General features: G+C 68.3%; 42 protein-coding genes, 2 pseudogenes and 1 riboswitch (2 of these 45 cut by a window edge). Of the genes and pseudogenes, 21 read left to right on the top strand and 23 right to left on the bottom strand.

Going from position 1 to position 57,671, the window contains the following annotated elements; genetic code table 11:
• Positions 1 to 528: the 3' portion of a DUF1028 domain-containing protein gene (locus VFV19_16295; GenBank protein ID HEX4825863.1), read on the top strand. 420 nt of this gene lie to the left of the window's left edge; only the last 528 of its 948 coding nucleotides appear in the window; its start codon lies beyond the left edge, outside the window; its stop codon occupies positions 526 to 528.
• Positions 525 to 1,637, top strand: coding sequence for an ankyrin repeat domain-containing protein (locus VFV19_16300; GenBank protein HEX4825864.1), 1,113 nt, complete (start codon positions 525 to 527; stop codon positions 1,635 to 1,637). Before VFV19_16295 ends, VFV19_16300 begins: the two co-directional genes overlap by 4 nt.
• 763 nt (positions 1,638 to 2,400) lie before the next feature.
• Here the strand turns inward: VFV19_16300 and VFV19_16305 are convergent.
• Positions 2,401 to 4,053: a tetratricopeptide repeat protein gene (locus tag VFV19_16305; protein ID HEX4825865.1), complete on the bottom strand. Its 1,653-nt coding sequence runs from the start codon at positions 4,051 to 4,053 to the stop codon at positions 2,401 to 2,403.
• Positions 4,041 to 5,207, bottom strand: a complete 1,167-nt coding sequence (locus VFV19_16310; protein HEX4825866.1) for a M28 family peptidase — start codon at positions 5,205 to 5,207, stop codon at positions 4,041 to 4,043. Before VFV19_16310 ends, VFV19_16305 begins: the two co-directional genes overlap by 13 nt.
• A gap of 36 nt (positions 5,208 to 5,243) precedes the next feature.
• Between VFV19_16310 and VFV19_16315 the strand changes: the two genes are divergently transcribed.
• Positions 5,244 to 5,741 carry a GNAT family N-acetyltransferase gene (locus VFV19_16315; GenBank protein ID HEX4825867.1) on the top strand — a complete coding sequence of 166 codons (498 nt, stop codon included), beginning with the start codon at positions 5,244 to 5,246 and terminating at the stop codon, positions 5,739 to 5,741.
• Here the strand turns inward: VFV19_16315 and VFV19_16320 are convergent.
• The 4 genes from VFV19_16320 to VFV19_16335 form a co-directional block, all read right to left on the bottom strand.
• The gene (locus VFV19_16320) at positions 5,725 to 6,321 is read right to left on the bottom strand and encodes a glutathione S-transferase family protein (GenBank protein ID HEX4825868.1); all 597 of its coding nucleotides are present in this window, start codon (positions 6,319 to 6,321) and stop codon (positions 5,725 to 5,727) included. The genes VFV19_16315 and VFV19_16320 overlap by 17 nt on opposite strands.
• A gap of 15 nt (positions 6,322 to 6,336) precedes the next feature.
• Positions 6,337 to 7,551 carry an RNA polymerase sigma factor gene (locus tag VFV19_16325; protein ID HEX4825869.1) on the bottom strand — a complete coding sequence of 405 codons (1,215 nt, stop codon included), beginning with the start codon at positions 7,549 to 7,551 and terminating at the stop codon, positions 6,337 to 6,339.
• Between the two features lie 80 nt (positions 7,552 to 7,631).
• Positions 7,632 to 8,003: a YciI family protein gene (locus VFV19_16330; GenBank protein HEX4825870.1), complete on the bottom strand. Its 372-nt coding sequence runs from the start codon at positions 8,001 to 8,003 to the stop codon at positions 7,632 to 7,634.
• Between the two features lie 14 nt (positions 8,004 to 8,017).
• The gene (locus VFV19_16335) at positions 8,018 to 8,533 is read right to left on the bottom strand and encodes a hypothetical protein (GenBank protein ID HEX4825871.1); all 516 of its coding nucleotides are present in this window, start codon (positions 8,531 to 8,533) and stop codon (positions 8,018 to 8,020) included.
• Between the two features lie 181 nt (positions 8,534 to 8,714).
• On the opposite strand from VFV19_16335, the gene VFV19_16340 reads away from it, so the two are divergent.
• The 6 genes from VFV19_16340 to VFV19_16365 are packed head-to-tail and all read left to right on the top strand — an operon-like array spanning position 8,715 to position 14,278.
• Positions 8,715 to 9,767, top strand: a complete 1,053-nt coding sequence (locus tag VFV19_16340) for a methylated-DNA--[protein]-cysteine S-methyltransferase (GenBank protein ID HEX4825872.1) — start codon at positions 8,715 to 8,717, stop codon at positions 9,765 to 9,767.
• Complete coding sequence (locus VFV19_16345) at positions 9,764 to 10,771, top strand: ornithine cyclodeaminase family protein (GenBank protein ID HEX4825873.1); 1,008 nt, start codon at positions 9,764 to 9,766, stop codon at positions 10,769 to 10,771. Before VFV19_16340 ends, VFV19_16345 begins: the two co-directional genes overlap by 4 nt.
• 26 nt (positions 10,772 to 10,797) lie before the next feature.
• The gene (nrfH, locus tag VFV19_16350; GenBank protein HEX4825874.1) at positions 10,798 to 11,277 is read left to right on the top strand and encodes a cytochrome c nitrite reductase small subunit; all 480 of its coding nucleotides are present in this window, start codon (positions 10,798 to 10,800) and stop codon (positions 11,275 to 11,277) included.
• A 10-nt stretch (positions 11,278 to 11,287) separates the two neighbouring features.
• The gene (locus VFV19_16355; GenBank protein HEX4825875.1) at positions 11,288 to 12,766 is read left to right on the top strand and encodes an ammonia-forming cytochrome c nitrite reductase subunit c552; all 1,479 of its coding nucleotides are present in this window, start codon (positions 11,288 to 11,290) and stop codon (positions 12,764 to 12,766) included.
• Positions 12,767 to 12,803: 37 nt separating this feature from the next.
• On the top strand, positions 12,804 to 13,472 hold the full coding sequence (locus tag VFV19_16360; protein HEX4825876.1) for a hypothetical protein: 669 nt from the start codon (positions 12,804 to 12,806) through the stop codon (positions 13,470 to 13,472).
• Complete coding sequence (locus VFV19_16365; protein ID HEX4825877.1) at positions 13,472 to 14,278, top strand: AcvB/VirJ family lysyl-phosphatidylglycerol hydrolase; 807 nt, start codon at positions 13,472 to 13,474, stop codon at positions 14,276 to 14,278. Before VFV19_16360 ends, VFV19_16365 begins: the two co-directional genes overlap by 1 nt.
• A gap of 6 nt (positions 14,279 to 14,284) precedes the next feature.
• Here the strand turns inward: VFV19_16365 and VFV19_16370 are convergent, their stop codons facing one another.
• Positions 14,285 to 16,825: a protein kinase gene (locus VFV19_16370; GenBank protein HEX4825878.1), complete on the bottom strand. Its 2,541-nt coding sequence runs from the start codon at positions 16,823 to 16,825 to the stop codon at positions 14,285 to 14,287.
• A gap of 41 nt (positions 16,826 to 16,866) precedes the next feature.
• Here VFV19_16370 and VFV19_16375 point away from each other — a divergent pair, with 41 nt between their 5' ends.
• From VFV19_16375 to VFV19_16385, 3 genes are all read left to right on the top strand, one after another.
• On the top strand, positions 16,867 to 18,657 hold the full coding sequence (locus VFV19_16375; protein HEX4825879.1) for an ABC transporter ATP-binding protein: 1,791 nt from the start codon (positions 16,867 to 16,869) through the stop codon (positions 18,655 to 18,657).
• 363 nt (positions 18,658 to 19,020) lie between these two features.
• Positions 19,021 to 19,449, top strand: coding sequence for a hypothetical protein (locus VFV19_16380; GenBank protein ID HEX4825880.1), 429 nt, complete (start codon positions 19,021 to 19,023; stop codon positions 19,447 to 19,449).
• A 249-nt stretch (positions 19,450 to 19,698) separates the two neighbouring features.
• Positions 19,699 to 20,130: a hypothetical protein gene (locus VFV19_16385; GenBank protein HEX4825881.1), complete on the top strand. Its 432-nt coding sequence runs from the start codon at positions 19,699 to 19,701 to the stop codon at positions 20,128 to 20,130.
• Positions 20,131 to 20,137: 7 nt separating this feature from the next.
• Here VFV19_16385 and VFV19_16390 read toward each other — a convergent pair whose 3' ends face one another.
• The gene (locus VFV19_16390) at positions 20,138 to 20,602 is read right to left on the bottom strand and encodes an SRPBCC family protein (GenBank protein ID HEX4825882.1); all 465 of its coding nucleotides are present in this window, start codon (positions 20,600 to 20,602) and stop codon (positions 20,138 to 20,140) included.
• 9 nt (positions 20,603 to 20,611) lie between these two features.
• Entirely contained in the window at positions 20,612 to 21,877 is a 1,266-nt protein-coding gene (locus VFV19_16395) for a fibronectin type III domain-containing protein (GenBank protein HEX4825883.1), read from the bottom strand.
• A gap of 102 nt (positions 21,878 to 21,979) precedes the next feature.
• Between VFV19_16395 and VFV19_16400 the strand changes: the two genes are divergently transcribed.
• A complete protein-coding gene (locus VFV19_16400) occupies positions 21,980 to 22,825 on the top strand; it encodes a nickel-binding protein (protein ID HEX4825884.1) in 846 nt (281 codons plus the stop codon).
• The gene (locus VFV19_16405) at positions 22,822 to 23,328 is read left to right on the top strand and encodes an OsmC family protein (GenBank protein HEX4825885.1); all 507 of its coding nucleotides are present in this window, start codon (positions 22,822 to 22,824) and stop codon (positions 23,326 to 23,328) included. Before VFV19_16400 ends, VFV19_16405 begins: the two co-directional genes overlap by 4 nt.
• Here the strand turns inward: VFV19_16405 and VFV19_16410 are convergent.
• The gene (locus VFV19_16410; GenBank protein HEX4825886.1) at positions 23,309 to 24,304 is read right to left on the bottom strand and encodes a hypothetical protein; all 996 of its coding nucleotides are present in this window, start codon (positions 24,302 to 24,304) and stop codon (positions 23,309 to 23,311) included. The two genes, VFV19_16405 and VFV19_16410, sit on opposite strands and share 20 nt — an antisense overlap.
• 2,020 nt (positions 24,305 to 26,324) lie before the next feature.
• Here VFV19_16410 and VFV19_16415 point away from each other — a divergent pair.
• Both VFV19_16415 and VFV19_16420 read left to right on the top strand, forming a co-directional pair.
• Positions 26,325 to 27,989 (top strand): annotated as a pseudogene (locus tag VFV19_16415) (MopE-related protein).
• 45 nt (positions 27,990 to 28,034) lie between these two features.
• Positions 28,035 to 28,145: pseudogene (locus VFV19_16420) on the top strand (thrombospondin type 3 repeat-containing protein).
• A 16-nt stretch (positions 28,146 to 28,161) separates the two neighbouring features.
• On the opposite strand, the gene VFV19_16425 reads toward VFV19_16420, so the two are convergent.
• Positions 28,162 to 29,451 carry a c-type cytochrome gene (locus VFV19_16425; GenBank protein HEX4825887.1) on the bottom strand — a complete coding sequence of 430 codons (1,290 nt, stop codon included), beginning with the start codon at positions 29,449 to 29,451 and terminating at the stop codon, positions 28,162 to 28,164.
• A 62-nt stretch (positions 29,452 to 29,513) separates the two neighbouring features.
• On the opposite strand from VFV19_16425, the gene VFV19_16430 reads away from it, so the two are divergent.
• Positions 29,514 to 30,698, top strand: a complete 1,185-nt coding sequence (locus tag VFV19_16430) for a hypothetical protein (GenBank protein HEX4825888.1) — start codon at positions 29,514 to 29,516, stop codon at positions 30,696 to 30,698.
• 7 nt (positions 30,699 to 30,705) lie between these two features.
• Here the strand turns inward: VFV19_16430 and VFV19_16435 are convergent, their stop codons facing one another.
• Entirely contained in the window at positions 30,706 to 31,413 is a 708-nt protein-coding gene (locus tag VFV19_16435) for a hypothetical protein (GenBank protein ID HEX4825889.1), read from the bottom strand.
• A gap of 73 nt (positions 31,414 to 31,486) precedes the next feature.
• Between VFV19_16435 and VFV19_16440 the strand changes: the two genes are divergently transcribed.
• Positions 31,487 to 32,077, top strand: coding sequence for a TetR/AcrR family transcriptional regulator (locus tag VFV19_16440; protein HEX4825890.1), 591 nt, complete (start codon positions 31,487 to 31,489; stop codon positions 32,075 to 32,077).
• Positions 32,074 to 32,373 carry a hypothetical protein gene (locus VFV19_16445; protein ID HEX4825891.1) on the top strand — a complete coding sequence of 100 codons (300 nt, stop codon included), beginning with the start codon at positions 32,074 to 32,076 and terminating at the stop codon, positions 32,371 to 32,373. Before VFV19_16440 ends, VFV19_16445 begins: the two co-directional genes overlap by 4 nt.
• Here the strand turns inward: VFV19_16445 and VFV19_16450 are convergent.
• Positions 32,370 to 33,917, bottom strand: coding sequence for a right-handed parallel beta-helix repeat-containing protein (locus tag VFV19_16450; GenBank protein HEX4825892.1), 1,548 nt, complete (start codon positions 33,915 to 33,917; stop codon positions 32,370 to 32,372). The genes VFV19_16445 and VFV19_16450 overlap by 4 nt on opposite strands.
• A gap of 46 nt (positions 33,918 to 33,963) precedes the next feature.
• On the bottom strand, positions 33,964 to 37,059 hold the full coding sequence (locus tag VFV19_16455) for a hypothetical protein (protein ID HEX4825893.1): 3,096 nt from the start codon (positions 37,057 to 37,059) through the stop codon (positions 33,964 to 33,966).
• A gap of 166 nt (positions 37,060 to 37,225) precedes the next feature.
• Between VFV19_16455 and VFV19_16460 the strand changes: the two genes are divergently transcribed.
• A complete protein-coding gene (locus VFV19_16460; protein HEX4825894.1) occupies positions 37,226 to 38,395 on the top strand; it encodes a tetratricopeptide repeat protein in 1,170 nt (389 codons plus the stop codon).
• A gap of 100 nt (positions 38,396 to 38,495) precedes the next feature.
• Positions 38,496 to 41,744 carry a PKD domain-containing protein gene (locus VFV19_16465; protein HEX4825895.1) on the top strand — a complete coding sequence of 1,083 codons (3,249 nt, stop codon included), beginning with the start codon at positions 38,496 to 38,498 and terminating at the stop codon, positions 41,742 to 41,744.
• Between the two features lie 18 nt (positions 41,745 to 41,762).
• On the opposite strand, the gene VFV19_16470 is transcribed toward VFV19_16465, so the two are convergent.
• The 9 genes from VFV19_16470 to VFV19_16510 form a co-directional block, all read right to left on the bottom strand.
• Entirely contained in the window at positions 41,763 to 46,796 is a 5,034-nt protein-coding gene (locus VFV19_16470; protein HEX4825896.1) for an OmpA family protein, read from the bottom strand.
• A gap of 5 nt (positions 46,797 to 46,801) precedes the next feature.
• The gene (locus VFV19_16475; GenBank protein HEX4825897.1) at positions 46,802 to 51,859 is read right to left on the bottom strand and encodes an SdrD B-like domain-containing protein; all 5,058 of its coding nucleotides are present in this window, start codon (positions 51,857 to 51,859) and stop codon (positions 46,802 to 46,804) included.
• 79 nt (positions 51,860 to 51,938) lie between these two features.
• A riboswitch (cyclic di-GMP riboswitch) is annotated at positions 51,939 to 52,028 on the bottom strand.
• Positions 52,029 to 52,056: 28 nt separating this feature from the next.
• The gene (locus VFV19_16480; protein ID HEX4825898.1) at positions 52,057 to 53,064 is read right to left on the bottom strand and encodes an AgmX/PglI C-terminal domain-containing protein; all 1,008 of its coding nucleotides are present in this window, start codon (positions 53,062 to 53,064) and stop codon (positions 52,057 to 52,059) included.
• Positions 53,065 to 53,073: 9 nt separating this feature from the next.
• Positions 53,074 to 53,532 (bottom strand): biopolymer transporter ExbD, encoded by a 459-nt coding sequence (locus tag VFV19_16485; GenBank protein ID HEX4825899.1) that lies wholly within the window; start codon positions 53,530 to 53,532, stop codon positions 53,074 to 53,076.
• 10 nt (positions 53,533 to 53,542) lie between these two features.
• Positions 53,543 to 53,968, bottom strand: a complete 426-nt coding sequence (locus tag VFV19_16490; GenBank protein HEX4825900.1) for a biopolymer transporter ExbD — start codon at positions 53,966 to 53,968, stop codon at positions 53,543 to 53,545.
• Entirely contained in the window at positions 53,955 to 54,632 is a 678-nt protein-coding gene (locus VFV19_16495) for a MotA/TolQ/ExbB proton channel family protein (protein HEX4825901.1), read from the bottom strand. The genes VFV19_16490 and VFV19_16495 overlap by 14 nt, the downstream gene beginning before the upstream one ends.
• Positions 54,629 to 54,949: a hypothetical protein gene (locus VFV19_16500; protein HEX4825902.1), complete on the bottom strand. Its 321-nt coding sequence runs from the start codon at positions 54,947 to 54,949 to the stop codon at positions 54,629 to 54,631. The genes VFV19_16495 and VFV19_16500 overlap by 4 nt, the downstream gene beginning before the upstream one ends.
• A complete protein-coding gene (locus VFV19_16505) occupies positions 54,946 to 55,545 on the bottom strand; it encodes a tetratricopeptide repeat protein (protein HEX4825903.1) in 600 nt (199 codons plus the stop codon). Before VFV19_16505 ends, VFV19_16500 begins: the two co-directional genes overlap by 4 nt.
• Positions 55,542 to 57,671, bottom strand: the 3' portion of a protein-coding gene (locus tag VFV19_16510) for a tetratricopeptide repeat protein (protein ID HEX4825904.1). Its footprint extends 882 nt past the window's final position; the window shows 2,130 of its 3,012 coding nt (coding positions 883–3,012); its start codon lies off the right edge, out of view — the gene reads right to left on this strand; the stop codon is at positions 55,542 to 55,544. Before VFV19_16510 ends, VFV19_16505 begins: the two co-directional genes overlap by 4 nt.

Consider the following 57,671-nt stretch of genomic DNA (forward strand, 5'->3'; position numbering starts at 1 on the left):
ATCCTCACCGGGGCCGACGTTCCCGCGGCGATGGAGAAGGCGTTCCTCGATACGAAGGGGAAGACCCTCGGCGAGCGCCTCTACGCCGCGATCGTCGCCGGCGACAAGGCCGGCGGCGACAGCCGCGGCCACCAGTCGGCCGCGCTCGTCGTCGTGCGCGCGAAGGGCGGGTACGGCGGCTTCACCGATCGCGCGATCGACCTGCGGGTCGACGACGCCCAGGACCCGATCGGCGAGCTCGGGCGCCTGCTCGGCATCGGCCTCGTCAACGCGTACTGGAACCGCGGCTGGACCGCGTTCACCGAGAAGAAGTTCAAGGACGCGCTTCCGTGGCAGGAGAAAGCGGCGCAGATGGCGGAGACGCAGCCGGCCGTCCTCCCCGAGGTCCTCTACGATCTCGCCGTCATCCGTCTCGCCGCGGGCGACAAGGAAGGATCGAAGAAGGCGCTCGACCGCGCGGTGTCGCTGAACCCGAAGCTCTCGAAGCAGGCCGCGGGCGATCCCGACCTCACGGGACTGGGGAAATGACCGCCGAAGAGTTCATCGAGGCCTGCAAGGACGGCCGACTCGACGTCGTCCGAACGGCGCTCGACGCCGGGATGGACGCGAACGCCTCCGTCCCGTACGACGACGGCGAGCGCCAGGTTCCGATTCCCGCGCTCTACTTCGCCGCGGTCGGCAATCATCTCGACGTCGTCCGCCTCCTCCTCGATCGCGGCGCAAACCCGAACGACGGCGAGTCGGTCTTTCATGCCGCCGAGCTGAACCTGCGCGATTGCCTCGAGCTTCTCGTCGCCCGCGGCGCGGACATCTCGAACGCTTGCGCCGCCTACGGGAACACGCCTCTCTACTTTCTCTCCGGCTATCACCCGACGGTGCCGAACGCCCCGACGGTGGCGCTCGGCATGCGCTGGCTTCTCGAGCACGGCGCCGATCCGAACGTGACGAGCGGCAAGGACCGCGCGACCCCCCTCCAGCAGTGCGCGCAGAACGGTTGGACCGAGGTCGTCTCGATGCTCCTCGAGCACGGCGCCGACCCCGCGCAGAAGCGAGCCGACGGCCGTACCGCGTACGCGCTTGCCGTACGCGGCGGGCATCGAGAAGTTGCCGCGCTGCTACCCGCAAGCGAGCTTCACCCTGTCGACGAGCTGATCGGCGCCTGCTCGCGAGGCGACGAAACCGCGGCGCGGGCGGTCCTCGCAAAGCATACCGGCATCATCGCGTCGTTCACCCACGCCGATCGCCACACCGTGTCTCAGACTGCCAGCAGCGGCAATGCCGCGGCGATCCGCACGATGAAGGCCGTCGGCTTCGACCTCGCGTGGGAGAGCACCTGGGCCGGCACCGCGCTTCACCACGCCGCGTGGCACGGCAACGTCGCGATGACACGACTCTTGATCGAGCTGGGCGCACCGATCAACGTGCGCGATCGCCGCTTCGGAAGCTCACCGCTCGGTTGGGCGGCGCATGGGTCCAAGAACTGTCGCGCTGCCGACGAGGACTACCTCGCGATTGTCCGCGCACTTCTCGACGCGGGCGCCGACCGCGCTTCGTCGATCAATCGGTGGAACGAGCCGGCGGACAAACTCGGAAGCGAGAAGGTCGACGCGTTCTTGGAGGCGTGGTGGAGATGCTAGAGACACGCCGTGCTGGTTCGCTTGCTGGTGGGTCTAGTGATTCCTGCGAGCTCGAGCTCGCCAACTGAGAGTTACGGGAGAATCGTGCACGAACCGGAGCCTGAGGTCGAATCGCAGGCGCCCTGTCCGCCGTTCCTTGTGCAGTCAACCGTTGCTGCGTTGCCAGTCGAGTCCTCGCAATGGGAACCGGTGGAATTCCCATTGGCGTCATAAGCCTGTGTGCAGTTGCCGCTGCTGCTACCAGTGCCCGACATGTAGTTCGTGTTCCCGCACTTCGTCGCAGTCGTTGCGTCCGGGGTCGCTCCACCCGTTCCGCACGACCCGATGTTGGCGATGCTCACGCAACCCTTGATGGTGTTGCCAACAGCCTGATTGCCACTATTATCGTGACAATCCACGTCGATCCCCCCAGATCCGTGGTTCGTTACGACACAGCCGCCCCCGCTTGTGCCTGTCTTCAGGGTGTACGAACTGCTGTCAAACTGGAACGTCTCTTGTGCAGCACGCGCACTCCGCGCGAGAAACGGGGCCGCGGCGAAGATGAAACAGAGAGCCACTTTCCGCATCATGTTGCGCTTCCTTCGGTCCTTGGGGTGATCGTCGGAACTGAGACCGTCGGCCGCGCCCGCACAAGGTTCACGGAAGCAGTCTCGTGTCTTGTCGCAGAAGATATGCGAACGGCCGGATGCTCGTCATGGGGTCTTACCCTACCAATTCCTGACGAGAGTCCGTCGCAAGGGCTGTGCGGCGGTGACTCCTCGTCTTACTGGCGAGTTCGCTCCAACGCTACCTTTAGATTCGCCTCGGTCTCGCGGTCGCCGGGCACGAGCCGTAACGACTCCCGATATTCCATCGCGGCTTCCGCGGGGCGCCCCGAAAGCAGGAGCGCATTCCCGAGGTTCGTGTGGATCGTCGCCGGGTCCTGCGGGTGCGCGGCGAGCGCCTTCTTGAAGTTCGCGATCGCGTCGAGGAGACGGCCCTGCTTGGCCCAGACGATGCCGAGGTTGCTCAACGTCTCGGGGTCGCCGGGCTGGCGTTCGAGGACGTGGAGGTAGTGCAGCACCGATTCGTCGAGCTTTCCTTCGTGCGCGAGCAGGCCGGCGACTCGATTCTCCGCGGCGCGGTTGCCGGGGTCGAGCGCGATCGCCTTCTCGTACTGCTCGCGAGCCGCCGCGATCTCGCCACGAGCTTCGTAAGCCGCGCCGAGATCGACGCACATCGTCGCGCTCGGTCCGGCGACTTCGATGGCGTGCGTGAAGAGCGAGACGGAGTCGTGCCAGATCTTCGCCTGCGCGAAGGTGGCGACGGCGAGCGCGAGAACGATTGGAATTCCTGCCACGAGCACGCGCCTCCCCATCCAGGCGACGGCGATGAAGAGGCCGATCGACGGGAGGTACATGTAGCGATCGGCCATCCCCTGCTTGCCGACTTGCACGAAGCCGAGCACCGGGACGAGCGTCACCAGGAACCAGAGCCAACCGACGAGGAGATGAGGACGGCGCCCGCGTTGCCACGAGACGAGCGCCGTGATCGCGAGAACGACCGCCAGGCCGATGAGGGCGCGCCATGGAAACACGGACGCTCCCGGGTGCGGGTAGAAGACGGCGAGGCTCCTTGGCCAGACGGCCTTGCCGAGATAGGCCGCGATCGACCAGAACGCGTTCCCGATGCGGACGTCAAGCGGGATGCGCTCCCACGACGCGACGGCGCCTCCTGCGTGCTGGGTCTGGTAGGTGATCGCCGCCGAAGCGGCGGAGAGGACGAAGAGCGGGAGCTTCTCGACGACGCGCACCTGCCAGATCGATTCCTCGTCCCGCCGCAAGGGCCACTCGTCGAGGAGCAGGAGGATGAACGGCAACGTGACCAGCATCGGCTTCGCGAGGAGGCCGATCGCCATGAAGAGCGCGACGATCGCGATCCGGCCCGCCGACGGCGCCCGGAAATAGCGGACGTACGCGGCGATCGCGAGGAGACCGAAGAGGGTCGAGAGGACGTCCTTCCGTTCGGCGATCCATGCCACCGACTCGACGTGGAGGGGATGCACGGCGAAGAGCGCCGCGGCGAGCGCGCTCGGACCGAGCGCCCCGGTCATCGCGTCGAGCAACAGGAAGAGGATGACGACGTTCGCGACGTGGAACAGGAGGCTCACGGCGTGGTGCGCGGCGGGCCGGTCGCCGAAGAGGGTCCAGTCGAGCGTGTGGGAGATCCACGTCAAGGGATGCCAGTTCGCGGCCCGGGTCGACGTGAAGGCGAATTCGATCGCACGGAGATCGAGCCCGTGCTGGACGTTCGGGTTCGCCGTGACGTAGACGTCGTCGTCGTAGTTCGTGAAACCGGCCTCGAGGACGGGGAAGAACGCGGCGATCGTCAGCGCCGCGAGCAGCGCCGCGACGCCGGCCTTTCTCAGCGGCGGCACAGGGCGACCGCGGCCTCGCTGGCGAGGCGAGCGCAGGCGGCGAGCGTGTGGGGATCGAGATGGTCGGCGACGTCGTGCCGCGAGTGCACCGACATCGTCGCCGCGCCGAGAGCGCCGCTCGAGAAGGTGAGGCACGCGACGCCGCGATGGTGGAACGGGATCGCGTCGATGCCGACCGCCGGCGGCAGCCAAATCTGCCGGGGGTTCAGGCCGAGACGCCCGGCCGCGTCGAGCGTCGTCCGCGCGATCTCCGGCGCGAACCGGTGGAAGATCCCGTAGCTCGTCAGGAGCACGAGGCGGCCGGGGGCGCCCGCGCCGTCGAAGTTCAGAGCGTAGACGGGGCGGTCCGCGAGCGTGGGCAGGTGCCGGTCGAGCCAGCGCATCGCGCCGATCATGTGGTCTTCCTCGGCGCTCGGTGTCAGAAAAATGAGATCGACGTCGTCGGGGACGAGCCTCGGAAGCGTGCGGGCGAGCGCGGTCACGATCGCGACCGACCCCGCGTTGTCGACGCCTCCGGGCGACTCGTTGCCGCTCGTCAGCGTGGAGAGGACGAAGAGGCACGCCGTGGCGACGAGGCCGAGCGCGGGCACTGCGAAGCGGCCGCCGATCGTGCGAGCGAGCGCGAGGTCGGCGACGAGGAGGACGAGCATCGCCGTCGTCGCGACGAGGGCGAGCAGGACCGGACCGTTCCGCCACGGAAACGAGAGGTTTTGCGACTTGCTGTCGTAGTGCGCCATTGCGATCAGCGTGAGCCGCGGTGCTTCGGGCTTCCTTCGCCCCATCACGTTGACGGTCTCGGTCGGCCCTTCGCCCCGGTAGAGCCGCTCCGCCCACGGCGACCAGACGACGACCGTCCCGGCGACCGCGAGCGCGGCCGCAGCGAGGCCGAGCGCGCAGCCGGGAGAGCGCGGTGCGAGAAGGCCGGCGGCCGCGAGGAGCGATCCGCCGGTCGCCGCGACGATTCGTATCGCACGGAGCGCGGGGCGGATGTCGTAGCGGAACGGCTCCTCGCTCACCGCGAGGCCGGCGCTCCGGAACCACCCGGAAACGATCGCCTGGGCGCGGCGGCAGCCGTCGGTCCCCGGGTAACGTGGGAAGGCGATGGCACGCGCGTCCCTGAGAATTTGCCCGCCGTCGAGACCCGAAGCGCTCACGCGCGGCTACCCTAACGCCGCAGGAGGACGATTGCCATGACCGAGTTCGAGATCCGGCCGGCGCGCCGCGACGATTTGCCTCAGGCCTCGCTGCTCGCGGCCGAGCTGGTGCGCCTCCACCACGGTTTTGATGCGCTGCGTTTCATGATCTTCGAGCCGATCGCGCCCGGCTACGAGCGCTTCATGGCCTCCCTCCTCGGCCGCAAGGACGCCGTGGTCCTCGTCGCGATCCAGGATGGCAGCGTCGTCGGCTATCTCATCGCAACGCTGGAAGATCGCGACTGGAGCGACCTGCGCGACGCCTGCGGGAAGATCCACGACGTGTACGTCGCGGAGGGCGCGCGCGGGAAGGGGATCGCCTCGGCGCTGTGCCGGGAAGCGCTCGAGCGGATGGCGGCGATGGGAGCGCCTCGCGTCGTCCTGATGACGGCGTGGCAAAACGAGGGGGCGCGCAAGCTCTTCGGTGCCCTCGGCTTTCGCCCGACGATGGTCGAGATGACGCGCGAGTCCGAGTCCCCTACGCGTCGATCGTGACGTGTCCCGGCTGCGCCTTGACGCGCGCGAGCCACTGACGAATGGCCGGGTACCGATCGAGGTTGAAGTCGCCTTCGCCGGCGACGTGCGTGTACGCGTAGAGAGAGATGTCCGCGAGCGTATAGCCGTCCCCCACGAGGAACGATCGCCCGGCGAGATGGCGCTCCATCGCATCCAGCGCCTTGTAACCGCCCTTGTGCTTCTCGCCGAGCGCAACCGGATCGACTTCCTTGCCGCGGTAGTGCAGCCAGTTCCTCGCCACCGCGATGTGCGGCTCGTGATCGTATTGCTCGAAGAATTGCCACTGGAGGACCTGAGCCCGCTCGTACCGGTCGGTGGGCACGTACCTCGTCCCTTCGGCAAAGTACCAGAGGATCGCGTTCGATTCGCCGAGGGGACGACCATCGTCGAGCACGATCGTCGGCACGCGCAGCGACGGGTTCTTGCCGCCGAGCACCTCGGGCCGGTTGGACCGGTCGTGCACCGAGAGCTCGCGTCGCTCGTAATGCAGCCCGAGGTGCGCGAGAAGGAGGCGGACCTTGTAGCAGTTGCCGGAGATGGCGCTGTCGTAGAGGAGCATCGAGTTCTCCGTCACTCATGCGCCGACTTCGTGCAGCCGGCGCTGCAAGTACCGTTTCTCGCTCACGTTGGCGACGAGATCGAGAGCCTTGCGATACGCATGGGCCGCCTCGAGGTTTCGTCCCAACCTCCTCAACAGATCCGCCTTCGCCGCGTGGAGCAGATGGAATCCGTCGAGTGCGCCGTCGCGCTCGATCCCGTCGATGAGCGCGAGGCCGCGCTCGGGTCCGTCGGCCATCGCGACGGCGGCGGCGTGATTGAGGCGAATCACCGGCGACGGGTGCGCACGAAGGAGCAACGAGTAAAGGATCGCGATCTGTCGCCAGTCGGTGGCATCCGCCCGCGGCGACTGGGCATGGAGTGCCGCGATCGCCGCCTGGAGCGCGTAGAAGCCGGCGCCGCCTTCGCGGAGAGCGCGCTCGGCGAGCGCAACGCCTTCGATGATCTCGTCGCGGTCCCATTTCCCGCGGTCCTGCTCCTCGAGCGTGACGAGGTCGCCGGCGGCGTCGAAGCGGGCGTCACGGCGTGAGTTCTGAAGAAGAAGGAGCGCAACGAGCGCCCCTGCCTCGGGCTGCCGGGGCAGCAGGTCGCGAACGAGGCGCGCGAGACGAATCGCCTCGATCGAGAGGTCGCGGCGGAGCGCCGCATCGCCCGCGGTCGGCGCGTATCCTTCGGTGAAAACAAGGTAAAGGACGCGCAGCACGCCGCTGACGCGTTCGCCCAAACCGTCGTCAGCAGGGACGACGTAGGGAATCCGAGCTTCTCGAATCTTCGCCTTCGCTCGCACGAGGCGTTGCGCCATCGTCGCCGCCGGTACGAGGAACGCGCGCGCGATCTCTTCGACGGTGAGGCCGCAGAGCGTCTTCAACGTCAGCGCGATCTGCGCTTCCTCGGCAAGCGCCGGGTGGCAGCACGTGAAGATGAGGCGGAGGAGGTCGTCCGTGAGCGGCTCCTCGTCGAGGACCGGTGGTGCTGCTTCGTCTTGAACGAGAAGATGCCGTTTCTCTCGTAGCGACGCCGCGCGCCGCAGGCGGTCGATCGCCTTGTGGCGCGCCGTCGAGACGAGCCACGCCATCGGCTCGCGCGGGACGCCCTCCGCGGGCCAGCGCTCGACGGCTAGTGCGAACGCTTCTTGGAGGGTGTCTTCGGCGAGGTCGAAGTCGCCGACGAGGCGGATCAGCGTGGCGAGCGCCTTGGGTCGTTCGTCGCGGAACAGCGCGGTCAGGTCCATGGGGACATTCTGCTTTTTACCTCAGCGCTTCGGCACACAGAAGCTCTGAAAGAAAAAGCAGAATGTCCCCATTTCCGTTACTAGGCTCCGATCGTCGCGGGCGCGGGGGTGGGCATGATCGGGCGGACTTCGATCGAGCCGTGGCGCGCGCTGGGAATCCGTGCGGCGAGGCTGATCGCTTCGTCCAGGTCCTTGGCCTCAACCATATAGAACCCGCCGAGCTGCTCGCGCGTTTCGGCGAACGGGCCGTCGGTCGTGAGCGTCTTGCCGTTCTTGACGCGCACCGTCGTCGCCGTGGCGATGGGTTGGAGCGCCTCGCCGGCGATGTACTGGCCCTTCTTGTAGATGTCCTGGGTGTACTCCATGTACTCCTGGTAGCTCTTCCCCTGCTCTTCCTCGGACATCGTCGCCCAGTCGCCTTCGTTCCCGTAGATCAACAACAGGTATTTCATCGCCGTCTCCCCTTTCACTTCGCCGCGACGTCGCTCTTGCGCACGACGTGCATGTTCACGACCATCGAGACCTTTCCCTGATTCCACTCCGTCCACGTCGACTTCAGCTCGTTCGGACCGACGAAGTCGAACGCGGCCTGATGCATGTGCTCGGTCGTCTTCGGATCGATGTTCGATCCTCCGGCGAAGGCGAACTCGATCTTCGAGCCGTTCGGCGCCTGCGCGCGCATGTGCGGCTGGTTGCCGTTCATGCAGTAGTGCGTGAGCACGAGGTCCTTCCCGTCGAGGTAGTAGACGGTCGTCATCTGATGCTCGGTCCCCGGCATCAGCTCTTCGACGACCGCGCTCCCGCCGGCGGTGAGGTGATAGCTCGCCACGAGGTCGCCCTTCTTCGCCATCTCGCCGTCCTCGGCCGCGACCCAGTCGCCCACGAGCCCCTTGAATCGATCCAGGGACGGTCCTCCGGGCGCCGCCACGACGATCCCCGCGGCCAGCGCCACGGCACCGATCCGCCATCCGGTCTTGCTCATCGTTGTCCTCCATCGTGAGTGCGAGGCCCCTCGGCCTCTTCACCGGGTAGTCGAACGGCCCGGCCGAAAATCGACAGTACGGCGGCCCGGGACCGAAAGTTTTTTCCCGGCCCGATCCGGCCGGAATTGGTCGTCCATTGGCCGGTTGCGACCCGTTCCCGGGCCGGTATCCTCTCCAGTCATGAACACGCACACGCTCCCCGACGACGACACCCTGTACCGGGCCCTGACCTCGAAGGACCCCGAGTTCGACGGGGTCTTCTTCACTGGCGTCCGCACGACCGGGATCTTCTGCCGATCGATCTGCACGGCGAAGAAGCCGCGCCGCGAGAACGTCGTCTTCTTCCCGACGGCGCGCGAGGCGCTCCTCGCCGGCTTCCGCCCGTGCCGCGTCTGCCACCCGATGACGACGCGCGAGCTGTTCCCGGGGGAGATGAAAGCGTTCCTCGCCGAGCTCGAGCGGAACCCCGCGATGCGCCTGACCGATGCGGACCTGAAGGCGCGCGGCGTCGATCCGGTCGCGCTCCGGCGCTGGTTCAAGCGGAACCACGGCCTCACGTTCCAGGGTTACCTGCGCGCGCTCCGCATCGGCGCGGCGTTCGGGCAGATCGCGGAAGGCGAGCGGCCGCTGGATGCGGGGTTCGCCACGGGTTGGGATTCGGCCAGCGCCTTCGCCGACGCGTTCAAGAAGCTCACCGGGAGCTCGCCCGCCGAGGCGCGTGGAAAGACCTTGGTGAAGGTGACACGTCTCGCATCGCCGCTCGGGCCGTTCCTCGCCGGCGCGACCGACCAGGGCGTCTGCCTCCTCGAGTTCGTCGACCGGCGCATGCTGCCAACACAGCTCACCCGGATTCAGCGTCGCTACGGTATGGCGCCGATCCCCGGATCGAGCCCGCACTTCGGTCCGCTCCAGAAGGAGCTGGACGCGTACTTCGCCGGGAGGCTGAAGGAGTTCACCGTCCCGCTCGATTTCGCGGGCACGCCGTTTCAGGAGAAGGTCTGGTCGGCGCTGCGCACGATCCCCTACGGCGCGACGCGCTCGTACGGCGAGCAGGCGCGGCAGATCAAGATGCCCGAGGCGGTCCGGGCGGTCGCGCGCGCGAACGGCGACAACCGGATCTCGATTATCATCCCGTGCCATCGGGTCATCGGAGCCGACGGGAAGCTGACCGGCTACGGCGGCGGGCTGTGGCGGAAGCAGTGGCTCCTCGAGATGGAGCGCCGGAACGCGTGAGCACGCTGATCATCCCGCAGGACCTCGTCCCCGAGCTGCTGCCGATGGGCGACTGCGTCGACGCGATGGCCGAGGCGCTCGGCGCCCTCGCGCGCGGCGACGCGGTCTTGCCGTTGCGCACCATGGTCTGGATGCCGGACAAGAGCGGCCTGCTCGGCACGATGCCCGGATACCTGGGCGCACCGAAGTCGCTCGGCATCAAGGTCATCGCGTACCTTCCCGGCAACCACGGAACCGACCGCGACTCGCACCAGGGTGCGGTGCTCCTGTTCGACACCGAGAACGGCGACCTCCTCGCCGTCATCGACGCCAGCTCGATCACCGCGATCCGGACCGCCGCGGCGTCGGGGTTGGCGACGCGCCTCCTGGCGCGGGAAGACGCCGGTGACCTCGCGATCCTGGGCTCGGGTGTCCAGGCGAGCGCCCACTTGGACGCGATGAAGACCGTCCGCAAGCTCCGCCGCGTGCGGGTCTTCAGCCGATCGATCGAGCAGGCGCGGAACTTCGCCCGCCATCACGAGAAGGAGCTGGGACTCGCCATCGAGGCCGCCGGGTCGGCCGAGGAGGCGGCGCGCGGCGCGGACCTCATCTGCACCGCAACCGCGTCGCCCGAGCCCGTCCTCCTCGGCGACTGGATCGCCGAAGGCGCCCACATCAACGCGGTCGGCGCGTGCTTTCCGAAGGCGCGCGAGCTCGACACGCGAGCGGTCGTGAAGGCGCGCCTGTTCGTCGACCGCCGCGAATCGGCGCTGGCCGAGGCCGGCGACTTTCTGATCCCGAAGGCCGAGGGCGCGATCGGCGACGACCACATCCTGGGCGAGATCGGAGAGATCGCGATCGGGCGCCTCCCCGGCCGCCGGTCGCCCCGGGAGATCACCCTCTTCAAGTCGCTGGGGATCGCCGTCGAGGACCTCGCCGCCGCTCACCGGATTCACGACCGCGCGAGAAAGCTGGGAAAGGGCCTCGAGGTCGAGTTCGGCGGCCGGCGCGTGGCCTACGAATGAGGCGAACGGGGTAGGATCGGGCCCCCATGACCCGCTCCGCTCTGTGGGCTGCCGTCTTCGGCGCGCTCGTCGGATCGTTCGCCGCCGCGGTGGGCTACACCGCCCATTACGCTCGGGCGACGTCTTATCTCTCGGAAGATCCGAAGGCCTGCATCAACTGCCACGTCATGAACGAGCAGTACGACGGCTGGTCGCGCTCGCCGCACCATGCGCGCGCCACGTGCAACGATTGTCACGTCCCGCACAGCTCGATCTTCGCCAAGTACTACGTGAAGGCCGAGCACGGCTACCGCCACTCGAAGCTCTTCACGTTGAACTCGTTCCACGAGCCGATCCGCGCGAACGCCGCGAGCCATGCGGTCGTGATCGCGAACTGCATCCGTTGCCACGAGGCGATGACGCGCGAGATCCGGCTCGCCGCCCCGGGCAGCTCGGCGCACACCGTCTCGGGCGGCATCGACTGCATCCGCTGCCATGCCGCCGTCGCCCACGGCCCCACTCGATGAGAGGCTCGCCATGACGAAGCTCCCCTCCCGCTCGCTCATCTTCCTCGTCGCCGCCGTCGCGTTCGGCATCGGGACGGTCGCCGCGATGGCGCTTTACGCCAACATCGCGAAGCGCAAGATGGAGGCGGAGAGCACCGTCCTCAAGATCGCCGACATCACGGAGACGACGATCGACCCGGCGGAGTGGGGGAAGAACTTTCCCCGCGAGTACGACGGCTACATCCGCACGGCGGACAACGCTCCCGCGAGGTTCAAGTGGAGCGAGGGCCGGCCGCCGGAGGACGACGCGAATGCAGGGAAGGCCCCGTCCAAGCTCGTCGGCGATCCTCTCTTGACGACGATCTTCGACGGCTATGCCTTCGCGATCGATTACCGCGAGCGCCGCGGCCACTTCTACATGCTCCTCGATCAGCGCGACACGGAGCGCGTGAAGCAGAAGCCTCAGCCCGGCGCGTGCCTGAACTGCCACGCGTCGAACGTCGTCGCCTACCGCGAGGTGGGATTGAAGAACGGCGCGGCTGGATCGCTCGCCGACCCGCTCTTCTCCGAGAACGGCCGCAAGCAGCTCTTCACGGGATGGGAGCAGGTCAACCATCTTCCCTACGCCGATGCGACCGCGCTCGTGAAGCATCCGATGACCTGCCTCGACTGCCACGACCCGAAGACGATGGCTCTCAGGGTCACGCGGCCCGCCTTCCTCGAGGGGATCGCGAACCTCGCGGCGTCGTCCGAGCCGGTGCCTCACCTTCCGAGCATCGAGGAGTGGCGCCGCGGCGACAAGAAGACCCCGTACGATCCGAACACGCTCGCGAGCCGCCAGGAAATGCGCTCGATGGCCTGCGGCCAGTGCCACGTCGAGTACTACTTCAAGGGCCCGGAGAAGCGCCTCACCTTCCCGTGGCACAAGGGTCTCAAGGCCGAGGAGATGGAGGCGTACTACGACGAGACCGGGTGGACCGACTGGACGCACAAGCGATCGGGCGCCCAGGTGCTCAAGGCGCAGCACCCCGAGTTCGAGACGTGGAGTCAGGGGATCCACGCGCGGAGCGGTGTCGCCTGCGCCGATTGCCACATGCCGTACAAGCGCGAGGGCGCGCTCAAGTACAGCGACCATCAGGTGCAGTCGCCGCTCGCGCACGTCAACCTCTCGTGCCAGACCTGCCACAACTACACCGAGACCGAGATCCTCTCGCGGGTCGACGCGATCCAGTCCCGGCACAAGGCGATGCTCGACCGGGCGGAGCAGGCGGTCGTCGATCTCATCAACGCGATCGAGGCGGCGAAGGCGGCGGGCGCGACCGACGCTCAGCTCGCCGCGGCGAGAGCGCTCCAGCGGAAGGCGCAGTGGCGTGCCGATCTCATGAACGCCGAGAACTCCCTCGGGTTCCACGCGCCCGCGGAGTGCCTGCGCCTTCTCGGCGAGTCGATCGACTACGCCCGGCAGGGAACGACCGAGGTGGCGAAGCTACAAATGGCGGCACGTCGATGAGTTGCGGCGTACGATCTATGCGGCGGAGGGATTGACCATGCATAAATCGTTGATCGCCGTGGGCACGCTCGTGCTCTCGATCGGTGCCGTTCTCGCGGCGCCGGCGTTCACCGTCACCGAAGATTTCGAAGGGACGGTCGACGACGCCTCGTGGCGGTCGAGCCCACAGGACCAGATCGTCGCGACCGGCGGAAATCCAGGCGCCTACCTTGATGCCGTGCGTGACTCCGCCGAGCCGGTCATCCTGACGATCCCGGCGCACGCCGCACATTTTCTCGGCAACTACCGGGGCAAGGTCGTGAGCAACCTCGGGATCGACGTCGCGATCTTCGACGTCGGCATCTCCGCCGACGGGCGGCCGGTGTCGCTCCATCTGCTGAGCGACATGAACACGCCCGACGACCCGACCGACGATTGCGAGATCGCCGTCGTCAGTACGAAGACCCTCCCCCGCTCCAGCCGTCAGTGGCGATCGTTCGACTTCAACGTGCCGTCGCTCAGCAACGTCCTCCCGAAGGGCTGGCAGGTCGTGAGCTGCCCCGGCCTCACCGATGACGCCGCCTGGAACGCGGTCATCACGCACGTGAGCCAGGCGAGCTTCGCCTTCGGCGAGCCCGGCTTCTTCTACTTCGACCAGACCTGGAACATCGGCTACGACAACGCGCGTATCAGCTTCGGCAAGGGCGCGATCCAGCCGCCGTTCTGATGATGCGCACTCTCTCGCTTCTCGTCGCGCTGTCGGTGACGTGCGCGTGCACCGCGATCGGTCCGAAGCCGGGCGTGTACGAGGTGAAGACCGTCCCGATGCAGCTTCCGCACGGTGAGCTCCCGATCACGGTCGTCAAGCCTGTCGCCCCGTCACCGGGCAACGTCATGATCCTCTTCGCCACCGGCGACGCCGGTTGGCTCGGTGCCTCGAAGGGGATCTTCGAGCACATCATCGACCGCGGGTACGCCGCCGCCGCGTTCAGCTCGCAGCGCGTCGTTTCCAATCTGCGCAAGGCGAAGGAGCTGATCGGGTTCGAGCAGGTCGCGAGCGACGTCGATCTCATCCTCGTCGAATCGAAGAAGGCTCTGGGACTGCCCGCGGACGCCCCGGTCATCGTCGCCGGCTTCTCGCGCGGCGCGAACGTCGTCGTCTTCGCCGCGGGGGAGCCCTCGCTGCGGCGCCACATCGTCGGCGGCGTCGCGCTCGCGCTCACCGCCGAGACCGACTACGTGAAGCCGCCCGCCGGCGCGCACCTTCCCCCCTCGATCGAGCTCGACGACAAGGGCCGCATGCGGACCTATCCCGCGCTCGCCCGCCTCGGGGACACCCCGATCGCGGTCATCCAATCGGCGGGCGACAGCTACGTGCCGGCCGACGAATCGCGGAAGCTCTTCGGCCCCAACACCGACACGCGCCGCCTCTACGAGGTGAAGGCGACGAGCCACGGGTTCAGCGGCGGCCGCGACGAGATGCTGAAGGACCTGGACGAGGCGCTCGACTGGATCGTTGCGAAAAAGCCGTAAGTTCGCTCAGCGCAAGCCCTCGACCACATAGACATCGCTCAGCAACTTGTTGGTGCCGAGCGCCCAGTGTTTCCCATCGGGCGTGACGACCGCGGTCGCGAATCGCATCCCCGCAGGATCGGTCGGCGACAGGGTCATGAGCGGCGTCCGCCGCCCGGTCGCGAGCTCGAGCCGTGCGATCTGGATCGGCAGCGCGAGTCCGGAGACGAAGAGGGAAGCGCCGTCCGCCGCCCAGGCGACCGGGTACTCGCCGGGAAGCAGCCCGGGAATCGGAAGAGCCGCGCTTCCGTCCAGCGGTAGGCGCACCGGCGTGCCATCGGCGGCCTGGAAGATGGCCATACGCCCGTCGGGCGAGACTGGAGCTCCGGAGAAGAACGTCCAGGAAATTCCGGGCGCGCCGAAGGCACGACACGCGCCGCTCTCGAGATCGCATACGAATGCGTGGGACGGCTCGCCGGGCTTGCGGCCGGTGACGACAAAATGCTTGCCGTCGGGGAGCCACGTCGCGATCGATTCGTAGCTCACGTCGTCGGGATTGGGAATCGTCCGCGGCCCGCCGATCCCGAGAGGAACGACCGTGAGCGTTTTGTAGTTCTCGACCGAGAGCAGGGCCGCCGAGCCGTCATGGGAGATGGTGTTTGCCTCGCCGATCGCAAGGCGGGACGCGCCCGGACGATCCGAGCGCAAGGCGTACGTCACGTAGATCTTGGCGACCTGGTCGGTCACGAGAGCCGTCCGGCCGTCCGAGGAGATCGCCCGGACGATCGAGGTTTCACCCGGCACGATGAGGGGACGTGGCTCGCGGTCGCCTTCCAGGAGCGCGAGCCCCTCGCGCTGGGCATGTTGCACGGCGAGGAGGAGCCGCCCGTCCGCGGCGATGTCGAGCAGCTCGTCGAATCCCGGCGCGATGTAGACGGCGCGCCGGTGGCCACCGAGGTCAACGGCCCAGATTCCGCTCCGCAGCTCCGCATCGATGCCGCTGAACCAGACTTCGCGGCCGCCCGGCGCCCACGCCACACCCTGAATGGCGCCGAAGTCCTTCAAGAGCGACGTCTTCTTCCCCGCGCGATCGACGACCGCGAGACCTCCTTGGTTGTCCCCCCAGTTGATGTGGTCCACGTAGGCGACCATGGCCCCGTCCGCGGAGATGCGGACCGAGTCGAAATAGCCGTTGGTCTTGTCGAGCACTTTGCCGACGGGGTACTCGAGCTGGTCGGTCCCGCCGGGGACCGCGTGCACGATCGCGAGATCGGACCCATCCGGCGACCAGTCCGCCGAGCGGACGCTCTCGACGACCTCGCGCGGGCTTCCGCCGAGCAGGGACGCCCGCGCGAGCGTTCCCGTTCCCATCCAACCGCGATAGTTCAGGCCGAGCGCAATCGCCAGCTCGCCGGACTTCGACACCGAGAGGAGCTCCCCCGGCGGCAGCGCGATCGGCGCCGTCTCCGGCGAATCGGTGCGCGCCATGTAGAGCTTGACCGGTGGTCCGCCCCATCCCGCGCCGAAAACGATGGTGCGGCCGTCGGCGGTGAAGCGGCCGGTGCGCACCATGCCGCGCGAATTGGTGAGTCGATGGAATCTGACCGGCGCGCTCTCGGCGACCGCGGAGCCGCGGTGCGCGATCCACCAGCCGCCGCCGAGACCGGCGACCGCGACGACGAGCGCCGCGATCGGTAAGACGTAGCTGCGCGTCGGCGCCGGAGCAGGAGATTCTTCCGTTTTTTCGTCGAGGAGGAGCGCGGCGTCCCCCGCATCGCGCAGGCGCTTGCGCACGTCCTTCTCGAGACAGCGGCGGAGGAGGCGTCTCACCGACTGAGGGGTCGAGGCCGGAAGCTTCGTCCAATCCGGCTCGCCGGTCACGACCGCGGCGAGGACGTCGGTGATCGTCGGCCCGTCGAACGCCTTCGTCCCCGAGAGCATCTCGTAGAGAAGACAGCCGAACGCCCACAGGTCGCTCCGCCGGTCGACGCTCTGGCCGCGCGCCTGCTCGGGGCTCATGTACGACGCCGTGCCGAGGATGATCCCCGCCTGCGTTCCCGCCGACGTCACGGTCGCGGAATGCACGGAGGCGGGCGCCGCCGTCTCGAGCGCCTTCGCGAGGCCGAAGTCGAGGACCTTGATCTGTCCTTCGGGCGTGCGTCTCACGTTGGCGGGTTTGAGATCCCGATGGACGACGCCGTGGTCGTGCGCCGCCTCGAGCGCGCTCGCGACCTGCTTCGCCGCGTCCACGGCCTCGCCCTGCGGAAGCGGGCCGTGCAGGTCCTCTCCGCGGACGAGCTCCATCGCCAGGAAGCGGAGGCCGTCGACCGCATGGAACCCATGGATGGTCGCGATGTTCGGGTGATTGAGCGACGCGAGGAGCTTCGCCTCGCGCTCGAAGCGCGCGAGACGCTCCGGATCTTGCGCGAAGGCCGCCGGCAGGACCTTGATCGCGACCTCCCGGTCGAGGGTCGTGTCGGTCGCGCGCCAGACCTCGCCCATTCCCCCTTCGCCGATCTTCTCTTCGAGACGGAAATGGAGGAGGGATCGGCCGGGGCTCAGCGACATGGCGGCCGCGAGTATACTTTTCGTCTTTCACGGGCGAGGGCATGACGTTCCACTTCAACTACGGCGACGCGCCGAAAGGCGTGAAGCTCCGGCGCCAGGACATGGTGCGGATCGGCCGTTATCTACTGCCGGCGTGGCGGACGTCTCTCCTCATCCTGGTCTGCATCGCGGTGACGTCGGTCCTGGGCCTCGTGCCGCCCCTCCTCATCCGCGAGATCATCGACCATGCGATCCCGGAGAAGAACGGGCGGCTCCTGAACCAGCTCGTCGCCCTCATGATCGGGCTGCCCCTCCTTTCGGGGTTCATCGGCGTCGGGCAGAACTATCTCGTGACGAAGATGGGCCAGGCGGTGATGTTCGATCTGCGGAACGAGATGTACGCCCGCCTCCTCCGCCAATCGCTCCGGTTTTTCACCAACACGAAGTCGGGCGAGATCCTCTCGCGGATCCAGAACGACGTCGGTGGAGTCCAAGGGGTCGTCACCGGCACGCTCGTCTCTCTCGTCACGAACTCCCTGATGGCGCTCACGACCCTCGTCGTGATCTTCCGCATCGACTGGAAGCTGTCGCTCATCGCGACCGCGGTGCTGCCGCTCTTCATCCTCCCGACTCGGACGGTCGGTAAGATCAGGAAGCGCCTCTCGACCGAGACCTCCGAGAGACTCGCCGAGATGACCGCGTACATTCAGGAAGCGCTCTCGGTGAGCGGCTATCTCCTCGTGCGCCTCTTCGGCGCGAAGGAGTACGAGAGGACGCGGTTTCGCGACAAAGCCGCGGCGGTCCGCGACCTCGAGATCCGTCAGAGCATGGCCGGCCGCTGGTTCCTGATGTGGATCCTCATGTTCGCGAGCATCGGCCCCGCCTTGATCTATTTGGTCGGCGGGCACGAGGCGATCACGGGAGACCTGACGATCGGGACGATCGTCGCGTTCGTGGCCTATCTCGGCCGTCTCTACATGCCGGTCTCTGCGCTCGTCAACGTCCACGTCGACGTCATGACGGCGGTCGCGAAGTTCCAGCGGGTGTTCGAGTACCTCGACCTGCCGATCGAGATCGACGAGCCGGCGCAGCCGGTTGCGATCGCCGAGCCTCGCGGCGCCCTCCGCTTCGAGGACGTCTCGATGGGGTATGCCCCCGGCGCGCCCCTGGTCGTCGAGAACATCTCGTTCGAGGCCGCACCCGGAAAGATGGTCGCGCTCGTCGGGCCGAGCGGGTCGGGTAAGACCTCCATCACGTACCTCGCGACCCGCCTTTACGACCCGGCGCACGGCCGGATCACCTTCGACGGGATCGACCTGCGCGAGCTGTCGCTCGACGACCTGGCCCGCTGGACCGCGAAAGTGACCCAGGAGACGACCCTCTTCAACGCGTCGATCGCCGAAAACCTCCGCTACGCCCGTCCCGGCGCGACGCAGGACGATCTCGAGCGCGCGTCCCGGCTCGCACAGATCCACGAGGTGATCGCCGCGTTACCGGAAGGTTACGAGACCAAGGTCGGCGAGCGGGGGTACAAGCTGTCGGGGGGCGAGAAGCAGCGCCTCGCGATCGCCCGGGTCCTCCTCCGTGACCCGCGCCTCCTCATCCTCGACGAGGCGACCTCGTCCCTCGACTCCCGCTCCGAGGCTCTCATCCAGGAAGCGCTCGAGCCGCTCCTCGCCGGGCGCACGAGCCTCGTCATCGCGCACCGGCTGAGCACGATCCTCCGTGCCGACGAGATCCTCGTCCTCGAGAAGGGACGCATCGTCGAGCGCGGGACGCACAGCGAGCTGCTCGCGAAGAGCGGTCTCTACGCGCGCCTCTACGAAGAGCAGTTCCGCGGAGCGATCGCGTAGAAATTCACCGGGCTCCGGTGCGCCTCGCCGCCACTTTTCGGAAACTGCGTAGGGCCGACACGGAGGCGTGTGCGTTTTGCCTAGGTGAACGCTAGGGAAACCGCGTAGATCTCGCGCACGTCATTCCTACTGCGCTGTCAATCCTCTCAGGTGATCCCGCCGAACGATGTCGGGAAAACCATGTCGCGTTTGCCCGATCGAGCAACTCCGATCGCGATGCGAACGAAGCGAAGCTCGAATCGCGCGGCAAATTCGATGACTGCAAGTACACCGCAAGCTTGAGCGTTTCTGGCATCTCTATGGCTTAGGGAAATCCCCTTCTCACGTTAACGAACTCTCACCGCGGGATTGGGGAAACTGCAGATGAAACTCGATGTTGGCGGGGCCCTACGGGGCTCGCTGGCGCTACTCTTCGCGCTGGCGGGCATTTCTGGAGCGACGGCCGGTGAGTGCATCCCGGATCTGACGCATTACACGGCGACACCGACGATCAGCTGGGCCGGCGCGGACGCGAGCACGGCCGGGTACAAGGTCTATTGGAAGCGCGCGGAGGATGTCGCATGGCGCGGCGTGATCGACCTTCCCGTGTGGCCCGGCGATGATGTCTCGAGTCCGGTCCATCCGGGCATCACCGAGTCTTTCCCGCTCCAACGGCTGATTCCCGACGTCGACCAGGGACTCCTCGTCGACGTTCAGGTGACGGCGTACAACGCTGCCCGTGTCGAGGGCAAGCCGTCGACGATTCTCCGTCTCTGCATGCCGCAGGTCTGGAGGAGCGGGCCGTACCGTTAAGAGCTCGTAAACGGTTTCACGTCATTCCTGCCCCGCGTATCCGTTGTTCACGGCGCATCGATTCATCCATCGCGATTCGACCGTGTGCGCGCGCGTCGATCGTGAACGTTCGACGCACGCGTCCCGAGGATTAGCGCGGCGCCACGCGATTGCACATTCACCGCAGCGCGACGCGCCTCTGGCACCTCAACAGCTAAGGCGAACCCCCGTCCTTCGTTAACGACTCTTTCAAGGAACCGGGGGAAAACCATGAGGCAGAAGAATCGCGGCGTCCGTCGATGCTCGCTGGCGCTTGTCGTCGCGCTGGCGAGCATCTCCCTCGCAAGAGCGGGAGCTTGCACTCCGGACCTGACTCATTACACGCCGACTCCGACCCTGACATGGTCGGAGAGCGACCTGGCCGACACCGCCGGATTCCGCGTCTACTGGAAGCGCGCCGAGGACACGCTCTGGCGCGGGTCGATCGACATCCCGGCGTGGCAGGGCGATTCCATGTCCGGCGCGGTATGGCCCGGGATGACCGAGCCGTGGCCTCTCCAACGTTTGGTTCCGGACACGGAGCAAGGCCTGCTCGTCGACATCCAGGTCGCCGCCTACAACACGTCGAAGGTGCTCGGGACACCGTCGACGATCCTGCGGCTCTGCATGCCGCAGATCTGGGCCGGCGGCCACTACCAGTAACGATCCCTCAGCCGAACAACTGCCGCAGCTGCGCCGTTCGATGGTCGAAGATCGCCCGGACGTCGCGCCGGACGACGAGCCGATCGATCAGCCAGCCGCCCGGAACGGCGTAGCGCACGAAGTCGCCGACGTCGGTGCCGCCGTCCCGCGGCGCGAACGAGTGCTCGTGGATCCACGCCCGGTAGGGACCGCGCCGCTGCTCATCCGCGAACCGCCGGGGCGGATCCCACACCGTGATCTCCGATTCCCAGTGCACGGGGACGCCGCGGAGCCTGAGCGCGTACTCGAGCCGCGCGCCCTGCCGCATCACGATCGGCCGCGGCGTGACGATGCGAAACCGGAGCCACGGGGGCGTCAGCTCCTCGAGGTTGCCGGCGTCCGCGAAGAACGCGAACACGCGCTCGATCGGTTGGCCCAGCCAGATCTCCGAGCGAAGGGTCGTCAAGCCGTCGGCCCGGCCCCACGTGATCATGGGAACAGGTTACTCGGGACAGTCGTCGATCGCCTTGACGCGGTAGTAGAGCCTCTCTCCGGGCGCCGACGGTGGGACCGCCCTGTCGATCGCGTGGAGGGTTCCGTCCACGACGGCGATCTTCCGGAAGTCGGCGTCGGCGGGCGCTACGTCGAGCGGCCCGGCGCGCTCGACGACGTAGCTCGGCGCGGCGATCGGATGCCCCTCGACGTCGGTCGTCGAAGGCGACCACGACACGAGGTTGGCCGCGCCGATCGCGGTGACGTGGACCTGCGCGGGCGCCTTCGGCTTGGGTCCGGCCGCGGCGACGACCTCGACCTTCTCCGAAGGAGCGCTCTCGACGCCGCACGTGTTCATGGCGGTGACCACGTAAGAAAAACGGCTACACGCGCGGACCGGATCGATCGTGGCGACGTGGGACGCGTCCAGGTCCGCGATGCGGTGGGCGTCGTCGATCGGAACGTTGAAGCCGGTGGAGCGGTAGACCCGGTAGCCGGCGAGATCGCGGATCGCGGGTGACGCTGGATCGCCGGGAAGCGGCGCGTCATTGATCGCGACCGCCGGCCACGCGAGCGCATTGACGACGCCGGGGCTGCCCTCGCTGACGTTCAGCTCCATGGGGGCCTGAGGGGTTGTCCTGTTCGCGGTCGTCACCGCGATCTCCTCGGTCGGCGCGCTCTCATTCCCTTCGGCGTCGACCGCGACGACGGAGAGGTAGTACGTCGCCGCGTCGGCGAGGCCGTCGATGTAGGTCGCCGTGCCGCCGACCGGCCAGACGTAGACCGGCGCCGCCGGGGACGTGCCCGCGCGCAGGCGGTAGATCGTGACGTCCGGGCTCGGGCTCGCAGGCCACGAGACGACGAGACCGCGACAGTGGCCGGAAACCGCGACGGGCGTACCGGCGGGCTCGGGCAACGTGAAGTCTCGATGGCAGCTCTCCGAATTGGGGCGAATGCCGCCGCTGCTGTCGGTGCCGAGACCGCTCTCTACGAGGGAGTTGCCGGAGACGAGGAAGAAGGCGCAGCGTCCGGGCGCGGGGATGTCGCCGGAGCCGAAACGCCGCTCGCCGATGTCACAGCTCCCGGGCTGCTGCGTGTAGACGCCCGTCGCGCGCAGCTCTTTCATGTCTCCGGCGTAGACATCCCACGAGGAGTGCGTGGCGCCGTCGGTCCAGACCAAGGTCTTCGTCGCGTCGAACGCGACGTCGATCCCGCGGCCGTCGTCGGCAACGGCGATCGAGGTCCCCAGCATCAAGAAGAAGACGTACCGTCTCACCCAAGGAATATGGGTTCCACCGCGGAGTGGGCAACCCGCCCTTGTCGAGTCCGGTGATCGGAACTACGCTTGGACTCCGGGTGCTCCTTCGACGAGGTTCTCATGCCGCTGTACATGGATATCCACGTGATACCGGGCGCCAAGCCGGAAGACGTCGCGAAGGCCCACATGGCCGATATGGACGCGCAGAAGGAGCACGGCGTCGAGTACGTCAAGTACTGGTTCAACGAGTCGTGCGGAAAAATCTTCTGCCTCTGCGAGGCGCCCAGCGCCGAGGCGGCCGCCGAGGTGCACAAGAAGGCTCATGGACTGGTCGCGGAGAGGATCATCGAGGTTCAGCCGGAGATCGCCGAAGGGTTCATGGGCGGGGTGGAAGCCAACCTCGTGGGCGCGGCGATCGTGCCGGGCGGCGGTCAGAACGACCGCGATTCCGGGATGCGGACGATCCTCTTCACCGACATCGTGAACTCGACCTCGCTGACGCAGAAGCTCGGCGACCGCAAGGCGATGGAGCTGCTGCGCGTCCACGACCGGATCGTGCGCGAGGCGCTCGCGCAGTCGGCGGGGCGCGAGGTGAAGCACACCGGCGACGGGATCATGGCGTCGTTCATCTCTGCCGCCGCGACCGTGCGTTGCGCCGCGAAGATCCAGTCGGAGCTCGACCGCCATCGTGCCGAGCACGACGGCTTCCCGCTGCAAGTGCGCATCGGTGCCGCGGCCGGCGAGCCGGTGGAAGAGAACAAGGATCTCTTCGGCTCGACCGTCCAGCTCGCGGCCCGGCTCTGCGCGCACGCCGATCCCGATCACATCCTCGTCTCGCACGCCGTCGTGGAGCTGTGTCTGGGTAAGGGCGTTCCGTTCCAGGATCTCGGCGAGGTGTCGCTCCGAGGCTTCGAGCAGCCGATCCGCGTTCACACCGTTTCGTGGGCCGACACGACCGTCGCATGAACGTCGACGACCTGCGCGCGATCCAGGCGCCTCTCAAGCAGCGCTACCGCGAGGAGCCGAAGGCGGCGGTGGTCACGCTCTCTGCGGAGGGCGATCTCGGCGACGGCATCGCGTGCAACGTGGCGACCGGCCGCGCGCTCGTCGAGGCGGGCCTGCACCCCGCCACCGGCGGAACCGGAGCGCTCGCCTGCTCCGGCGACATGTTGCTTCAGGCGCTCGTCGCCTGCGCCGGCGTCACGCTCTCGGCGGTCGCGACCTCGCTCGGGATCGAGCTGCGCGGGGCACATCTCCGCGCCGAGGGCGACCTCGATTTCCGCGGCACCCTCGGCGTCGACAAGACGGCGCGGGTCGGGTTCGAGCGGATCCGGCTCTTAATCGACCTCGACACCGACGCGCCGGACGAGCAGCGCCGGAAGCTCCTCGAGCTGACCGAGCGTTACTGCGTCGTGTTCCAGACTCTCTCGCGGAGTCCCGAGCTGCGCGTCAGCGCCACCACGCGCTGAGCGTGTGCGCGGCGAGAAGGCTCGCCGCCGGGATGATCTCGAAGAAGACGCGATACTCGCGCGGGCTCCCGGCCGTGATGTAGACGAGGACGAGCGGCACGAGCGCGATGAGCTGCCACCGGAGGACGAGCGGCTTCTCCTTCCAGCGGTAGGTCAGGAGGAGAAGGACGGTGAGCGCGCCGATCCAGTCGATCAGGTCGTAGGGCTTGGTGAAGACGTACTGGAACTGCCCTGACACGTCCCAGAACACGTTGGCGCCCGGATTGTCGCTGTAGCGGAAGATCAGGCAGAGCTTGATCGCGACGCCGGTCGCCACGAGCGCGGCGCCGTAGCGCAAGACCTTCGCGCGCGGGAGCGTGCGCCAGCCGTACGCGACGAACGGCAGGACGAGGTAGAGCGTCGTCTCGCGGTTGAGCATCCCGAGAACGAACCAGACGAAGAAGCGGTCCCATCGGCCGCGCACCGTCTCGTAGAGACACGCGGCCCACACGAGGAGGGTCGCCTCGTCGTACATGTAGAGCTGGGGCCAGAGCGAGGACACCGAAGCCAAGCCGAGAAAGGGCGCCATGAGCGCCGGCGCGTCGCTGTCCGGAAAAAGGATCCGTGCGGCGCGGAAGACGAAGACCGCGAAGCCGAGAAGGCAGAGGTACATGAGCCCCAGCTCGAGGAGACCCTCGTAGGCCAGCTCGGGCGGCGCGTCGATGTGCATGAGCACGTAGCGCGCCCCCTCGTTCCCCACGCACCACCGCTCGATGCCGCTCTGCAGGCTTTGCGGCGTCACCGCGCGGATCGCCCGGATCGTCCAGGGCATCAGCACGCGATGGGCGAACGGGCTGTAGGCCGTCCCGTCGAGCATCGACGGGAGGTCGGCGGCGGTGTTGTAGTTGAGGTGGGACGCCTCGACGGCGACCGCCATGACGGCGAACGCATGAAGGGCGATGGCAACGCCCAGGACGGCGAGCTTCCATCTCGGCATCGGGCGGCATCATCACACACTCTCGCGCCGGAGAGAGCGCTCCACGGTCCGACAGTCCGAGCGCCCGATAGTCCCGAAATACCTTCGGAAACGCGAGGCACACCCGTTGCAGAACCCGGGACCATCGGGAGGTGGCCCCATGCGTTCGATCTTCGTCTTCGCCCTCGCCGCGACCGCCGTCAGCGCCGCGGCCGCTCGTGAGCTGACCTTCGACGAGCGGGTCACCGCCCAGCGGGCGATCGAGCAGGTCTACTGGAGCCACCGGATCTGGCCGGCCGACAATCCGGGGCCGAAGCCGCCCCTCGCGGCGGTCCTGAGCGAGCAGGCGGTCCGGGCCAAGGTCGCTGCCCAGCTCACCGCATTCGACGCCGCTGCGGCCAAGGGGGCCGTGATCGACGGCGCCCGTCTCCAGAGCGAGATGAACCGGATCGCCGCGTCGTCGCACGCCCCCGACATCCTTCGAGAGCTGTTCGAGGCGCTCGGAAACGACCCGTTCGTGATTGCGGAAACACTCGTCCGTCCCGAGCTGACCGAGCGGATCCTGGACGGCAAAGCGTCCGGCGGCCCGTCGGCGGGACCCGTCCCCGTGGGGATGGTGCTCCCTTCCATCACCGCCTCGGCCACCTGCCCGAACGACGTGTGGCGCGACGTCGAAGGCCTTCCCAACGGCCGGTACCAACACACCGCCGTCTGGACCGGAACCGAGATGCTGATCTGGGGTGGGCACGTCGGCACGACGCCGTACCTCCCCGACGGCGCGAGGTACAACCCCGCTCTCGACACCTGGACGCCGATGTCGCAGGCCGGCCAGCCCACACTTCGCACGCTCCACACCACCGTGTGGACCGGATCGCGCATGGTCGTGTGGGGCGGTTACGCGGGAGGCGCCTACTTCGGCGACGGCGGCGTTTACGATCCGGCGACGGACACGTGGACCGCGACCGCGACGAGCGGCGCCCCGACGGCGCGCATCTACCACACCGCCGTCTGGACCGGCTCGCGCATGCTCGTCTGGGGCGGGGTCCAGACCGGCGCCACCTATCCGACCGCCGGCGGATCGTTCGATCCGGTGACGAACACCTGGACGCCGATGTCCGCGGTGGGCGCGCCCGCGGGCCGGGCGCGCCACAGCATGATCTGGGCGGGAACCCGCATGATCGTGTTCGGCGGAGACAATGGGGTGCTTCTGAGCACTGGCGGGCGTTACGACCCGGCGACCGATGCGTGGACTCCGACGTCGACGACGGGAATCGTCGGACGTCACTACCACACCGCCGTCTGGACAGGCACGGAGATGATCGTCTGGGGCGGCTCGACGACGGTTTCATTCCCGAACACCGGAGCCCGCTACAACCCGGTGTCCGACACATGGACCGCGACGACGACGGTCGGCGCCCCTTCGGGACGCTACGAGCACACCGCCATCTGGACCGGCGCGCGCATGATCGTCTGGGGCGGCTATTACACCGACGGAGTCAACTCCCCCGTCATCTTCAACACGGGGAGCCGCTACGACCCGGTGGCGAACAGCTGGTCAGCGATCACGAGCGTCGGCGCGCCTCTCGCTCGCGACCAGCACACCGCCGTCTACGCGCCCGAACGGGGCGAGATGATCGTGTGGGGCGGCGTCGGCGCCGACTATTTCAGCGACGGGGGCCGTTACGACACGACGACGAATACCTGGTCGCCGATTCCCGGCAAGAGCCCGGAGCCTCGCGGCGAGCACGTCGCGGTGTGGACGGGAGCCGAGATGATCGTCTGGGGCGGCGAGGGCGAGAGCGGCAATCTCAGAGACGGCAGCCGCTACGTTCCCGCGACCGACACGTGGTCGCGCATCGCCGACAACGGCGCGCCCTCCGCGCGCGTACGACACACGGCGGTCTGGACCGGGACCGAGATGATCGTGTGGGGAGGGTTCGGGACGCAGGGTCTCAACACCGGCGGCCGCTACAATCCGACGAGCAACACTTGGCTTCCGACGACCACGACCGGCGCGCCGACGCTGCGCCAGTACCACTCCATGGTCTGGACAGGCTCGCGCGCGATCGTGTGGGGCGGGTCCGGGCAATCGGCGGTGAATACGGGCGGCCGCTATGACCCGGCGACCGATTCGTGGACGCCCACCACGACGACAGGCGCGCCGACCGTGCGGAATCACCACGCGGCCGTGTGGGTCAACGGGCGCATGGTCGTGTTCGGGGGCTTCAACGGCTCGGTCAACCTGAACACCGGCGGCCGCTACGATCCGAACACGGACACGTGGGCCGCGACCACGACGACCGGCGCGCCGTCGATCCGTAACGACGCCTCCGCGGTCTCGACCGGAACGAAGATGATCGTCTGGGGCGGGAGCCCGGCCACCAACACCGGCGGCGTCTACGATCCGGTGGCGAACACCTGGACCGCCACCGCGACGGCGAACGCGCCGAGCGCGCGCTTCCGCGCGACCGCGGTCTGGACCGGCGACGTGATGATCGTGTGGGGAGGTTCGGCGCTGGTCGTGGGAGTCGGCGCGGGCGGCCTCTACGACCCGGCGACGAACACGTGGACGCCGACCGCCCAGACCAGCTCGACTCCCTACGATCGCGATTACACGGCTTCCGTCTGGGCGGGCAACGAGTTCATCGTGTTCGGCGGCATCCGCGGCTCCGGGATGCACTTCGGAAACGGAGCCCAGTACTGCTCGTGCGGTGTCGTCTACCTCGACCACGACGGCGACGGCCACGGCAACCCCGCGATCTCTCAGCAGAACTGCGCCGGCTCGCCGCCGCCGGGGTACGTCTCCGCGGGAGACGACTGCGACGACAACGACCCGAACAACTATCCCGGCAACCTCGAGGTCTGCGACGGCCGCGACAACGACTGCGACGGCCAGCCCGAGGTCCCCGGCCCCGAGGTCTGCGACGGCCGCGACAACGACTGCAACGGCCTCATCGACGAGGGCATCCCGGCGGGCGGCGCGTGCACGACCGGGCAGCCGGGCGTCTGCGGCCCGGGCCACAGCATCTGCATCGCCGGCTCGTTCGTCTGCGTCTCGGACCGCGGTCCCGGCGTCGAGATCTGCAACGGCCTCGACGACAACTGCGACGGCCAGGTCGACGAAGCGATGGACTCGGACGGCGACGGGATCAGCAACTGTCTCGACAATTGCCCCGACGCCTCGAACGCGAATCAGGCGAACGCCGACGGCGACGCCTTCGGCGATGCGTGTGACTGCGCGCCCAACGATCCGGCGAACGGGCGCGCGCCCGCGGTCGACAACTCGATGCGCGTGGCGAAGGCGGGCGCCTCGACGACCTTCACGTGGCAGGACGGCAGTCTCGGCGGCTCCTTCCGGCTCTACCGCGGATTCCGCAATCCGGGGAGCGCGTTCGCGTACGACCAGTACTGCACCGGGCAGGCGTGGCCCTCGTCTTCGGCGAGCGACACGCTGACGCCGCGGCCGGGGACGCTCTTCTACTATCTCGTCAGCCGGACCGGCTGCTCCGAGTCGGCGCTCGGGTATGGCGGCGCGAACGTCGAGATCCCGAATTCCGATCCGTGCCCCTCGGGCGGCACCGACGCCGACGGCGACGGCATCGAGGAGGCGGTCGACGACTGCCCCGGCTTCTACAACCCGTCGCAGGCCGACGCCGACGGCGACCAGCACGGCGACGTCTGCGACAACTGCCCGCTCGCCGCGAACCCCGATCAGCGCGACATCGATCAGGATGGGCTCGGCGACGCGTGCGACCCGGACATCGACGGCGACGGTCTTGCGAACGCCGCGGACAATTGCCCGACGATCGCCAACGCCGATCAGGCCGACGTCGATCTCGACGGCGTGGGCGACGTCTGCGACAACTGCCCGACCGTGTTCAACCCGACGCAGCTCGATACCGACGGCGACGGCGTGGGTGACGCCTGCCAGCCCTGACGATTACTTGCGCGCCGCCGCCAGCGCCCGCACGTGCGCGGCGAGCGGCGCGTAGTCGGCTTCCCGCGATGACACCGTCCCACGTCGGCATCTTGACCCCGGGTTTCGCGATCTCGGGGTGCTTGATATAGGCGATGAGCGCCTCCTCGGTCGGGAAGTCGACGGGGTTCTTGCGGAGGTCGTAGACGCCGACGCCGGTGTCGCCGTGGCACCCGTTGCAGCCGTAACGGTAGTAGGCGGCGCGGCCCGCGTCCGTTCCGGCAACCGTGGCCGCCACCGGCCGCGGCACCGCATTCTTGATCGGCGGCACGGTCTTCAGGTACGCGTAGATCGCGCGCGTCTCGTCGTCGGACAGCTCCGGAAACGGCATCATCGGGTACTGGATCACGCTCGCGTCGGGACGAACCCCGAAGCGCACGAGCCGCACGAACTCATCCTCGGTCCACTTGCCGATCCCGGTCTCGGGATCCGGCGTGATGTTCGCCGTCTTCACGATGCGGCCGTTCATGTCGGGCATCGCGTTCCCGCCGCCGAGGTAGCCGCCCGATTTCTCGGGCACGTGCTCGTCGAGCGTCGCGAAATCGGCCGAGTGGCACGGATAGCAGAGGGCGCGGGCCTGCACGAGGTACCGCCCGTACGCGACCCTGTCGCTCGTGTCGGGCGTCGGGATCGGCGAGGTCGGGTACGGAATCGGCTTGAACACCGTCCGCGCGAGCACCTTCATGAGCAAGCTGGGCTGGCTCAGCGGCCTCTTCACGTGCACCGGCTTCACGAGCGGATCGTCGGAGCGAAGGAACGCGATGACGTCCTTCAGGTCCTCGTCGGCCATGAGCGGCAGCTTGACCATCCACGGCGGCGTGTAGCGCCCGTCACGACGGACGCCGGTGCGGAGGAGATACGCGATCTCGCCGTCGCTCCACGACCCGATCCCCGTCTCCGGGTCGCCGGTGATGTTCGCCGAGTGCGCCGAGCCGAACTGCGCGGGCACCTCGAGCATCGGCTTGCCGGCGAGCGTCCCAGTGTCGTTGTCGAGGTGGCAGGCGACACAAAGCATCTGCATCGTGTGCCGCCCGCGCTCGACGCGCTCCGGGGTCACCTCGACCTTGAGGTCGATCTTCCCCGGCGGGTAAAACGGGATGCCGCCACGAGAGATGACGGCGAGCGCGATTCCCACGATCAAAACGAGAACGGCCACGGCGCCGGCGACGATCTTGAGAATGCGGCGGAGCATCGGAGGCGGGAGGCTATCACGCGGCGGCGCGAGATGACATGATTCGGTCACGAGGTGCGTCGATGCTTGTCGTGTCCGCAATGCTGCTCTCCGCGCTGGCCTCCGGATTTGCCAGCGATGCGGTACAGCCAGACACCGCCGCACGCCGTGATGATCTGAAGAAGAGCTATGGAGACGTTTGCGACAAGCTCGGAAAGCTCTACGAGAACCTGACTCCGGAGCGCGAGGACGAGCTTGATGCGCTCATGAATCGCTCCTGGTCACTTGCCGAGCAGTGGTTGCTCAGCTACCTCGCCGACCATCCTGACAGCGCCGCGGATGAGCTGGCCGCGGATCTGCGGACGCTGTCTCCCCCATCGCGCTCGGAGAACGACGATGTTCCGGGCCCGCTGGACGCCGGCGCGGTGTCCTTGGCGACCGGGTCTTACGCGATCGCCATCCATTCGGGCTCGCGCCGGAGCACGATCGTGATCGCCGCACGGTCAGCGAAGGGCGATTACCGGATCGCTTGGCGGATCCGAACCGTTCCTCTCGATGCACGGGCGGAGGAGGGTGAGCTTGGTCGTTGGCGTACCTCCGGACCCGGATGGCACGACGGCCCGCTCGACGGAAAGGTCATCCTTGCCCCGAAGAGTGCCGGCGGCGAGGCACGATTCTGGGTCGACGCGGTAGCGCGGCCCGACGCCGGGCTCATCTGCCCTGCGCAAATCAGCCTCTGGCGCTGGACGGGCAAGACCGCGGTGCTCGAGTACGTCGCGATGTACGACGCGCCCGGCCAGACCCACGTCGAGCTGCAGGGTGACGTGCTCCGCCTGCGGGTGAACACGCCGCTCGCGTGCTTCGCACCCTGCGGCGCGTGCGACGGGCCGCATGCAACTTGGTCATTGCGGCTTCGCGACCACGGGGTGGAAGACCTCGGCCGCGTCGACGATGACCCCGAGCTTCACGCGCTGCACGAGCTGTTTCGCCGTGTCGCGGCGGCGAAGGATGCGTCCGCGCTCGCCGCGCCGGCTGCGATCGCCTACGTGAAGTCCCAATTTGCGTCGATGCGCGACAAGTACGTCCGCGACGACGGGGAGGAATGCTGGGTCGGCCTGATCATGGGCGAGTGGAAGGTCGAGCACCACGCCGGGAAATCGGTGCTCGATGCGCACTTCGACCGGCTCTACCCGCTGTCCGTCGCCTTCGAAACCCGAAACGGCCGGCCCTTCGTGACCGGGATCGAGGAGCATCCCGAGCGCGAGTGATGAAGTGTTACTGCGGTTTCGGCGCGAACGCGTCGTGGACCTGCTTCTCGATGTCCTTGTAGTTCTTGTCGAGGAACTTCGCCTCTTCCTTGGTGAGGATCCGGAAGGGCACGCGCACGAGCGAGCTCTCGAACTTGATGTCGAGCCAGTATTGACCGTAGTGGATTCCTCCCTCGACGGGGAAGTAGAGCCGGCCGAGGCAGGCGCGATCGGGGGTGAGCTCGACCTTGTCGAAGCCCATCGTGCGATCGGTGAGATCGGCGAAGAACCCGAGCCGGGCTGCGCGTGTCGCGTCGGGGGGAAAGTAGTTGATCGAGTCGCGCATCATGTCGGCCTGCTTCTGAAGGCCGGCCAGGTTCGCCGTCTGGAATTCCTTGTTGGACGGCAGAGGGACCTTCTTGCCGTCGGGCGTCTCGAGCGAGATCGCGTCGCGCAGGAGCTGCTCGCTCGCGACACCCTTCCTCACCGTGATACCGACCTCGAGCAGGATCCAAGGCTGACCGACCGAGTTGTTCGCGACCCGGTACCCGAGGATCGCGTACCCCTCGTTGTTGTAGGCGGCGCGGACCCAGCGCCCTTCGAGCGTCATGACCTGCGGAACGCCGGGCTCGGGGATCTTGACCTTCGGCGGCGCGTCCTGAGCCAGGACGAGCATCTCGAACGACGCGATCGTGAGAAAGGAAGAGCGGAGCAGGCGGACGGTTCTATTCGTCATGGGGACCTCGTGCGACGAATTATGGCAGAAACCGTCTCTTGACGTTTTGACAGTACACACTTACATTACACCCATGCCGCGGCCAAACCGTTCCGCCGAGAAGCGCGAGGCGCTCTTGCCCGTCTTGGCCGAGGCGTTCGCGAGCGCGGGCTACACCAAGGCGACGACGGCGGAGCTGGCGCGGCGGTGCGGAGTCCAGGAGACGGTCCTCTATCGGCTCTGGCCCGACAAGAAGGCGATGTTCCTGGCGTCGATCGACCACGTGTTCGAGCGCTCTATGGCGACCTGGACCGAGCTGCTCGCCGGCGCGTCCGCCTCGGCGACCGGTGCCGAGCGCATCCTCGCCCACGAGGCGGTCCACCACGGCGAGTTCGGGCTCTACCGGGTGCTCTTCACCGGCCTCGACGAGATCGACGACGACGAAGTGCGGGAGCACCTCCGGCAGACCTATCGCAAGTTCCAGCGCTACGTCCGCGATCGCATCGCCGAGCACCGCGCGGCCCGCCGCGTGCGCGGGGGCGTCTCCCCCGACGCCGCCGCCTGGGCGATCCTCGGGCTCGGGACGATCGCGAGCATCGGCCGCGAGCTCGGACTTCTCACGACCGCCGCTCGCCGCGAGCTGCTCGCCGGCGTCGGGCGTGCGCTCCTGGAGTCGACACGATGAAAGTATTTCTGATGCTCGTCGGCGCCGCCCTCGTCCTCGCCGTCGCGGCGTTCGTTCTCTTCCGTCGCGCAAAGGGGTGGACGCGATTCTTCCTGGGAGTCGCGGCCGTCTCGGCGTGCGCGTTCCCGCTCTGTGCCGTCCTCCACAACGCCGCCGAGGCGCTCCTTCATGCCGACGAGCCGGTCTTCTTCCTCGCCGCGGTCATCGGCGCGCCCGCCGGGGTCGTCGTGGGCTTCGTGGGAGCCGCAATCGCGCGACGATTTGAGAAGAAAATGGGGACTGTCCCCAGTTCCTAAGGACAGGGGGTCGTGCGCTCCGCGCCGGCGGTCGTGTACCCCCACGTGCCGAGCTGCGGCAGCGACGGGCGGTTGATGTAGAAGAAGGCACCGCCGGCCGCGGGGATCTGGGAATCGCTCCACGTCGTTCCCGTCGTCGTGATGCCGACGCAGGGTGTCGTGGCGAAGGTCGCGAGCGTCGAGCGACGTGTCTCGTATTGCGTGACGCCCGGCTGCGACGGCCACGAGTAGAGGGTCTTGTCGCCCCGCGTCATGAACCCGGAAGTGCCGATCGTCTCGGGGCCGGTCGACTCGAACGCTCCGATGTCGCAGGCGGTGAAGGCCGGGCGTGCGATGCCGCGCTGGTCGGCGGCTTCGCAGGCGTCGCCGCCGCTCCCCGGTGCTGCGGGGTTGCCGGCGTCGCGGGCGGCGCTCGTGAGGTAGAGGGGCATCGTCGGCGTCAGGCCGCCGCTCGAGGCGAGCGGTGCGAGCCCCGCCGTCGCGTTGCTCTTGTCCCCGGTGGCCGCGAAACCGCACGTTCCCCCTGAATCGAGGTTGTAGCCGTGCGACGTGATTCCGACGCCGCTGCAATTGTTCGCGGTGTTCGCGAGGATCGTGTTGCGCACGATCGCCGTTCCCCCGCCCGTGACGTAGATGTTCGAGCCGGTCGCCGCGACGTTCTGCGCGAGCGTGACGTTGCTGACGGTCGCCTTGCCCTGCCCGTAGACGTAGATCCCCGCGCCGAATCCCGCCGTCGACATGTTCTCGACGATCGTCGAGTTCTTGATCGTGGTCCCTCCGCTCCCCGAGACGAAGAGGGCGCCGCCGGCGACCGCCGCGTTTCCGGAGAACGTCGTCCGCATGATCACAGCCGGGTCGAGGCTCGCGGAGAGCACGCACGAGGGGCCGTCCGTGGCCGTGTTGTCGAGGAACACCGAGTCGATGATCGTCAGCGCGCCGCGGTCGATGTCGAGGCACGGCGCCCCGCCGGCGGTGTTGTCGCGGAAGGTGCAGCGCGTGAACGTCATCGTCTTGCCGACGCCGTCCGAGTAGCCGACCGCGGCGTCGTTGACGCCGTTCCCGCTCGAGTGCCCGTCGGCGTGGTTGTCCGCGAACGTGCAGTCCGTGAACGAAACGGTGCCGCTGCTCACCACGACACCCGCCGCCGCGACCCCGAGCGGCGCGTAGAACTCCCCCTTGCCTTGGGTGAACGTGAGACCGGACGCGGTGAGCGTTCCCGCCGGCGTCACGCTGAAGATGCGCTGCGTGTCGCCGCCGCTGATGGCGAGCGCGCCCTGGCCCGGCCCCGTGATCGTGAGGGTCTTGTCGATGACGAGGTCTCCGAGGACGAGCGTGATCGTCTCGCCGACGACGTCGTCGTCGAACGTGATCGTGTCGCCCGAGACGGAGGCGGTGACGGCGTCGCGGAGCGAGCAGTCCGCATCGCACAGGCCGTCGGTGGTGTCGTCGGGCTTGGTGACGACGCGCGTCGCCGCGGACGCCGCGCCGATCGCTGCCGCCGTCACCAGGGCCAGGACGCCCAGAATCGTTGATGCCCGACGCAACCCGCCCCCGCTTCCCCCGAACCATTCATTTACGGCGAAAGGGAGGCTACGGCTTGAGGGCGGCGAAACCGGCGGCCTGGAGCGTCCGGTTGGCGGCAGCCAGCCCGCCGTCGAGAAGGGTCTGCCAGCGCGCCAATCCTTCGGTTGCGGCGGATTGTCGCTGCCCGAATGCGGTCAGAGCATCGGCCGAGGGCGCGCCGTCGGCGCTCTCGACCGCCGACTGCAGCTCGGCGAGCGACGAGGCGACCCGCCGGAGGCTCGCGGGGTCGGCATCGATCGGTTGCCCGAAGGAAGGCTCCGCGTTGGCCGGCGGCCCCGCGGCACGATCGATCGAGCTCGAAAGCTCGGCGAGCGTGCCGGCCTTGGCTTTCGATTCCTGGATCTGCTTGCGGAGGGTGTCGGCCTGGCGGAGACCCACGGCCACGCGAACACGAATCGCCTGGAGCTTGACCGCGAGCTCGTGCTGGTGCTCGAGGTCGGCGTCGGTGATCGCCGCCGGGAGGCGTGGATCCTTGACGACGTCGAGGGGCTGCGAGACGACCCGCCCACCCTGCTCGAGCCGGACGATGTAGCGGCCGGGAGGCGACCACGGCCCCGAGCCGGTGCCCCGGCGGTCGCGGCTCACGAGCTCTTCGGGCAACGCGTCGCGGAGGTCCCAGACGAACCGATGCATTCCCGGCGTCGCCGGCGGCGGCTGGGACACGGTCGCCCAATCCGGGGTCGTCGCAATCTTCTGGAGATCGGGCGGCTGGGTCGCATCGTCGCTGGCATAGCGGCGGACGACGGCGCCGGACGCATCGACGATCGAGACGACGAGGCGGCCGCTGTCGGCGCGCACGAAGTAATCGATGACCGCTCCGGCGAGGGGGTTCTCGGCCATCGGCTCGTCCTTGGGCTCCGGCGATCCCTGGAAGCCTGCCGCGCGGAGGCACACCGCGGGACGTGGAGCGGCGAGGAAGAGGTCCTTCGAGCTCACCGTCGCATCGATCTGCCGGAGGGGCGAGAGGTCGTCGAGCACCCAGAACGAGCGGCCGTGCGTGGCGACGACGAGGTCGCCATGGCGGACGTCGATGTCGCGAATCGAGCAGTTCGGAAGGTTGGCTTGCAACGGCTGCCAGTGCTCGCCGTCGTCGAACGAGACGAACACGCCGGTCTCGGTGCCGGCGTAGAGCAGCCCGCGCCGTACCGGGTCCTCCCGCACGACGTTGACGAAGCTCCCGTCGGGGATGCCGCGGGCGATCGACGTCCAGGTTTTTCCGGCGTCTTTCGTCCGCAGGATCTCCGGCGAGAGATCGTCGATCCGGTGCCGGTCGATCGCCGCGTAGGCCGTGTCCGCGTCGAAGTGAGACGCCTCGATGATCCCGACCTTCGACCACGGCCCGAGGACCTTCGGGGTGACGTTGTTCCACGACCGGCCGTCGTCGGGGGAAAGCCAGATCAACCCGTCGTCGGTGCCGACCCAGATCCTTGCGTCGACGAGGGGCGAGGGCGCGATCGCATAGATCACGCCGCGGCGCGCGCCCTTGACGTCGGAGTCGTCGGCCGTCACCGGGTCGAGGTTCGCCGGCTTTCCGGGATCCTCGCGCGTGAGATCGGGGCTGATCTTCTCCCATCGGCCGCCGCGATCGACCGACTTGAAGAGGAACTGCCGGGCGAAGTAGATCGCCTTCGTGCGCGGCGAGATCGCGAGCGGCAGCGTCCACTCACCGCGGTATTCGCCGGGGTGCGCGAGGGTGGGATCGACGCTCGCTTCCTGAAGGGTGCGCCAGTCGAACTTGCCGACCGTCCCGCCCCAGACGACGTCGGGATCGTCCGGGTCGGGCACGATGTATCCGCTCTCGCCGCCGATGGCGATCTCGTTCCAGTCGCGCTCGGTGATCGACCGGTAATCGGTGCGAACGGGGGTCGCCGCGGCTCCGCTGTCCTGCTGCGCGCCGTAGATCCAGTACGGGAACCGGTCGTCGGTCGCGACGTGGTAGAACTGCCCGGTCGGCTGGTTGTACCAGGAGCTCCACGTCTTGCCACCGTCGAGGCTGATCGCCGCGCCCTGATCGCTCGCCAGGATCATGCGGCGCGCGTCGGCGGGATCGATCCACAGCCTGTGATAGTCGTCGCCGCCGGGCGCGCCCTTGAACGGAAGGAACGTCTTGCCGCCGTCGGTCGACCGGTAGAGCGCCGTGTTGCAGGCGTAGACGACGTCGCGATCCGCCGGGTCGACCGTCACACCCGCGAAATACCAGCCGCGCTCCCAGATGCGACGATCCGAGCCGGTTTTCTTCCAGTTCACACCGCCGTCGTCGGATACGTAGAGGCCACCCTCCTTCGCGTCGACGAGCGCGTACACCCGGCGAGGGTCGGACGGGGCGAACGCGATGCGGATCCGGCCCAGCTTCTCCACAGGAAGCCCGCCGCTGACGCGGGCCCATGTGTCGCCGCCGTCGACGGAACGGTAGAGGCCGCTCCCGGGGCCGTTCGACGGCGGATAGACGTTCCACGGCGGCCGCCGCGTCTGCCACATCGCGGCGAGGATCGTCTTGCTGCTCGCGGGGTCGAACGCGAGGTCGATCGCTCCGGTGTTCTCGTCCTCGAAGAGCACGCGCTTCCAGGTCTTGCCGCCATCCCTCGAGCGGAAGACGCCGCGCTCCTGGTTCGGTCCGTAGGCATGCCCGAGCGCCGCCACGAAGACGACGTTCGCGTCGTGAGGGTCCACGAGGACCTGCCCGATCTGGCGGCTGTCGGTCAGACCGATCCGGGTCCAGGTCGCTCCGGCATCGACGCTCTTGTACATCCCGTTGCCGTAGCTGATGTCCGAGCGCATGTCCCCTTCGCCCGAGCCCACGTAGAGGACGTCGGGACTCGAGGGAGCGACCGCGACCGCTCCGATCGACGCGACCGGCTGCGCGTCGAAGATCGGATCCCAGGTGCGCCCGGCGTTGTCGGATCGCCACACCCCTCCGCCGACCGCGCCGAAGTAGAAACGGTTCGGCCGCCCGGGCACGCCGGTCGCCGTCACCGTGCGGCCGCCGCGAAACGGCCCGACGAGCCGCCAGTGCAGCCCTTCGAGCAAACGCGGGTCGAGCGACTGCGCCATCGCGGCCGAAGCTGCGACGGCAGACAAGACGAGGACGAGGATTCGACGCACGAGGCCCCCCCGAACGCGCCGTATTCTAAACGTGTCGTCGTTGTCGCCGGCCCCCCATGAGGGGACGCGAAACCGTAAGCGCGCGCGGCGGCCCACGGCGCATTGACGCTCCGCCATCCTCCTCGTACTTTCACGCGCAGTCGGGGATGGTTCGAGGTCGATCGCCATGTTGCGCCGAGCATTCCCGGCCGTGGGCGCCCTCGCCTTGCTGTTCGCCGCATCGCCGGCGGGCGCCATCACGAGCACTCCGAAGCCCAAATCGCTCTCGAAGCCCGTCCCCACCGACAGCTTCGAGCGTCCCGACGCCCAGGCCCTCGTCCGTGAGGCGAAGGCGCTCTGGCACATCGAGAAGGACTACAACGGCGCGCTGGCGAAGTTCAACGCCGCCGTCGACGCGAGCCCCGACGACAGCGACGTCCGCCTCCAGAGGGGACATTTCTTCGAGGTCCTCGCAGCACTCGTCGTTCCGGAGGATCGCGAGAAATTCAAGGAGTTCGCCCAGGAGGACTACCAGTCGATTGCCGAAGGCGATCCGGACTCGCTCATCGCCGGCGTGGCGCGCGACGGCATGACGCGCCTTGCCGGCGAGGAGTTCCTCGAGGTCAAGACGGTCGAGTGCCCGGAGACGGCGATCGAGATCCACTCGCGCGGGGAATCGCTCTACGGCGCGCGGCGGTACTCGGATGCGATCGCCGCCTACGAGAAGGCGACGGCCGGATGTCCGGAGGCGGCCGCGTGGTGGGTCGACTTCGCCGACTCGCATTACGTGGTCGAGGACTATCGCAAGGCGAAGGAGCTGTTCTCGAAGGCGCTGACGGTCGACCCGTGGAACCGCGAGGCGCACCGGTTCCTCGCCGACACCGACCTGCAGCTCGGGGACAACGAGGCCGCGGTGCACGAGCTCGTCCTCACCGTCGTGTCGGACCCGATGTACGAGGCCGGATGGTCGGCGCTCCGCCTTTACGGGACCGCGCTCGGACACAAGTGGAAGCGCGTCTTCGGGAACCGGAACGTCGAGCCGCGAGGCGCCGACGCCGCGGCCTGGGTGGCCTACATCAACGCGAAGGCCGACGCGGCCGACGGAAAATCGGCGCTCGCCGTCGAGCGCGCGGCCGTCAAGCGCGCGCTCGCTGCGGCTCGTGAAACGGAGCCGGGGCCCTCGAGGGTGACGAGCCCGTTCTGGGCGATGATCGAGCGCGCCGATCAGGCCGGCTACCTCGACGAGGCGATCTTCCTCCACCTGTTCGACGCGGCGCTCGCGGGCGAGTACCCGGAGTTTCGCGAGAAGCACTCGCAGCGCCTGTCCCGGTACGTCGAAACGCTAATAATGGAGTGACGCAAGGATTTCCCCCTGTTTCATTCAGGGAAACACCTTATGGTGATTCCCGGCTTCCGAGTCCACAAAGGGTGTGCGCCATCAGACAAGGGGGCACACCATGGTCCGAGCCGCGGTCGCTGCGATTCTCGTCGTCGTCCTCCAACCGGCCGTTTGGTCTGCGACGCCGGCGAGCGGAACGGTCTCACCGAACGCCACGACGGGATTCACCGGCGGTCCATTCGACTTCACCAACCAGACGGGTGCGCCTTACGTCCCGCCCGCGCCGCCGGTGTCGCCGGTGTGCGCGAACCCCGCGAGCCCCTGCGATGACTTCGCGCTGACGGTCGCGATCCCACCGTCCGACTCGACGATCTACCTCCTCCACGTCGATCTGAACTTCCCGGACCCGCAGGGCGATTTCGATCTCTACTTGATCGACGCGGACGGGACCACCGTCGACGCGATCTCGGCGAACAGCACCGGCGTCCAGGAGTCGATCACCTACCAGGTGCCGAGCGGTGCGACCTCGCATTACACCGTGCGCGTCGTCCCCTATTCGGTGACGACGGGGGCGGGCGGGGACACGTACTCCACGACGATCGCGCTCGGTCATGCGCAGGCGCCGATCGAGCCGCCCGACCAGCCGACGGTCCCGGGCGTCCCGCGCTTCGAGGTCTACCAGGCGCCGACCGGCATGGGCGACGACGCCGGCGAGCCGTCGATCGGCGCGGACTGGACGAGCGGCAAGGCGATGTTCCAGTCGGGCCTCCGAACGCTGCGCGTCGGGTGGGACGAATGCGCGTCGCCGGCCGCGGCGACCTGGGAGGACGTGTCGTTCCCGTCGACCTCGACCGTCAGCCTCGATCCGATCCTCTTCACCGACTCGCGGACGAACCGCACCTTCTCATCGCAGCTCACCGGCGCGTGCAGCGCGACCGCGTTCTCCGACGACGACGGGACGACGTGGACCCCGAGCCAGGGTTGCGGTGCACCCGCCGGCGCCGACCACCAGAGCTACGGCGGCGGGCCGTTCGCGCCCGGCCCAACCGATTGCCACACGCCCGTGTACCCCGACGCCGTCTACTACTGCTCGCAGGAGGACGAGACGTCGTTCTGCGCGATGAGCTGCGACGGCGGCCTGACCTTCGGCCCCGGCGTGCCCGCGTGGACGACCCAGGACTGCGCGGCGATCCACGGGCACATCAAGGTCGCGCCCGACGGGACCGTGTATGTCCCGAACAAGGACTGCAACGGCAATGGAGGCGTCATCGTCTCGTCGGACAACGGCGTGACCTGGACGGTGCGCCGGGTGACCGGGAGCACGGCGTCGAAGAACGGCTGGCTGCTCGATCCCTCGGTCGGCATCGGCGCCGGCGGCCGGCTCTACTTCGGCTATCAGCGCGACGACGGCCACCCCTGGATCGCCGTGTCCGACGACAAGGGCGTCACGTGGCACGACAACAAGGAGGTCGGCACCGAGTTCGGGATCAAGAACAGCACCTTCCCCGAGGTCGTCGCCGGCGACAACGATCGTGCGGCCTATGCCTTCCTGGGGACGCTCTCGGACGGCGATTACGGCGATCCCTCGACCTTCGCGGGCATCTGGCACCTCTTCATCGCGACGACGCTCGACGGCGGCGTCACCTGGGCGACCGTCGACGCGACGCCACACGACCCGGTCCAGCGCGGCTCGATCTGCAATCAGGGAACGACCGCCTGCGATCACGTTCCGGACGACCGCAACCTCCTCGACTTCAACGACATCACGATCGACAAGCTCGGCCGCGTCCTCGTCGCCTTCTCGGACGGATGCGTGACCGGCTCGTGCATCTCCGGTCAGACCTACAACGACTACACGGCGAAGGCCTCGATCATTCGCCAGTCCGGAGGCCGGCGTCTCCTCGCGCAGTACGACCCGAGCCCCGCCGAGCCGGTTCATCCGCAGGCGCCGAAGCTCGACGGCGTCCGTACCGCACCGGGTGTGGTCCATCTCTCGTGGTCGAGGCCCGACAACGGCGGCTCCGTGATCACGGGGTACAAGATCTACCGCGGTCCGACGAGCGGGAGCGAGACGCTGCTCACGTCGATCGGCGCGAAGAACAGCTACGACGACATCGCCGCGAACCCGTCGCTCGGCTACTTCTACAAGGTCTCGGCGGTGAACGCCGCGGGCGAGGGCGCGTTCTGCAGCGAGATCTCCGTCGCACCGGGTGTGCCGCCCGGCACCGATCCGTGCACCGTCCCCGGGATGATCATCGCGACCGACACCAGCGATTCCGCACCGAACATCCCCGCGACGCCGGCCGTGAACATCGTGTCGCTGTCGGCCGCCGAGCCGTACTCGGGGGAGCCGGACGACATCGTGTTCACGCTCCAGGTCGGTCAGGCCGCGTCCGCGCCGCCGACGACCCAGTGGTACATCATCTGGAACCGCCCGGTCCCGAACGGCAGCGCCGACCGGAACTACGTCGCCGCGAAGACGGACGCCGCCGGCACGGTGAGCTACGAGTACGGCACCGTCTCGCCGCCGAACGCGAACCTTCCGACACGGGTCGGGGCCGCCGATGAGGGCAGCTACGACCCCGGGACCGGCGTGATCCGGATCAAGATCGCGAACGCGAAGATCGACGGCGTCTCCGCCGGTCAAACCCTGGTCGGTGTCACGGCGCGGACGTTCACACGCCCCGACGGCCTGCCGGTCACACAGACCGCCGCGCAGGACTTCGCGCCGACGGGCCAGTACGTCCTCGTCGGCAACGCGTCGTGCCGTCCGAACGCGGCGCCGGTTGCGACCCTGTCCCGGTCTCCCGCCGATGGGTGCGTGCCGCTGACCGTCACCTTCGACGGCTCGCCGTCCTCGGACCCCGACGGCGACGGCATCGCCTCGTACCAGTTCGACTTCGGCGACGGATCGCCCGACGTCGTCCAATCGTGGCCGACCACCGAGCATGTCTACACGGTCGCCGGCGACTACGCCGCGCGGCTGCGCGTCACCGACGCGCGGGGCCTCGGCAGTCCGAACGTCGATCAGAAGACGATCGAGGTCGAAGCGTGCGCGATCCCGGAGGTCGCGGCTCTCTCATGGGACGCGGCGAAGGACACGCTCTCCTGGGGCGTGGCTTCGAACGCCGACGGCTACCGGCTCTATCGCGGCGTCGCCGCCGACCTCCCCCACCTGCTCGACTCCTCGCTCGATTCGTGCATCCGCTACGAGGGGGTCGACCCGTCCGCGGCCTCCGCGGAGATCCCGCCGGAGGACACGCTCTACTGGTATCTCGCGGTCGGGATCCGCGGACCGGTCGTCGGCTCGGCCGGCGACGCGACTGCGGGGCCCCGCGTCGTCAACGCCTCGGGGACCTGTCCTTAAGAGTGGGGACAGTAACCACTACCACGTCGTGCCGACGACGTTGACGAAGACGCCCTGGTGCTTCGAGCTCAGGTCGGTGAGGTCGTCGGAGAAGTCGGTGAAGTTGTAGCCAGCGCCGACCTTGAAGCTCTTGCCGAGCGTGCGGTAGACCGCGGCGAGGACGCCGCTCCTGCGCTGGCCCGAGTTGGGGGTGTCGAGCGTGCGGACCTCGGCCATCGTTTCCCAGTTCTTGAGGAACCGGAAGTCCGCTCGTAGCACCGCGAAGTGCGCAGCGTTGTCGAAGTAGGTCGGGTTCGTGCGGTCGAGGCTCGCCTCGCCGAGACGGTAGGCGTACTTGCCGCCGAGCGTCCACGCCTTCGAGATGTCGTAAGAAAGGTCGAACGAGGCGATGTGGCTCCTCTGGAGGTACTCGACGGGGGTGTTCACAGCGCCCACTTGACCGGCGGTCGGCACGTTGTCGAAGAAGGTGTACTTCGCGAGCGCGTTCCACCGGTCGTTCTTGACAGGCCGGTAGGCGTAGCCGAGCACGACCTCGGTGTAGCCGCCGCCGTAGAAGTCGCCGAGCGAGCTGTCGCTGAACGAGTGATCGATCTTGCCGACCATGCGCCAGTCGGGGGAGAGGATCAGCTTGAAGTGGTTCCGGAAGAGCCACGTCGTCCGCTCGTCGTGTGAGAGGTCGAGCTGCTCCTGATCGTCGCGACGGTATTCGATCGCCGACGACCACTGGATCCAATCGAGCCCGTAGCCGATGCGAATCCCCGCGGCACGGCGATCGGTGTGCTGGTCGGTCTGCGGGTTGACGAGCGTGCCGACTTCCGCTGAGGCGCCGAGGTTCCAGCGCTCGCGCTTCACGAGATCGATGCCGGCGGCGTGCGTGAGGCCGGTGAGCGCCGTACTGTCCTGATAGCGCTCCTCGACGTAGACGCTCGAGTCGTCCGACAGGCGCCGCTTCATCCCCGTGGTCACGGTTCCGCGACGATCCTGCATTCCGTTGTCCGTGCGCTCGTTCTCGAGCGAGTAATTCAGGTAGACGCTCGTCCGGTCGGAGTAGAGGTAGGTCGTTCCCAGCTTGCCGCCCGGGCCGAGGTCGCCGTCGCTGGCCTCGGCGTCGAGACGGAAGCGCTGCGTCGGACGGTACGAGCCGCCGACGCCCGCGCGATTGTTGTCCTCGCGGTTGCCGTCGGAAGCGAGCGTTCCCTGGACGAACCCGTAAGCGCGCCACTGCGGGCCGGGCTCGTAAGCGACCTGCGCGACCGCGTCGGTGCGCTCGCCCTGCTCCTGCGTCGCCGGAACGACCGGCGAGTGGTCTTCGCGCTTGTCGTCGCGGACGCCGGTCTGGACGCTCCACTTGTCGGTCACCTTGACGTGCAGGTCGAGCTCGAGCGACCGGTGGTCGAGCCCCTGGTCCTCGGTCGTCTGGTCGCCCTTCGCCAGGAGGCTCACGCGGCCGCCGATCGGGACCGCGAGCGTGCCGCCGTACTGCTCGGTGTCCTTGAGGGTTTGCTGGCCTTGCGCCGAGTATCCGGCGTCGCGGCTCTGGCCGTAGAGGGTGAGGCGGCCCTTCGCCCCCTTGAAGAAGTCGCCGAAGCCCATGCTCGCGTCCGCCCGGTAGGCCGAGGCGTTCGCGTCGGTGAACGCGGCGGGGTCGGTGCTCGAGAACGCGAAGCCGCCGTCGGTCGAGGACTGCGTCGTCGAGAGCGCGCCGTCGCTCCGGCCGCCCTGGACCCGGATCCACGAGTCGGTGCTCTTGCGAAGCGTCAGGTCGGCGGCGCCGAGGGTGCTGTCGGTGTCGCCTTCCTTGTTGGAGTTGCCGGTCACGCCGAGGCGCACGTGATCGCCGAACCAGTAGTGGGCCTGACCGCCGACCGCCGTGGCGCTCAGGTCGCCGACGCTCGGTGTGTACTCGTAACGGGCGACGAGATAGGCCTGGTTGCCGGAGAGCCCGCTCGTGCGGACGAGCAGGTTGTCGTCGGCGACCGACGACAGCGGCTGCGTCAGGAGGACGCGGCCCTGGATGTAGTCGATGTCGTAGTCGACGCCGGGCCGCAGGTCGACGACCCCGTTGACGATCTGCGAGTCCTTGTCGCGGATCTCGATGCGCACGCGCTCGGATCCGGTGAGCACGTCCTGGTGATGGAGGTAATAGAGTGAGCCGCCGGTGCCGAGGAACTCCTCGAAGCTGCCGACGGTGCCCGGCTGCGCCGCGAAGCCCTCGACGACCGCCTTGCGCTCGCCGAAGCTCGTCGTCGATTCCGAAGCAAAGCGGCCGGAGGCGCCGTAGAGACCGCGATCGACCTGCGCCAGCTCGTTGCCCGCGTAGTCGACCGTGAAGTTGCCCCACATCGCGTAGCTCGGCCCATGGCTCGCCTTGACGTAGAACTTGCCCTGCGTCGGCGCCATCTCCTCGACGACGCTGTCGTCGCCGAACGTCGGATAGGCGTAGTCGGGGTCGATGCGGCGGAAGAGCGACTGGGGGGACTTGTCGAGGAAGTTGCTGAAGATGTCGTGGATCGGCCCCTCGCCCGTGTCGGCGCTCGCGGTCAGGTTCCAGTGCTCGCTCACCTTCCCGTTGACGTAGAAGGCGAAGCGGCCGTCCACCGACGAGTCGAACGGCTGCGGGGCGTTCTCACCCTGGAGTTGATCCGCCGGCCCGCTCGAGTGATTCGCCGAGACGGTGACGTCGGCGATGCCCATGTAGAAGAGGTCGCGCTTCTTGAGCTCGAGGTCGCGGAGGTAGAGCGAGCCGTTCCCGGCGTCGTCCAGGACCGCGACCTCGACCGTGTGCGCGCCGGCCGGGAGGATCTCCTCCGCGGCGAAGCGACCCTGCGGATCGACCGGCACCTGGCGGCCCGCGACCCAGACGGTGTGACCCGCGGGGACGCCGCTGCCTTCGACCGTCACCTTGCCGCCGTCCGTCGGGATCTGATGACGGATGAGATCGCTCTCGCCGTAGGCGGCGAGGAGGTCCTGCGTTCCGTCGGTCGCCTTCGGCGCCTCACGCGTCAGCCAGAGGGAGTGTGCCTCGGTCTCGTCGAAGTGACCCTTCGCGTCGTAGGCGCGAAGCACGAACTTCAGCTCGCGCGTGGAACCCGCGAGGATCTGCGCCGGCGGCTGCCAGGTGGCCAGCCCCTCCGGATCGACCGCGACGGTCGCGAGCGGCACGGCCACGAGCGACTGGTCCTTGTCGAAGATCCGGACCTCGGCGCGCGCGATGTAGCTCTTGTAGTTGTCGTACATCCGGAACGTCACGGTCGACGCCGCGGGATCGTCCCCGCTCATCGCGAGGGCGACCGGATGCGCGGCGACGGCGAGGCGCGGCCGCGACTCGAGATTGTCGAAGCGGAACTGGATCCTCGCCTGGTCGAGCGCGACGTCGGTGCAGCGCTGCACGTCCGACGAGCTGACGCCCGGGTCGTCGATCGGCTTCCCATCGACGGTGATGCGCATGACGTTGAGGTCGTACGGGCTCTTCGGGTCGATCTCGTGATTCATCTTGGTGACGTTGATGGCGTCGTCGTCCAGGGGGACCGGCTCGTCGTAGACGACCTGGACGCGGACGAACGACCGCTCGCCGTCGGTGAACCCCGCGTTGACGACGTCGTCGGACTGGACGTCGCCCCGTCCTTCGTGCTCGGCCGAAGCTGACGCGAGCGCCGCGTCCGTCATGACGAGGTCCTGCGCGCGCCGCGCCCGGTCGGTGGAGAGGCCGATGTCGTCGCCGTACACGGTGGCGGTGCGGCGGTCGAGACGCTCGTTCTTCGTGTAGCCGACGAACCGGACGCGCGGGTTCCGGCGATCGGAGACCGCCGCCAGCGCGCGGGCCACGGCCGCCCCGTACCCGTCGGGCACCGTCGCGCGGCCGTTCGTGAGCTCGAGGTCGGCGATCGGTCCCCACGGCGGATCGAACACCTTCGTCGTCATCTCCTCGCCGGCGTCGCCGGGGCAGAGCTGAAGCTCGTCGGAGAGCTCCTCGAGCGGCTCGTCGTACCAGAACTCGACCTCGACGCGCCGGTTGAGCGCGCGTCCCTGGACGGTCTCGTTCGAGGCGAGCGGCGACGCGCTCCCGCGGCCGTCGCTGACGATCGCGGCGTTCGGCAGGCCGAGGGCCTCCTGCACCGCAAGCGCGACCCGGCGCGCCCGCGCCTTCGAGAGCGCGAGGGCGTCGCCGTAGATCCGCCGGTCACGCTCCCCGAGCGGGCCGTCGTCGGTGTAGCCGACGAGCTTGACGAGGACCTGCTGCTTGTCGTGAAGGTTCGTCCACGCCTGCCGGATTTGCTGCACGAACGCGTCGGGAACGGCGGCCTGGTCGTCCTCGTAGCGTAGCGGCACGACGAGGTTCTTGACGCGTGCGCGGCGCGCCATCCCTTCCTTGTAGCGGAGCAGGCAGAGCGCCTCCGTCCGGCAGACCTTGATCCGCTTGACGTCGCTCGGGGCGACGAACTCCTCGTCCTTCGTCCCCTGGCGGGTCTCGTCGTACCAGACCTCGACCTCGACACGCCGGTTCTGTCCGCGGCCTTCCTCCGTCTCGTTCGAGGCGATCGGCTGCGTGTCCCCCGCCCACTCGTAGGTGATCGCTTCGGGCGGCAGCCCGAGGCTCTTCTTGAAGTACTCGGCGACCTCGCCCGCGCGCTCGCGAGACAGGCCCATGTTGTCCCCGAAGACGTTCGCGAGCCCTTGGGAAAGGTGCTGCGAATCGGCATGCCCCACGAAGTGAACGCGGACGTTCTTCCGGTAGCGCATGCTCTCGAGGATCTTCGCGAGCTTGTCGACGTCGTCCGCCGGGATCTTCGCGACGCCCGACTCGAAGTGGATCGGCGGGACGACGTTCTTGAGCTTCACGGTCTCGAGCTGCTCGTGCGGAACGGCACGGGTCTCGAGCTTGTCGCTCCGGTCTCCCGCGAGGTCCTTCGGATCCTTCGACCACTGCTGGAACGTCTGATCGGTCGAGAGGTTCCGCTCGACCTGCTCGCCCGGCTTCGCCTCGTCGGCGCGGGCGAGGCTCGCGGCCGCGAGAAGGCCGAGAAGGATGATCCGGCGACGGTTGTTGTTCATACCGTTCACCGGCCCTTCGGCGTTTCGACGTGGGGCTGCCTGGACGGGGCCCCCTTGCGCCAGAAGATCTCTTGCTCGATCGTCAGCGGGTAGACCGCCGGGTCCCACTTCGCGGTGATCTGCCGCTTCACGTCCTCGACGCGCTTGCCGACGAGCGCGGCGTCCTCGGTGTCGGCGAGGTACGTAAGACGCAGCACCGCCGGCGCCTTGTGCAGCTCGCCCACGAGCAGGTCGATGCGCGGCCGCCAGGGAACGCGAATGTCGGTCGAGCCGGGCTCGAACGCGGCGTCCGAGAGGTCGATCGCGACGACGCGGAAGATCGACGCGCCGAAGTCGATGCCGAGCGCCTTGCCCCGCGTGGCGCGCTCGACGCGCTGCCCCGGCGTCGACATGCGGAAGCCGCTCGGCAGCGTCCTCTCGTCGAGCTTCAGGATGAAGTTGCTGCCGCGGTCCTCGTTCGGGACGATCGCGCAGGTGATGTGGTAGCGCCCGTAGGCGTCGGTCGTCGCCTGGAGGCCGCGCACGGTCACGAGGCGCACGCCTGCGATCCCGCCTTCGCCTTCGTCCTGCACGCCGTTCCTGTTCGCGTCGTTCCAGACCTTGCCGAGGACGTCGGTGCAGTCGAAGTTCGGGTCGGGCGCGACGCGGACCGTCGCCGTCGCCTCGCCGGAGATCGCCGCTCCGGTGAGGCCGTCCACGACGCGGGCCCGGTTGACGTACTCTCCTTCGCTCACGCCGGGGCCGACGGCGAGGAGGAGCTTGATCGTGCGCGACTGCGTGCCCGCCAGCGCGAGGCCGGTCCAGCGCAGCTCGCGGCCGGCGGCGGCGGGCTCCGCGGGCGTGCCGTCGACGAGCGCGGAGCGCGGCACGTACGTGAACCCAGCCGGGAAGTCGTCGACGACGCTAATGTCGGTGAGCAGCGCCCCCGACACGTTGTCGACGGTGATCGTGTAGGGCACGAGCTGCCCGCGGGTCACGTCGATGAGCGGCGTCGTCTTCGTGATCGCGACGGCGCCCGCGAGCTGCGGGTCGAGCGGGATGTGGTTGTCGAAGATCTGGCTCGTGCCGGGCGATCCGGTTCCGTCGAGCACGAGGTGGAGGTAGTAGATCGTCCCGGGCGTGCGGGCCTGGACCGCGGGAGTCGGTGCGTCCTGAGACGGCTCCGCCTCGCAGTAGAGGGTGGTCGACGGGATCGCGTCGCCGGCGCCGGCGGGACAAGCGGGCACCGAGAACGCCGCGGTCGCCGCGTCGGTGGCCGGCGGGATGATCTGCGAGGGACCGTTCACGTAAGACGAGCCCGGAGGCGCCGCGACCGCGATGACGTAGTCGCTTCCGCTCGGGCAGGCCGGGTCGCTGAAGTTGAGGTCGAACTTGTAGTAGCCGCTCCCGAGCGTGACCTGGCCCTGCTGGGCCGGATCGTCGAAGCAGCCCGCCGGCAGCGGCGCGCCGCCGCCGCCCTGAAGCAGCGTGAGCGTCGCCCCCCCGATCGGGATGCGCGCCATCGCGTTGTAGACGACGCCGTTCGGCGTGATCGGCAGGTTGAGGCCCTGGAGGTTCGCGCCGGCCGAGACGGTGACGCCCGTGATCCGCTGCGGTCCGTTCGTGAACGGCGAGGACGCGCGTCCCAGGGTGGCGGTCGTCGCGACGGCACCCGGGGCGCGGAAACGGATCTCGTACGGACTGCCGGAGACGTCGTTCGGCTCGACGTTGACGAACCGGTAGGCGCCGTTCGCGTCGGTGAGCGAGGTGTGGAGGATCTGGTTGTCGCGGTAGAGATCGACCGCCCAGCCGATGAGCGGGCGCTCGCCGGTGTCCTGAATCTGGTCGAAGTCGGCGTCGCGCCAGGCCGATCCGTTCAAGACCGCGACACCGGGCACGCCGCCGACCGCGATCGAGACGGACGCGCTCGCCGTCTGCGTCGGAGTGTTCCATGTGACGTCGGCCGTGTTCGTGACCACGGTGCCCAGAGCGAGGCTGGGATCGAGGGTGGCCCGGAACCGGAGCGTCACGGTCGCGCCCGGAGCGAGCGGGCCGTACGCGGTGCCGAAGTCGGCGGTGATCGTGGTACCGGCGACGGTGACTCCGGTCGCGGAGCCGTTCATCGTCGCGGAGCCGGGCACGTAGGCGAGCTGGCCGGCGGGGAGCGCGTCGGTGATGACGACGGTCAGCGCGGGGACGGCCGCGAAGTTCGTGACCGTGACGACGTAGTCGAGCTGCGCGCCCGGAATCGCCGGGCCGCCGCCGACCACCGAGACCTGCTTCGTGATCGAGAGCTCCTGGACCGCGCCGACCACGACGACCGTCGGCTGCGCGCCGTTCGCGGGGTCGCCGTCGCCGTCGGTGAGGAGATCCGGTAGCTCGACGCTGTGGACGGTCGCCTGGTTGACGATGAGCGTGCCGGCCGGGGTGCCTGGGACGACGCGTAGCTCGTACTGGACGACCGCCGAGCCGTGCGCGGGGATCGTGCCGACGGCGATTCCCGAGGCGAGCGGCGCCACGCCGCCGTCGGGCTGGCCGACCGCGGCGCCATTGAGCGTCGTGGTGTTCGCGACGTAGGTCGTGTTCGCGGGAACCGCGTCGATCAGCACGACGCCGGTCGACGGGATCGCCGCGGAATTCTGGATCGTGATCGTGTAGCGGAGGACGTCGCCCGGATCGACGACGCCCGGTGTCCCGAGGTCGACGGCGAGCGCCGCCGTCTTCGTCGCGTAGAGCAGCGGATGGTTGCCGACGACGTTACGCGTCGGGTCGTCGGGGATCGGCGTGCGAGGGTCGTCGGACGGCGCATCGACGATGCCCGGCGTCGCGCTGACGAACCCCTGGTTCGAGATGATCGTGCCGTCGAGGACGGCGGGGTCGATCACGACGTCGAAGACGATCGTCGCGGTGGTACCGACGGGCATCGAGCCGGGCGTCGGATCCGACGGCGGGTGAATCAACATGCCGGAGACGAGCGCCGAGGTCCCGCCGACGTCGGCGACGACCGCACCATTGAGGCGCGTGCTGCCCGCGACGTACGCCGTGTTCGCGGGGATGGCATCTCGTATGACGGCGCCGGTGGCGGCCGCGTTCCCGATGTTCTGGACGGTGATCGTGTAGCGCAGGGTCTCGCCGGCGAGGAGCACGTTCGGGTCGCCGGTCATGTCGGTCGAGATCTTCTGAACACGGAACGCCGGCGAGGCCTGGATCGTGACGCGGGTCGGATCCTCGTCTCCCGCGACGAGCGGGTCGGCCGTCCCGTTCACGTTCGGGTCGTCGCTCAGGGCGACGACCGTATTGTTCGGAAGCCGCGAAGACGCCTGGTTCGTGACGACCGTGCCGTTCGTGAGCGCCGGCGCCAGCCGGATGTCGAACTGGATGGTGAGCGAGCTGTTGGCGGGGAGGCTCAGGCTCCGGACGTCGAGAACGCCGGTGCCGTTCGTGCCGCCGTTCGCGCTCGTGCTGCCCGTGTTGGCCCCCGGGGGAACCGTGACGAGCGTCAGCGTGCCGGGCACGTACGCGGGCCCGGGGTTCATCGCCCCCATGTCGTCGAAGATCCGGAAATTGTTGAGCGGCTGGTCGGTCGTCCGGAAGCGCAGCGTGTACCGCAGCGTGTCGCCCGGAGCCGCGGTCGTCGTGGGATCGACTCCGGTGGTCCGGTCCGCGGCGGTCTTCTCGAAGAAGAACCCGGTGAGCGCCGTGTTGACGGTGAAGGCGTCCTGGAAATCGACGATGGCGGGCGTGCCGTCCGTCAACGTCCGGTTGTAGGCGACTCGGCTCGCGTTGCTGCTGTCGCCGTTGAACCATTGGATCGCGCCCGCGATGTTCGTGAGCGCGACACCGTTCTGCGTGTTGGCGTCGAGCTGCGTGCGGTAGTGGACGATGAGGCGCTGGCCGGCGGCGATCGATCCCGCCGCCGTGAGCATCTTCAAGTCGAGCCGGCACGCGGGAGCGGGAGACCAGCTCAGCGTGTAATCGACCCCCGCGGCGAGCGGTCCCTTGCCCGCGACCGGGGTCACGCCGTCGGCGGCGAACACCTGCGCGCTCTGGATCTCCGGCGTCAGGTCGCACATGCCGCCGGTGGCGCCGTTCGGGAGCAGGTCGCGCAGCGTCACGTCCCAGGCGTCGGAGAGCCCGGTGTTCGCCGTGTCGAGGGTGAAGGTCCCCCACTGGCCCAGGTTCATCGTGGCCGGCCCCGACTTGTCGACGGTGAGCACCGGCGCCGCAATCGTGAGTGGCGGCGAGATGCCGTTCTCGCCGGGAAGCGGCTGGTAGAACACGCCGTCGATGAGCCGGCCGAACTGCCAGGTCGCCGTGTTGACGAACTGCTTCCCGGGCGTGTTCACCGCCGGGTCGTCGTTGAGGACGACCGTGAGGTTGACCGCGAACTGCCGCCCGGCGTTGACGATCGGGATGCCGTCGAAGGTCAGGAAGCCGTTGTTGTTGGTGAAGGTGTGCGGGACCGGTGTGCCGTCGTCGAGCCAGGTGGCCGTCTCGCTCACCACGCTCAGGTCGACGCCGGTCGCCGTGAGGTCGTCCCAGACCGTGATGCTGTGGAGATCGTTGACGCTTCCCTGAGTGTCGATGACGGTGCCGGTGCCCGGGTCGAACAGCACCGGGATGACGAGCTTCCACGTGAACGGGACACCGATCGTGGCGGTCGTCCGGTTCGTCGGGACGTTCTGCTTGTCGATCTTCTCGACCGGGATCAGCAGGCTCAGGCAGTGCTGCTGGACCGAGGTCGACGAGCTGTTGACGAACCAGATCTTGTTGCCCTGCGCGTTGAGGTTGCAGGACATGTTCCCGGTGTGGACGACGTTGTCGAAGATGAGCAACGTGCTCGAGGGCAGGCTGCCGAACCAGCTGATGTTCGAGGTCAGAGGGTTCGATGCCGGGTAGTTCCGGATCGTGCACTCGCCGTCGATGTTGATCTGCGCCGGAGGGTTGGGGTAGTTGACGAAGCCGTCGATGATCCCGCCGGCCTGAGCAACGCAGTCGAGCGCGAGCGCCGGAGCCGCGGACAGCAAGCACACCGCGACGGCGAGGCCGACGACTGTCGCGAGTTTCTTGACGCTGAACCGCACGCGCTCCCCCGTTCTCGCTTCCGTAATCCGGTCAACAGAGCTCGGGGCCGCGGCAACAGCCCGATACGTCGGGCTGGATTCCGGCGGTCCCGCTGCCTTGGGGCCCCCATGGCCCGTTAGACCGGTGACTTTGCGTCGCCACCTTTCGATGGCTTTGCCTTTGTCAGAATCGAATCAGATGCGCACTCCTCCTGTGGTCATGCAGCCGGCAAGAAATCGATCGGATAGACGATGGTCAGCGCGGGCACGTCCTTCGCGCCGAAGTTGATCGCGCGCACGCGCTGGACGACCTGCGCCGCGAGCGCCGGTGCTTTCATGTCGGACGATTGCAGCGTGCACATCGACACGCTGCCGTCCGGCTCGATCGTCAGCTTCAGCACCATTTGACCCTTCAACGTCGGGTCGTTGCGCAGCTCTTCGTGGTAGAGCCGGTAGAACGACGACTTGTGCCGGTCGAAGACGATCTGGATCTCTTCGTCCGTGCGGCCCGGCTTCGCTCCCGGACCCCCGGTCGATCCGTCGGCGGAGCCCGACCCCGATCCGCCGTGGCCGCGCGAGCCGCCGCCTCCGCCGATCCCGGCGAGCGCGTCCGTGGCGCGTCCCACGGCGACGCCCTGCATCCCGCCGCCGCCTGCGCCGCCCGTGCCTCCGCCACCGCCGCCGACGCTCCGGCTGAGCGCCGCGGAGTTGATTCCGCCGCTTCCGCCCGGAACGGCGTTGAGCAGGTAGTCACGCGGCGAGCTCGTGTTCGCGTCGGCCGCTGCTTTCAGGTGCGCCTGGGCGCCGAGGCTGATCGAGCTCTTGTCGTCCGCCACGCTCGCGATCTGGTCACGGAACGCCAGGATGCCGGTGTTCCCCACCTTCGGCTTCGGCGGCGCCGCGCTCGGAGTCTCGGTCGCGCCTTCGGGCAGGCCCGGAGGGTTCGCGGCGAGCGGCGCTTCGGGCGCGGCCGGTGCCGACGGCGTCGGCACGTGGGACGGCGTCTTGGGCCCCGCGGGGAGCACGCCACCCTTCGGAAGGGGCAGCGCCGCGCGCAGTGGCAGCGGATCCGGCGGCGGAGGCGGTCGATGGAAGACCACCTCGACCTCATCGGGCTGCGCCATGCGGCGAAGCGGCCCGGCCGGTATCGCCAAAACCACCGCGGCCACCACGCCGTGAATCGCGAGGCTCTTCAGAAAGGCGCGGGATTGCAGGTTCGTCGCCACGCATCCACCTCACTCGGTCGTGATGACGCCGATCTTGAGATCGTCGACTCCCGACTTGGCGAGATCGACGATGCGGAGGACGCCCTCGTAGTTCAGGCGGTCATCCGCGGCGAGGAACAGCACACGCTGATCCCGGGGCCGGGCACCGAGAAGCTCACGCACGCGCGTGGGAAGCTCGGCGACGGGGATGTCCTTGTCGGCCAGGCTGACCCGGCAGTCGGCCGGGAGCCCTCGATGGGCCGGCGGCTCGAGGATGCCGCACGTCCCCGAAGCGATGCGCAGCACGACCTGCGACTGCTCGGCCGCCGTCGGGGCGGCCTCGACCGACGTGCGCGGGGTGTTGACGTCGTACCCCTCCAGCATGAGGGGGACGACGACCATGAAGATGATCAGCAGCACGAGCACGACGTCGACCAAGGGGGTGACGTTGATCTCGGACTGAAGACCGGTGTCGGAACTGCCGCTCATCTGCATGATCTCAGCCCCTCCGCGTGTGCGTGCCGGCGCGCTCGGCGATGAGGGCGACCCCATCGAAGCCGGCCTGCTCGATGGCGAGCATCGTCTGGCGGATCTCTCCGAACGGAAGCCGCGCATCGCACTGCAGCACGACTTTGGGGTTCTTCTCCGCTCCCGCGGCCGCACGGAGCCCATCGCCGAAGCTCGCCGCCGGGACCTGCTTGTCCTCGATCCAGAGCACGCCCTTCTCGTCGAGCGTGACGAGGATCCGGTCGCTGGTCCCCTGCTGCGTCGGCCTCTCCGTCGCCGGCAGGTTGATCTCCGGCCCCGGCCCCTTCTGCATGTTGGGGGCCATGACCATGAAGATGATCAGCAAGACCAGCACCACGTCCACGAGCGGCGTGACGTTGATCGTCGAGCGGATCTTGGGGATTTCACCGAGTCGCATGGAGTTCCTTGTGCGTCTTGAACAGGACGTTCACGATCTCGTTCGAGGCCTGGTTGATCTCGACCTGGAAGCGCTCGAGGTCCCCCGTGAAGTGGTTGAACGCGACGACCGCGGGGATCGCGACGAAGATGCCGAGCGCGGTCGCGACGAGCGCCTCGGCGATACCGCCGGAGACCGCCGCCATCCCGCCGGAGCCGGTGGCCGCGATGCCGCGGAAGGCGTTGATGATCCCGACGACCGTTCCGAAGAGGCCGATGAACGGCGCGGTCGATCCGATCGTCGCCAGGGAGCTGAGGCCGCGGCGCATCTCGATGAGCGCCTCGATCTTCGAGTGCTCGAGCGCGCTCGTGACCAGCTCCTCCTGCGTCTCGGAATCGCTGCCGCACTCCTTGGCGCCGGCGAACTCCGTGAGGCCGGCGGACACGACCTGCGCCACGTACGAGCTCTGATGCTGCTTGGCGGCGACGATCGTTTCCTTCACCTCACCCGCGCGGAGGGACTTCGCGAAGGCGGGGCGAAACATCTGCCATTGCTTCTGGGCCGCGCGGAACTTGCGGTACTTGTCGAGGATCACCGTCACCGAGAAGACCGAGAGCACGGCGAGGCACCCCATGACCGCGAGGCCGAAGAGTCCGACGTTTCCCAACAGCTCCGTCAAGCTCATGACTTGCTCCTAGGCGCCGCAGGGGGGCGCGTCGTTTCCGATCGAATCTCGTAGTAGCTGAGCGCTCTCAGGAAGACCTCCCGGTCGACCGGGGTCTTGGAGTCGTCGAGCAACGGCGCGATCCCGAGCGCGTCGCCCAGCTCCGAGCTCTTCCACGGGACGATGACCAGCGCCTTCGGCGCCTCCTGGTTGCCCAGGATCGACATGCCGTCGAGCGTCTTCGGGTCTTGCTTCGCCGGCTCCTTCGCCGGAGGCTTCTTGTCGTCGGCGAGCGCGACGCCCGCGACGAGGAGCAGGAGGCATACGCTCTTCTTCATGGCTTCACCTCTCGCGACCGCAGATCGGCGATCCACTTCCCGACGTCCGGATCGTCGAAGACGAGCCGGCGATACGCCTCGTAGTGCGCGAGCGCGCACGACATGTCTCCGAGGTAGAGGTCGCAGAGAATGGCGAGGTTCTTGTGCGCGTAGTGGTAGTCCGGGAAGGCCGCGAGCGCGGCCTCGTAGCTGGCCCGTGCCTGCGCGAACTCTCCCTTCCGCCGCTGCACCATGCCCAGCTCGTTGTAGGCGGCGGGATGGCGCGGATTCAGCTCGAGCGCCTTCGTGAGCGTCGCCTCGGCGCGGTCGAGATCGCCGGTGCGCGCATAGGCGATGCCGAGATCGATGAACGCCGGCGTCAGCGTCGGCGCGCGCTCGGTCACCTTCGAGAGGATCGCGATCGCCTGGTCGTACTTGCCCGTCTCGGCGAGCCTCTCCGCCGCCTCGTAATCCGAGCGCACGTCGCCCGCCGCCTTCACGCGCTGCGTGATCGTGAAGCCGCTCGCATCTTTCGCGACCTCCACCTTGGCGAGCTTTTCGGCCGCCGGCGAGACCGTGGCGGCGAGGAGCACGCTGAGGACCATGTGCGTTTTCATGGCGTCACCAGGCGGGCGGTGTCGGTCGAGGAGGCGGCGTCCGTGTCGCCCTGAATCGGCCCATAGATCAGCGACACGGGCGTGCGATAGACGAAGGTGTCGATCGCGCCGAGGAAGCCGCCGCTCACTTCGCTCTTCGCGTAGCGTCCCGGCAGCAGCACGGCGAGCTCGCCGAGGCTCTTCTGGGTCCAGTCGTTGAGCACGCCGGTTTGCAAGAGCTCCAGGTTCTTCTCGTGGAGCGCGATCGCCTTCTGCTCGAGCGGGAACGCTTCCTTGTCGAGCGCGGCGTCGTACTCGTCGCGATCGGCCTCCGCGAGATCGGCCGGCCGTTCCGATTCCATCAGGGACCGGCTGAACTCGTGGTAGATCTCCGCCATGTAGAACGTCGCCGCGGCGGTCGCCTCCGCGATCTCGTACTCCGTCAGCTTGCTCATCGCCGCGAGGGCGGCGTCCATCCGCTGCTTCTTCTCCTTGAGGCTCGCCTCGAACGGCTGGCGCAGCTTGACCGCCGCGAAGTCCTGCTCGACCGCGATCGCGAGGACCAGGGCCGAGCGCGAGGCGATCGTCCGCGTGCGCTGGGTCCGGTCCGCCCCCGCTTCCGCCTCGACGCGCACGATCTCTTCGAGCTCCTGGCGGTACTTTCCGTCGTCGTGCGACGCCTTGTGGATCTCCGCGATCTTGAGGCGCGTCTCGAGCGCCGGCTCGACCGGCTGCGGGAACTCCTGGACGTAACGCGTGTACGCTTCGAGCGCCTTCTCCTGGGTGCCGGACTGCGCGTGGAGGTCGCCCGCGACGAGCAGCGCTTCCTGGCGGAGCGCCGTGTCCTTGGAGTCCGACGCGACGCGGTCGTACTCGTCGGCGGCGCGCCCGAGCTGGCCGTTCTGCCGGTAGGCGAGCGCGATCTGACGCGTCGCCTCGTGCTCGAGCGGATGATCGGGGAAGGCGTCGCGGAACCCTTCGAGCACCTTCGCCGCCGCGGTCCAATCCTCGAGCGACATGAGCGCGGTGCCGGCGTCGTACTCGGCCGCGGCGCGGATCGTCGACGTCGGCGCGGCCGTGCGGATCCTCAGGAAGTGATCGGCGGCCGCACGGTAGTCCTTCGCATCCCGCGCCGCCTCGCCCTGCTTGTAGATCGAGGCCGCCAGGTTGTCCACGAACTCGGCGTGCGACGCGTCGTCCTGCGGCGTCGCCGCGAGGACCTGCGTGTACGCCTTCTCGGCGCGCGGGTAGTCGGCGAGCTCGAACGAGCCGTGAGCGACCACGATCCACGCCGAGCGCCGGATCGCGCCTTCGGCGCCGGGGTACGAGTCGACGACGCGCTGGGCGATGGCGACGCCGTTCGGAAAGTCCTTCAGCTCGTAGAGATCGTCGGCGGCCGCGCCGAGGATCGCCGCCGCGCTCTCGTGCGCCGGGAAAGCGTCGGCGAACTTGATCGAGCTTGCCACCGTGTCGCGCTTGACGGCCTCTTGCCGGTCGGCAGGGGCGATCTTCAGCGCCTCGCGGTAGGCGTAGACCGCCGCGTAGCCGGCCGCGGCCGACTGCTCGTGCGCCGGGTACTCGTACGCCGTCCGCTCGTACTCCTTCGCCGCTTCGCCGAAATCCTTGTTCTCGAGGAGGAGGCCGGCGAGCTCGTAATCGATCTGCGGCGACGACGGATCCTTCGGGAAGGCCGTGAGATAGTCGCCGTACCAGCGCCGGGCCTCGCGATAGGCGGCGGTCTTCTCGGCGGGGTCCTGCGCGCTCTGGTACTGCGCGTGGTAGTGGCTCGCGAGGTCGGTCAGGTTCGTCTTGAGGTAGGCGAGCACTTCCGGCGACTCCTCCGGCTTGAAGTGCGTCCAGTAAGGCGCCGCGAGGCCGTACGTCGCGGCGAAGTCCCGCTTCGCCTCGAGGACGAGCTTCGGGAACCCGCCCTGCGTGAAGGTGTCGATGACGCGCATGCTGAACTTCGGCGCCGACTTGTGGAACGGATAGAGCGCGACGAACGCCTTGAACGTGCCCGCCGCGTCGTCGTAGCGCAGCTTCGCGAGGTAGTGGTCGCCGAGGTTGTTGTAGATACGGTCCTCGTAGGACCGGTTGCCGAACTTGGCGAACCAGTCGCGAACGGTGTCGGTCCCACCGCCGAGGTT

Source organism: Candidatus Polarisedimenticolaceae bacterium (genome assembly GCA_036275915.1).
Classification (GTDB): domain Bacteria; phylum Acidobacteriota; class Polarisedimenticolia; order Polarisedimenticolales; family DASRJG01; genus DASRJG01.

What these genes read in the sequence shown, in the direction of transcription:
- VFV19_16365 (HEX4825877.1), top strand. Translation starts at nt 13,472, where the DNA reads ATGATGCGCACTCTCTCGCTTCTCGTCGCGCTGTCGGTGACGTGCGCG.
- VFV19_16465 (HEX4825895.1), top strand. Translation starts at nt 38,496, where the DNA reads ATGGTCCGAGCCGCGGTCGCTGCGATTCTCGTCGTCGTCCTCCAACCG.
- VFV19_16320 (HEX4825868.1), bottom strand. Translation starts at nt 6,321, where the DNA reads ATGCTCCTCTACGACAGCGCCATCTCCGGCAACTGCTACAAGGTCCGC.
- nrfH (HEX4825874.1), top strand. Translation starts at nt 10,798, where the DNA reads ATGACCCGCTCCGCTCTGTGGGCTGCCGTCTTCGGCGCGCTCGTCGGA.
- VFV19_16385 (HEX4825881.1), top strand. Translation starts at nt 19,699, where the DNA reads ATGAGGCAGAAGAATCGCGGCGTCCGTCGATGCTCGCTGGCGCTTGTC.
- VFV19_16335 (HEX4825871.1), bottom strand. Translation starts at nt 8,533, where the DNA reads ATGAGCAAGACCGGATGGCGGATCGGTGCCGTGGCGCTGGCCGCGGGG.
- VFV19_16360 (HEX4825876.1), top strand. Translation starts at nt 12,804, where the DNA reads ATGCATAAATCGTTGATCGCCGTGGGCACGCTCGTGCTCTCGATCGGT.
- VFV19_16405 (HEX4825885.1), top strand. Translation starts at nt 22,822, where the DNA reads ATGAACGTCGACGACCTGCGCGCGATCCAGGCGCCTCTCAAGCAGCGC.
- VFV19_16375 (HEX4825879.1), top strand. Translation starts at nt 16,867, where the DNA reads ATGACGTTCCACTTCAACTACGGCGACGCGCCGAAAGGCGTGAAGCTC.
- VFV19_16495 (HEX4825901.1), bottom strand. Translation starts at nt 54,632, where the DNA reads ATGAGCTTGACGGAGCTGTTGGGAAACGTCGGACTCTTCGGCCTCGCG.
- VFV19_16325 (HEX4825869.1), bottom strand. Translation starts at nt 7,551, where the DNA reads ATGGACCTGACCGCGCTGTTCCGCGACGAACGACCCAAGGCGCTCGCC.
- VFV19_16490 (HEX4825900.1), bottom strand. Translation starts at nt 53,968, where the DNA reads ATGCGACTCGGTGAAATCCCCAAGATCCGCTCGACGATCAACGTCACG.
- VFV19_16355 (HEX4825875.1), top strand. Translation starts at nt 11,288, where the DNA reads ATGACGAAGCTCCCCTCCCGCTCGCTCATCTTCCTCGTCGCCGCCGTC.
- VFV19_16380 (HEX4825880.1), top strand. Translation starts at nt 19,021, where the DNA reads ATGAAACTCGATGTTGGCGGGGCCCTACGGGGCTCGCTGGCGCTACTC.
- VFV19_16435 (HEX4825889.1), bottom strand. Translation starts at nt 31,413, where the DNA reads ATGACGAATAGAACCGTCCGCCTGCTCCGCTCTTCCTTTCTCACGATC.
- VFV19_16370 (HEX4825878.1), bottom strand. Translation starts at nt 16,825, where the DNA reads ATGTCGCTGAGCCCCGGCCGATCCCTCCTCCATTTCCGTCTCGAAGAG.
- VFV19_16460 (HEX4825894.1), top strand. Translation starts at nt 37,226, where the DNA reads ATGTTGCGCCGAGCATTCCCGGCCGTGGGCGCCCTCGCCTTGCTGTTC.
- VFV19_16505 (HEX4825903.1), bottom strand. Translation starts at nt 55,545, where the DNA reads ATGAAAACGCACATGGTCCTCAGCGTGCTCCTCGCCGCCACGGTCTCG.
- VFV19_16440 (HEX4825890.1), top strand. Translation starts at nt 31,487, where the DNA reads ATGCCGCGGCCAAACCGTTCCGCCGAGAAGCGCGAGGCGCTCTTGCCC.
- VFV19_16390 (HEX4825882.1), bottom strand. Translation starts at nt 20,602, where the DNA reads ATGATCACGTGGGGCCGGGCCGACGGCTTGACGACCCTTCGCTCGGAG.
- VFV19_16500 (HEX4825902.1), bottom strand. Translation starts at nt 54,949, where the DNA reads ATGAAGAAGAGCGTATGCCTCCTGCTCCTCGTCGCGGGCGTCGCGCTC.
- VFV19_16445 (HEX4825891.1), top strand. Translation starts at nt 32,074, where the DNA reads ATGAAAGTATTTCTGATGCTCGTCGGCGCCGCCCTCGTCCTCGCCGTC.
- VFV19_16425 (HEX4825887.1), bottom strand. Translation starts at nt 29,451, where the DNA reads ATGCTCCGCCGCATTCTCAAGATCGTCGCCGGCGCCGTGGCCGTTCTC.
- VFV19_16470 (HEX4825896.1), bottom strand. Translation starts at nt 46,796, where the DNA reads ATGAACAACAACCGTCGCCGGATCATCCTTCTCGGCCTTCTCGCGGCC.
- VFV19_16485 (HEX4825899.1), bottom strand. Translation starts at nt 53,532, where the DNA reads ATGAGCGGCAGTTCCGACACCGGTCTTCAGTCCGAGATCAACGTCACC.
- VFV19_16410 (HEX4825886.1), bottom strand. Translation starts at nt 24,304, where the DNA reads ATGCCGAGATGGAAGCTCGCCGTCCTGGGCGTTGCCATCGCCCTTCAT.
- VFV19_16400 (HEX4825884.1), top strand. Translation starts at nt 21,980, where the DNA reads ATGCCGCTGTACATGGATATCCACGTGATACCGGGCGCCAAGCCGGAA.
- VFV19_16300 (HEX4825864.1), top strand. Translation starts at nt 525, where the DNA reads ATGACCGCCGAAGAGTTCATCGAGGCCTGCAAGGACGGCCGACTCGAC.
- VFV19_16340 (HEX4825872.1), top strand. Translation starts at nt 8,715, where the DNA reads ATGAACACGCACACGCTCCCCGACGACGACACCCTGTACCGGGCCCTG.
- VFV19_16430 (HEX4825888.1), top strand. Translation starts at nt 29,514, where the DNA reads ATGCTTGTCGTGTCCGCAATGCTGCTCTCCGCGCTGGCCTCCGGATTT.
- VFV19_16315 (HEX4825867.1), top strand. Translation starts at nt 5,244, where the DNA reads ATGACCGAGTTCGAGATCCGGCCGGCGCGCCGCGACGATTTGCCTCAG.
- VFV19_16330 (HEX4825870.1), bottom strand. Translation starts at nt 8,003, where the DNA reads ATGAAATACCTGTTGTTGATCTACGGGAACGAAGGCGACTGGGCGACG.